General features: G+C 32.4%; 53 protein-coding genes and 4 tRNA genes (1 of these 57 running past the window's edge). 22 read left to right on the top strand and 35 right to left on the bottom strand.

What is annotated here, in order from left to right; all coding sequences use genetic code 11:
• From B4E59_RS00925 to B4E59_RS00895, 7 genes are all read right to left on the bottom strand, one after another.
• Nucleotides 1-213, bottom strand: the 5' end (the start) of a protein-coding gene (locus B4E59_RS00925; protein WP_291050754.1) for an alpha-amylase family glycosyl hydrolase. 1,443 nt of this gene lie to the left of the window's left edge; only the first 213 of its 1,656 coding nucleotides appear in the window; it begins with the start codon at nt 211-213; the stop codon falls past the left edge of the window.
• Nucleotides 214-282: 69 nt separating this feature from the next.
• Nucleotides 283-2,460 (bottom strand): glycoside hydrolase family 97 protein, encoded by a 2,178-nt coding sequence (locus tag B4E59_RS00920; RefSeq protein WP_291050752.1) that lies wholly within the window; start codon nt 2,458-2,460, stop codon nt 283-285.
• A gap of 364 nt (nt 2,461-2,824) precedes the next feature.
• Nucleotides 2,825-4,678 (bottom strand): glycoside hydrolase family 13 protein, encoded by a 1,854-nt coding sequence (locus tag B4E59_RS00915; protein WP_291050749.1) that lies wholly within the window; start codon nt 4,676-4,678, stop codon nt 2,825-2,827.
• 277 nt (nt 4,679-4,955) lie between these two features.
• Nucleotides 4,956-7,253 (bottom strand): maltose phosphorylase MdxK, encoded by a 2,298-nt coding sequence (mdxK, locus tag B4E59_RS00910; RefSeq protein ID WP_291050746.1) that lies wholly within the window; start codon nt 7,251-7,253, stop codon nt 4,956-4,958.
• Nucleotides 7,254-7,280: 27 nt separating this feature from the next.
• Entirely contained in the window at nt 7,281-7,937 is a 657-nt protein-coding gene (gene pgmB, locus B4E59_RS00905; RefSeq protein ID WP_221853995.1) for a beta-phosphoglucomutase, read from the bottom strand.
• Nucleotides 7,938-7,942: 5 nt separating this feature from the next.
• Nucleotides 7,943-9,289 (bottom strand): MFS transporter, encoded by a 1,347-nt coding sequence (locus B4E59_RS00900; protein ID WP_038331042.1) that lies wholly within the window; start codon nt 9,287-9,289, stop codon nt 7,943-7,945.
• 162 nt (nt 9,290-9,451) lie between these two features.
• Nucleotides 9,452-10,471, bottom strand: coding sequence for a LacI family DNA-binding transcriptional regulator (locus tag B4E59_RS00895; protein ID WP_038331040.1), 1,020 nt, complete (start codon nt 10,469-10,471; stop codon nt 9,452-9,454).
• A gap of 224 nt (nt 10,472-10,695) precedes the next feature.
• On the opposite strand from B4E59_RS00895, the gene B4E59_RS00890 reads away from it, so the two are divergent.
• From B4E59_RS00890 to B4E59_RS00865, 6 genes are all read left to right on the top strand, one after another.
• Nucleotides 10,696-13,614: a SusC/RagA family TonB-linked outer membrane protein gene (locus B4E59_RS00890; protein ID WP_125349452.1), complete on the top strand. Its 2,919-nt coding sequence runs from the start codon at nt 10,696-10,698 to the stop codon at nt 13,612-13,614.
• 10 nt (nt 13,615-13,624) lie between these two features.
• Nucleotides 13,625-15,250 carry a RagB/SusD family nutrient uptake outer membrane protein gene (locus tag B4E59_RS00885; RefSeq protein ID WP_038331160.1) on the top strand — a complete coding sequence of 542 codons (1,626 nt, stop codon included), beginning with the start codon at nt 13,625-13,627 and terminating at the stop codon, nt 15,248-15,250.
• A gap of 1 nt (nt 15,251) precedes the next feature.
• Nucleotides 15,252-16,277 carry a SusE domain-containing protein gene (locus tag B4E59_RS00880; RefSeq protein ID WP_125349454.1) on the top strand — a complete coding sequence of 342 codons (1,026 nt, stop codon included), beginning with the start codon at nt 15,252-15,254 and terminating at the stop codon, nt 16,275-16,277.
• 88 nt (nt 16,278-16,365) lie between these two features.
• Nucleotides 16,366-19,170: an alpha-amylase family glycosyl hydrolase gene (locus B4E59_RS00875; RefSeq protein ID WP_188319574.1), complete on the top strand. Its 2,805-nt coding sequence runs from the start codon at nt 16,366-16,368 to the stop codon at nt 19,168-19,170.
• A gap of 89 nt (nt 19,171-19,259) precedes the next feature.
• On the top strand, nt 19,260-19,649 hold the full coding sequence (locus B4E59_RS00870; RefSeq protein WP_291050739.1) for a sialidase family protein: 390 nt from the start codon (nt 19,260-19,262) through the stop codon (nt 19,647-19,649).
• Nucleotides 19,627-20,295, top strand: a complete 669-nt coding sequence (locus B4E59_RS00865; RefSeq protein ID WP_349676114.1) for a sialidase family protein — start codon at nt 19,627-19,629, stop codon at nt 20,293-20,295. Before B4E59_RS00870 ends, B4E59_RS00865 begins: the two co-directional genes overlap by 23 nt.
• A 54-nt stretch (nt 20,296-20,349) precedes the next feature.
• Here B4E59_RS00865 and B4E59_RS00860 read toward each other — a convergent pair whose 3' ends face one another.
• From B4E59_RS00860 to B4E59_RS00845, 4 genes are all read right to left on the bottom strand, one after another.
• Nucleotides 20,350-21,066, bottom strand: a complete 717-nt coding sequence (locus tag B4E59_RS00860; protein WP_038331032.1) for an LOG family protein — start codon at nt 21,064-21,066, stop codon at nt 20,350-20,352.
• Nucleotides 21,067-21,136: 70 nt separating this feature from the next.
• Nucleotides 21,137-21,841, bottom strand: a complete 705-nt coding sequence (locus B4E59_RS00855) for a Bax inhibitor-1/YccA family protein (protein ID WP_052217477.1) — start codon at nt 21,839-21,841, stop codon at nt 21,137-21,139.
• 67 nt (nt 21,842-21,908) lie between these two features.
• Nucleotides 21,909-22,592, bottom strand: a complete 684-nt coding sequence (gene pnuC / locus B4E59_RS00850; protein WP_291050732.1) for a nicotinamide riboside transporter PnuC — start codon at nt 22,590-22,592, stop codon at nt 21,909-21,911.
• 96 nt (nt 22,593-22,688) lie between these two features.
• Nucleotides 22,689-23,318, bottom strand: a complete 630-nt coding sequence (locus B4E59_RS00845; protein ID WP_291050729.1) for a 4'-phosphopantetheinyl transferase family protein — start codon at nt 23,316-23,318, stop codon at nt 22,689-22,691.
• A 74-nt stretch (nt 23,319-23,392) separates the two neighbouring features.
• Here B4E59_RS00845 and ahcY point away from each other — a divergent pair, with 74 nt between their 5' ends.
• Nucleotides 23,393-24,706 carry an adenosylhomocysteinase gene (ahcY, locus tag B4E59_RS00840; protein ID WP_038331025.1) on the top strand — a complete coding sequence of 438 codons (1,314 nt, stop codon included), beginning with the start codon at nt 23,393-23,395 and terminating at the stop codon, nt 24,704-24,706.
• 176 nt (nt 24,707-24,882) lie between these two features.
• Complete coding sequence (locus tag B4E59_RS00835; protein ID WP_038331022.1) at nt 24,883-25,458, top strand: hypothetical protein; 576 nt, start codon at nt 24,883-24,885, stop codon at nt 25,456-25,458.
• Between the two features lie 20 nt (nt 25,459-25,478).
• On the opposite strand, the gene B4E59_RS00830 is transcribed toward B4E59_RS00835, so the two are convergent.
• Entirely contained in the window at nt 25,479-26,105 is a 627-nt protein-coding gene (locus B4E59_RS00830; protein WP_291050724.1) for a hypothetical protein, read from the bottom strand.
• 160 nt (nt 26,106-26,265) lie between these two features.
• Between B4E59_RS00830 and B4E59_RS00825 the strand changes: the two genes are divergently transcribed.
• A complete protein-coding gene (locus tag B4E59_RS00825; RefSeq protein ID WP_291050721.1) occupies nt 26,266-27,591 on the top strand; it encodes an aspartyl protease family protein in 1,326 nt (441 codons plus the stop codon).
• An 18-nt stretch (nt 27,592-27,609) separates the two neighbouring features.
• Here the strand turns inward: B4E59_RS00825 and B4E59_RS00820 are convergent, their stop codons facing one another.
• The 11 genes from B4E59_RS00820 to dnaE all read right to left on the bottom strand — a co-directional run bounded on the left by B4E59_RS00820 (nt 27,610) and on the right by dnaE (nt 35,484).
• Nucleotides 27,610-28,200 carry a hypothetical protein gene (locus B4E59_RS00820; protein ID WP_291050718.1) on the bottom strand — a complete coding sequence of 197 codons (591 nt, stop codon included), beginning with the start codon at nt 28,198-28,200 and terminating at the stop codon, nt 27,610-27,612.
• Nucleotides 28,190-28,621: an RNA polymerase sigma factor gene (locus tag B4E59_RS00815; protein ID WP_407932336.1), complete on the bottom strand. Its 432-nt coding sequence runs from the start codon at nt 28,619-28,621 to the stop codon at nt 28,190-28,192. Before B4E59_RS00815 ends, B4E59_RS00820 begins: the two co-directional genes overlap by 11 nt.
• 77 nt (nt 28,622-28,698) lie before the next feature.
• A complete protein-coding gene (locus B4E59_RS00810) occupies nt 28,699-28,962 on the bottom strand; it encodes a hypothetical protein (protein ID WP_280061778.1) in 264 nt (87 codons plus the stop codon).
• A gap of 72 nt (nt 28,963-29,034) precedes the next feature.
• Nucleotides 29,035-29,514 carry a DUF2938 domain-containing protein gene (locus B4E59_RS00805; RefSeq protein WP_291050711.1) on the bottom strand — a complete coding sequence of 160 codons (480 nt, stop codon included), beginning with the start codon at nt 29,512-29,514 and terminating at the stop codon, nt 29,035-29,037.
• A 79-nt stretch (nt 29,515-29,593) separates the two neighbouring features.
• The gene (locus tag B4E59_RS00800; protein ID WP_291050708.1) at nt 29,594-30,001 is read right to left on the bottom strand and encodes an NUDIX hydrolase; all 408 of its coding nucleotides are present in this window, start codon (nt 29,999-30,001) and stop codon (nt 29,594-29,596) included.
• 79 nt (nt 30,002-30,080) lie between these two features.
• A tRNA-Asp gene (locus tag B4E59_RS00795) sits at nt 30,081-30,157 on the bottom strand.
• A gap of 58 nt (nt 30,158-30,215) precedes the next feature.
• A tRNA-Asp gene (locus B4E59_RS00790) sits at nt 30,216-30,289 on the bottom strand.
• A 48-nt stretch (nt 30,290-30,337) separates the two neighbouring features.
• Nucleotides 30,338-30,411: transfer RNA gene (locus tag B4E59_RS00785), tRNA-Asp, on the bottom strand.
• Between the two features lie 43 nt (nt 30,412-30,454).
• A tRNA-Asp gene (locus B4E59_RS00780) sits at nt 30,455-30,528 on the bottom strand.
• A gap of 127 nt (nt 30,529-30,655) precedes the next feature.
• On the bottom strand, nt 30,656-30,973 hold the full coding sequence (gene trxA / locus B4E59_RS00775) for a thioredoxin (protein ID WP_038331009.1): 318 nt from the start codon (nt 30,971-30,973) through the stop codon (nt 30,656-30,658).
• A gap of 110 nt (nt 30,974-31,083) precedes the next feature.
• Nucleotides 31,084-35,484: a DNA polymerase III subunit alpha gene (dnaE, locus tag B4E59_RS00770; RefSeq protein ID WP_291050705.1), complete on the bottom strand. Its 4,401-nt coding sequence runs from the start codon at nt 35,482-35,484 to the stop codon at nt 31,084-31,086.
• 102 nt (nt 35,485-35,586) lie between these two features.
• Here dnaE and B4E59_RS00765 point away from each other — a divergent pair, with 102 nt between their 5' ends.
• On the top strand, nt 35,587-36,111 hold the full coding sequence (locus B4E59_RS00765; protein ID WP_115001941.1) for an NADPH-dependent FMN reductase: 525 nt from the start codon (nt 35,587-35,589) through the stop codon (nt 36,109-36,111).
• A 270-nt stretch (nt 36,112-36,381) separates the two neighbouring features.
• Nucleotides 36,382-36,885, top strand: coding sequence for a hypothetical protein (locus B4E59_RS00760; protein ID WP_038331001.1), 504 nt, complete (start codon nt 36,382-36,384; stop codon nt 36,883-36,885).
• Between the two features lie 15 nt (nt 36,886-36,900).
• Here B4E59_RS00760 and B4E59_RS00755 read toward each other — a convergent pair whose 3' ends face one another.
• Together B4E59_RS00755 and B4E59_RS00750 are read right to left on the bottom strand one after the other, a co-directional pair.
• The gene (locus B4E59_RS00755; RefSeq protein ID WP_038331000.1) at nt 36,901-37,269 is read right to left on the bottom strand and encodes a MerR family transcriptional regulator; all 369 of its coding nucleotides are present in this window, start codon (nt 37,267-37,269) and stop codon (nt 36,901-36,903) included.
• A gap of 9 nt (nt 37,270-37,278) precedes the next feature.
• Entirely contained in the window at nt 37,279-38,229 is a 951-nt protein-coding gene (locus B4E59_RS00750) for a M23 family metallopeptidase (RefSeq protein WP_038330999.1), read from the bottom strand.
• Between the two features lie 99 nt (nt 38,230-38,328).
• Between B4E59_RS00750 and alaS the strand changes: the two genes are divergently transcribed.
• From alaS to B4E59_RS00735, 3 genes are all read left to right on the top strand, one after another.
• The gene (gene alaS, locus B4E59_RS00745) at nt 38,329-40,938 is read left to right on the top strand and encodes an alanine--tRNA ligase (protein ID WP_291050702.1); all 2,610 of its coding nucleotides are present in this window, start codon (nt 38,329-38,331) and stop codon (nt 40,936-40,938) included.
• A 101-nt stretch (nt 40,939-41,039) separates the two neighbouring features.
• Nucleotides 41,040-41,951 carry a DMT family transporter gene (locus B4E59_RS00740; protein ID WP_291050699.1) on the top strand — a complete coding sequence of 304 codons (912 nt, stop codon included), beginning with the start codon at nt 41,040-41,042 and terminating at the stop codon, nt 41,949-41,951.
• A gap of 55 nt (nt 41,952-42,006) precedes the next feature.
• On the top strand, nt 42,007-42,447 hold the full coding sequence (locus B4E59_RS00735; RefSeq protein ID WP_114998800.1) for a DUF805 domain-containing protein: 441 nt from the start codon (nt 42,007-42,009) through the stop codon (nt 42,445-42,447).
• Nucleotides 42,448-42,462: 15 nt separating this feature from the next.
• On the opposite strand, the gene B4E59_RS00730 is transcribed toward B4E59_RS00735, so the two are convergent.
• Entirely contained in the window at nt 42,463-42,819 is a 357-nt protein-coding gene (locus B4E59_RS00730) for a hypothetical protein (RefSeq protein ID WP_291050695.1), read from the bottom strand.
• Nucleotides 42,820-42,990, bottom strand: coding sequence for a hypothetical protein (locus B4E59_RS00725; protein ID WP_291050693.1), 171 nt, complete (start codon nt 42,988-42,990; stop codon nt 42,820-42,822). It lies immediately after the preceding gene.
• Between the two features lie 173 nt (nt 42,991-43,163).
• Between B4E59_RS00725 and B4E59_RS00720 the strand changes: the two genes are divergently transcribed.
• On the top strand, nt 43,164-43,580 hold the full coding sequence (locus B4E59_RS00720) for a nucleoside-diphosphate kinase (RefSeq protein ID WP_038330990.1): 417 nt from the start codon (nt 43,164-43,166) through the stop codon (nt 43,578-43,580).
• Nucleotides 43,581-43,680: 100 nt separating this feature from the next.
• Nucleotides 43,681-44,145 carry a copper resistance protein NlpE N-terminal domain-containing protein gene (locus B4E59_RS00715; RefSeq protein ID WP_125349545.1) on the top strand — a complete coding sequence of 155 codons (465 nt, stop codon included), beginning with the start codon at nt 43,681-43,683 and terminating at the stop codon, nt 44,143-44,145.
• 93 nt (nt 44,146-44,238) lie between these two features.
• Here B4E59_RS00715 and B4E59_RS00710 read toward each other — a convergent pair whose 3' ends face one another.
• The 6 genes from B4E59_RS00710 to B4E59_RS00685 form a co-directional block, all read right to left on the bottom strand.
• Nucleotides 44,239-44,979: an acyl-[acyl-carrier-protein] thioesterase gene (locus tag B4E59_RS00710; protein WP_291050687.1), complete on the bottom strand. Its 741-nt coding sequence runs from the start codon at nt 44,977-44,979 to the stop codon at nt 44,239-44,241.
• Nucleotides 44,980-45,009: 30 nt separating this feature from the next.
• Nucleotides 45,010-45,507 (bottom strand): 6,7-dimethyl-8-ribityllumazine synthase, encoded by a 498-nt coding sequence (ribH, locus tag B4E59_RS00705; protein WP_125349547.1) that lies wholly within the window; start codon nt 45,505-45,507, stop codon nt 45,010-45,012.
• A 114-nt stretch (nt 45,508-45,621) separates the two neighbouring features.
• On the bottom strand, nt 45,622-46,329 hold the full coding sequence (locus B4E59_RS00700; protein ID WP_280045471.1) for a tetratricopeptide repeat protein: 708 nt from the start codon (nt 46,327-46,329) through the stop codon (nt 45,622-45,624).
• Nucleotides 46,330-46,403: 74 nt separating this feature from the next.
• On the bottom strand, nt 46,404-47,003 hold the full coding sequence (locus B4E59_RS00695; RefSeq protein ID WP_291050680.1) for a porin family protein: 600 nt from the start codon (nt 47,001-47,003) through the stop codon (nt 46,404-46,406).
• A 21-nt stretch (nt 47,004-47,024) separates the two neighbouring features.
• Nucleotides 47,025-47,795, bottom strand: coding sequence for an ABC transporter ATP-binding protein (locus B4E59_RS00690; protein WP_038330977.1), 771 nt, complete (start codon nt 47,793-47,795; stop codon nt 47,025-47,027).
• Nucleotides 47,795-48,541 carry an MlaE family ABC transporter permease gene (locus B4E59_RS00685; RefSeq protein ID WP_171622564.1) on the bottom strand — a complete coding sequence of 249 codons (747 nt, stop codon included), beginning with the start codon at nt 48,539-48,541 and terminating at the stop codon, nt 47,795-47,797. The genes B4E59_RS00690 and B4E59_RS00685 overlap by 1 nt, the downstream gene beginning before the upstream one ends.
• A 53-nt stretch (nt 48,542-48,594) precedes the next feature.
• Between B4E59_RS00685 and B4E59_RS00680 the strand changes: the two genes are divergently transcribed.
• Both B4E59_RS00680 and B4E59_RS00675 read left to right on the top strand, forming a co-directional pair.
• The gene (locus B4E59_RS00680; RefSeq protein WP_180905771.1) at nt 48,595-49,185 is read left to right on the top strand and encodes a SprT-like domain-containing protein; all 591 of its coding nucleotides are present in this window, start codon (nt 48,595-48,597) and stop codon (nt 49,183-49,185) included.
• Nucleotides 49,186-49,194: 9 nt separating this feature from the next.
• Nucleotides 49,195-50,289, top strand: coding sequence for a mannose-1-phosphate guanylyltransferase (locus tag B4E59_RS00675; RefSeq protein WP_286495130.1), 1,095 nt, complete (start codon nt 49,195-49,197; stop codon nt 50,287-50,289).
• A gap of 59 nt (nt 50,290-50,348) precedes the next feature.
• Here the strand turns inward: B4E59_RS00675 and B4E59_RS00670 are convergent, their stop codons facing one another.
• Complete coding sequence (locus B4E59_RS00670) at nt 50,349-51,323, bottom strand: DUF8428 domain-containing protein (RefSeq protein ID WP_280061742.1); 975 nt, start codon at nt 51,321-51,323, stop codon at nt 50,349-50,351.
• 121 nt (nt 51,324-51,444) lie between these two features.
• Complete coding sequence (locus B4E59_RS00665) at nt 51,445-51,879, bottom strand: hypothetical protein (protein WP_291050669.1); 435 nt, start codon at nt 51,877-51,879, stop codon at nt 51,445-51,447.
• Nucleotides 51,880-52,011: 132 nt separating this feature from the next.
• Here B4E59_RS00665 and B4E59_RS00660 point away from each other — a divergent pair, with 132 nt between their 5' ends.
• From B4E59_RS00660 to B4E59_RS00645, 4 genes are all read left to right on the top strand, one after another.
• On the top strand, nt 52,012-52,866 hold the full coding sequence (locus B4E59_RS00660; RefSeq protein ID WP_260509597.1) for a glycerophosphodiester phosphodiesterase family protein: 855 nt from the start codon (nt 52,012-52,014) through the stop codon (nt 52,864-52,866).
• Entirely contained in the window at nt 52,867-54,465 is a 1,599-nt protein-coding gene (bshC, locus tag B4E59_RS00655; protein WP_114998742.1) for a bacillithiol biosynthesis cysteine-adding enzyme BshC, read from the top strand.
• A 42-nt stretch (nt 54,466-54,507) separates the two neighbouring features.
• Nucleotides 54,508-56,355 (top strand): LysM peptidoglycan-binding domain-containing protein, encoded by a 1,848-nt coding sequence (locus tag B4E59_RS00650; RefSeq protein ID WP_114998740.1) that lies wholly within the window; start codon nt 54,508-54,510, stop codon nt 56,353-56,355.
• 115 nt (nt 56,356-56,470) lie between these two features.
• Nucleotides 56,471-57,640: a dicarboxylate/amino acid:cation symporter gene (locus B4E59_RS00645; protein WP_291047785.1), complete on the top strand. Its 1,170-nt coding sequence runs from the start codon at nt 56,471-56,473 to the stop codon at nt 57,638-57,640.
• Nucleotides 57,641-57,671 lie beyond the last annotated feature (31 nt).

Raw genomic sequence — 57,671 nt, 5'->3', positions numbered from 1 at the left:
TAATTTAGATGTTTTAGCAGTTCTCCCGTAATTAACATCATTCTTTTTATCTCCATTCTCGAAACGATCAGTCAATAAAAAATAAATATTTGCACCATTCCAAACAAATGGTTGTTTTTCTGAATGATTTGTCTGCGTAGCTTGTGTTGTTGTTTTTGAGCAAGAACTTAAAAACAATGAAGCTATTCCTAATGTGAAAAGTATTTTTTTCATACTAAAAAGTTTTGAGTAGTAAGTTTTGAGTATTGAGTAACAAGTTTCTCAATACTCATCACTCATTACTTATTTAATTTCTTTGATACTAATTGCAAAACCTCCACCAGCTTGAGATGTTAAATCTAAAACAGATTTTGAATCAACCTTTTTTGTTTCGATTTTATAGGCTTGTGGATTTGTTTTGTAATGCGCATCTTTTGCATCTGCATAGATTTTCGCTTCGTATTTTTTTCCTTTAGCTAAGAAATCTAATTTAATTTTCGTTGAACGAGGCGTTTCACCATTTACATTTCCAACAAACCAATTGTTCGAATTTTTATCTTTACGCGCAATTGTTAAATATCTTCCTGGTTCAGCTTCCAAATAATTAGAATCTTGCCAATCTACTGGTACATCTTTGATAAATTGAAATGCATCATAAAATTGTTTGTAATGCTCAATAATATCAGCAGCCATTTGTAAAGGAGAATACATTGTCACGTATAAAGCCAACTGATTTGCAATCGTAGAATTAACGTGTGAATGATTGTTTGGATTTAATTTTTTCACATCCATTTCGAAAATACCAGGCGTGTAATCCATTGGTCCACCTAAAAGACGCGTGAAAGGTAAAACCGTTACGTGATTTGGTTTAGAACCACCGAAAGCTTGGTATTCTGTTCCACGTGCAGATTCGTTTCCAATTAAATTTGGCCATGTACGCGCAACTCCTGTAGGACGAACCGCTTCGTGTGCATTAACCATTATTTTATAATCAGCCGCTTTTTCGATTGCATATTGATAATGATTAATTGTATTTTGGCTGTAATGATAATCTCCACGAGGAACAATATCACCAACATATCCACTTTTTACTGATGTATAACCATTATCGTTCATGAATTTATATGCTTTATCCAAATGTCTTTCGTAATTACGAATTGATCCCGAAGTTTCGTGATGCATCATAATTTTTACACCTTTTGATTTTGCGTAAGCATTTAACATTTTCACATCAAAATCTGGATAAGGCGTTACAAAATCGAACACGTAATCTTTATGATTACCAAACCAATCTTCCCAACCTTCGTTCCATCCTTCTACTAAAACAGCATCAAATCCATTTTCTGCAGCAAAATCAATGTATTCTTTTACACGCTCGTTATTTGCACCATGTTTTCCGTTTGGTTTCGCATTTTTATAATCGGTTATACCTAATTGTACTGTGGGGAAATCGTCTGTATAAGCCCAAGAGCTTTTTCCTGTAATCATTTCCCACCAAACTCCAACGTACTTTACAGGTTTGATCCAAGAAGTATCTTTAATTTTTGAAGGTTCATTTAAATTATAAATTATTTGCGGCCCTTTAAATGCAACTTCTCTTGCATCATCGCTCGCAATAATTGTACGCCAAGGCGTATTAAAAGGTGCTTGTAGATATCCTTTATCGCCCAAAGCATCAGGAGTCAACCACGATTCGAATGTTAATGTTTTATCATCTAAATTCAAACTCATTGCAGGATAGTTAATCAACGCAGCTTCATGTAAATTGATGTAAAGTCCGTTTGTTGCTTTCATCATCAAAGCTGTTTGTACACCTGTTTTTGAGAAAGATTGTTGAGATGCATTTCCAATATAGGCTTTATCAAATAATCCCCTAATTTCTGATAATTTAGATTCCGTGTAATCGTATTCTTGCGTATCGTAATCGCCAGGAATCCAAAAAGCTGTGTGATCTCCCGCCATTGCGAATTGCGAATGCTCTTCTTTGATGACAAAATATTTTAAGTTCTTTTGTTCTGGAAACTCGTAACGGAAACCTAATCCTTCATTAAACAAACGAAAACGAATAATCATTTGTCGATCTGTATTTGGTTGAGAAACCGTCACCGCTAATTCGTTAAAATTATTTCTAATCTTGTCTACTTCTCCCCAAACTGGTTTCCAAGTTTCGTCGAATGTTGACGTTTTAGTATCAATAATTTTGAAACCTGAAAAAAAGTTTGCGATGTCTTTTGCGCGTTCATCTTCTACACGATCTTGAACGGCAAAATCCATTTCTTTATGTTTCGTTTTAAACTCAAATCCTAAATGACTTGGTTTTACAACATCTTTTCCTTTGTACTTTAACTGATAGGTAGGTTTTCCATCTTTAGATAAAGAGAAATCCATCACAAAATTTCCATTTGGAGATTTCAACTCTTGTCCATAAACCATATTCATCATCGCGATTCCTAACCCTAGTATAAACTTAAAGTTTTTCATATTTCTTGTTTTTGTTTTATTGTCTGTTTTATGCTTTACGCCTAATGCTTAAAGCAATAAATTTCTTGTCAAGCTGAACTTGTTTCAGCTTATCATCCTCTACTTTATGTGATCCTGATATGAATTCAGGATGACTTTTATATTTCATTCATTTTTGTCTTGACACAAAAACGAATCAAAAAAGTCAAGGCCGTAAATCTATTTGACTAAAAATTTAAACCGTTTCGAGAATGATTTAAAAATTTGCTATCGCTCATTAAATCATTTTTACTCTTCACTTATTAAATTTTATTAACATCATAGATTTAATGCCATTTTTAAATACATTTTCAGAATAAACTTAGAACGTAGAACTTAAAACCTACTACTTTTTAAGTTCAATAATCATCGAAGATTTACCATCAATTGTGATTTCTCCGTTTATATTGATTGGTAAAACTTTGTCTGAAATAATATCTTTTCCAGAAGTAAATCCGTTTAATGATTCTGCAAAACGATCTAATTTGAACGTCTGTTTTTCTGGATTTGCATTCAAAATAACCATTACAGATTCGGTATCATTGTATCTAAAATAAACGTAAACATTACTCTGTGGCATATAATGCTTCGTTTTTCCTGAATGAATAACTTCTTTATTTTTTCGCCAATTGAAAAGTTTTGCTGTAAAATCATGAAACGTTTTTTGCTCCGCAGTTCTTCCTTCATTTATAAAAGCCGATTGCTTATCTGACTTCCAACCACCAGGAAAATCTTGTCGAATTGCTGCATCACCTTTACTTTTATCTCCTCGCATCCCGATTTCAGAACCGTAATATACTTGAGGAATTCCACGAACAGTCGAAATTAAGGACAAACCAAGTTTGTAATCATTCACATCTCCATTCATCACTTCATTCCAACGCTCTGTATCGTGATTTTCCATAAATACAAACATATTATTGACATTTGGATACAAGAAATCATTGGTAAATGAATTATATAATTTGATCATTCCTTTGTCCCACGATTCCTCTTCCTTGATTGCTTTTGGCAATTCTGAGAACAATGGAAAATCCATTACCGAAGGTAAATACGAATTATAATTATCGATTTCAGCAATTTTAGAATCTTTTTGCCAATACGAAATATGCGCAGGTGAATACATCCAAGCTTCTCCAACTACATTGAAATTTGGATATTCTGTCGTAATTGCTTTTACCCATTTTGCCATTCCTTCTTTATCATTATATGGATATGTATCGACACGCATTCCACCTAATTCTGCATATTCTATCCACCAAATTGCATTTTGCGTCAGATAATTTAGCACCAACGGATTTGATTGATTCATATCTGGCATTGTATAATCAAACCAACCATTCAAAGCTTCTTTTTTGTCTAATTCTGCCGCGTTTTTATCAAATTGGGTTGTTGTACGATAATTGGAACGACGAAAACCATCTTTTCCTCCAGGAAATTTGTGAATCCAATCTTGCGAAGGCAAATCCTGAATCATCCAATGCGAAATTCCCCAATGATTTGTCACATAATCTTGAATCAACATCATTCCTCGTTGATTTAATTTTTGTGATAATTCGCGATAATCTTCATTGCTTCCGTAACGTCCATCAATCTTATAAAAATCAGTTTGTGCATAGCCGTGATACGAATGTTGTTTTTCGTTATCTTCATTAACAGGCGTTAACCAAACCGCTGTTGCACCAAGATTTTGTAAATAATCTAAATTGTTGATGATTCCTCGCAAATCCCCACCATGACGACCATCTGGAATAGAACGATTGGCTTTATCTGTTAATTCTTTCTTCGAATCGTTGCTTTCATCACCATTTGCGAAACGATCTGGCATAATCAAATACACCATATCTTTTGATGTAAAAGATGCTCGATTTGCAGAATTTGGCTGACGATTTTTTAACTCGTATGTATACGAATCAACGATTTTGTTTTTGTTTTTGATGTTAATTTTGAATGATGATTTGTTTACTTCATTCGTATTAATCGTTACAAAAACATAATTCGGATTTTCAGTTTTCTGTAAATTTTGAATTTTTACATTATCCGATAATTCAATATTGTATTTACTAATATCTTTTCCATAAACCAGAATTTGAACTTCTGGATTTTTCATTCCTTTCCACCAAAACATTGGCTCCACTTTTTGAATTTGTGCAAAAGCAAATGTTGATAGGAAAGATGATAATAATAGTATTTTTTTCATGTTTTTTGTTTTTTTGATACCTCGACAAGCTCTGTATGAAATTTACTTTACTACATTAATGAAATTGTCATTCAGAGTTTATCAAAGAATCTTTTTTAAATTCTCTGTCCAGCTGAACTTGTTTCAGCTTCTCATTCTCTGCTTCATTTGATCCTGAAATGAGTTCAAGATGACTTTTTTAAAATAGGTTTTCAGAATAAACTTAGAACTTAAAACGTACTACTCTAAATAAAAATACCCTGAAAACCGAAGCCTTCAAGGTATTAGATTCCCTTTATTAAATCGAAGGCTGAACAACTACTTTCTGGTCGAAAACATAAACCTCTAACGGTTCTGTTCCTTCCAATTCAAATGTTGTTTCTCCTTTATTTACAATAACTTTTAGGATTTGATGACGGAAATTTACTTTAAATGTAAAACCTTCCCATTGTTCTGGTAAACGCGGCTCAAAATACAATTGATCGTTTTTCACACGCATTCCACCAAATCCTTCTACAATCGACATCCAAGTTCCTGCCATAGATGTGATGTGTAATCCTTCGTGAACTTCTTTGTTATAATCATCTAAATCTAAACGAGAAGTTCTCAAATAAAATGTATACGCTTGCTCCATTCTCCCCAACGTTGCCGCTTGGATAGAGTGAACACAAGGTGATAATGATGATTCGTGAACTGTTAATGGTTCGTAAAAATCAAAATGTTTTTCTAATTGATCTCTTGAGAATTGATCTTCAAAATAATAGAACGATTGTAAAACGTCAGCTTGTTTGATGTAAGCCGAACGTAAAATTCTGTCCCAAGACCATTTTTGATTAATTGGACGTTCTTCTTTTGGTAATTCAGAAACAGGTGTTAAATCTTTATCCAAGAAACCATCTTGCTGTAAATAAATTCCTAATTCTTCGCTAAAAGGAAAATAAATATTCGATGCAACTTCTTTCATCTCTGCTAATTCAGCATCAGTAATATTTCTCTTTGCAGCGATACGAGCAAAATCTTCTGGATAATTTGTTTTGACATTTTCAACTTGTTCCAACAAATAATTCATACACCATTGTGCACAATAATTAGAATGGAAATTGTTGTTAACGTTATTTTCGTATTCGTTAGGTCCCGTAACACCTAACATCACATATTGTTTTTTCTCGTTTGACCAATTCACACGCTGTTTCCAAAAACGTGCAATTCCTAATAAAACTTCTAAACCAGCTTCAGGAATGTAGGTTTGATCTCCCGTAAAACGAACATAATTGTAAATCGCAAATGCAATCGCTCCGTTTCGGTGAATTTCCTCGAATGTAATTTCCCATTCGTTGTGGCATTCTTCACCATTCATCGTAACCATCGGATACAAAGCTGCTCCTTTGTTGAAACCTAATTTCTCTCCATTTTCAATCGCTTTATCCAATTGGTTAAAACGGTACATTAATAAGTTTCGCGCAACTTCTTGATTTTTTGTCACCATATAAAATGGCAAACAATATGCTTCTGTATCCCAATAGGTAGAACCGCCGTATTTCTCTCCTGTAAAGCCTTTTGGACCGATATTCAAACGCTCATCTTTTCCAGAATACGTTTGATTTAATTGAAAAATATTAAAACGAATACCTTGTTGCGCTTTTGTATCACCTTCTATAGTGATATCAGCCATTTCCCAAATCTTTGCCCAAGCTTCTTTTTGGTTTATTAACAATTGTTCATAACCTTGTTCATTTGCTTGAGATAATACATTTTCGGCAGCGTTAATTAATTCATTTTTAGGATGATTTGTCGAAACTACATAACCTCCAAATTTCTCAATTGTCGCGGTATCATTCGCTTTTACCTCAACTTCATATGTAAATTCTACTTTTGTTTCAGTTTTAACATCACTTGTTGGTGTATTTTGTTGATAACTTCCATTTACCAAGATTTTATTCTGCATAAATGTTACGACTTCAAAATGAGTTTTGAACGTACGCGCTTGTACAAAACCTTGTTCACCTTTAATTTCAGAAAAAATTGGTTCCCAAAAAATCTCTTCCCAGTTCGCATCTTCGTTCTTTACAGCTGCATCAACATAAGGTTTGAAGACAATTTTCGCATCATCATTGATTGGTTTGATGTCATATTTAATTGCTCCTAATTCATCTAAATCAGCAGAAAGAAAACGTCGAACAAAAACCTCAATTTCTAATCCTGAAGGTAAAATCGCAATAAATGAACGATCCAATAAACCTTCTTTCATATTCAATTCGCGACGGAAATTTTTAACTTCTTTACAAGTGTTTAAATCAAATTTTTCACCGTTAATTTCGATGTCAATTCCAATCCAAACTGGCGCATTTAATACTTTTGCAAAATATTCTGGATAACCGTTTTTCCACCATCCCACTTTTGTCTTGTCAGGATAATAAACGCCGGCAATATAGCTTCCTTGAAATGTATCACCTGAATAAAATTCTTCGAAATTGGCACGTTGTCCCATTGCTCCATTTCCGATAGAAAATAAACTTTCAGACGATTTTACACGATCTTTTTCAAACCCTTCTTCGATAATTGACCACGCATTCGGGATGATATAATCTTGATTCATTTTGTTTGTTGTATGTAGTTTGTATAATTATTGATTGATTAATTCGACCAAGAAATCCTCTGAGATTTCAGTAAAATTTTTAAAGTTGTATTTCGCTTCATTCAAAACCGAAGCTTCTCCAATTCCGATGCTTGTCATTCCTGCTACATTTGCTGCTTCAATTCCTGCAACAGAATCTTCAAATACAATTGAATTTTCGTTTGTTTGATTCGCTTTTTTCGCTCCAACGATAAAAACTTCTGGATCTGGTTTTGCGTTAGAAACATCGTTTCCATCTACGATATCATCGAAATAATTTAGAATATTAACTTTCTCTAAAATTGGACGTGCATTTTTAGAAGCTGATCCCAAAATAATTGGTTGATTGTTTTCTTTTAGAAAGTTTAAAACGTCCATAACGCCTGGTAAAATTTCAGAATCGTCCATCTTATCAATGTATTCTAAATATTCTTTGTTCTTCTGAATTAACCATTCGTTTTTCTGCTCATCAGAAGCTTCAACATTTCCCAATCCAAGAATAATTTCTAATGATCGCACACGAGAAACACCTTTCAATAATTCGTTATGTTCGTGCGTAAAATCGATGTTTAGATTATTCGCTAATTTTTTCCATGCTAAATAATGGTACTTTGCAGTGTCGACGATGACACCATCTAAATCAAAAATAAATGCTTTAGTTTTCAAAATGATTATGCTTTGATTGGTTCATCCACATCTTTTACGCGCGTTACAAAAAGTGCTGCAATAATTAGCGCAACACCGCTGGTAACAATGGCGAAAATTGGATTATCGTGATATAAATATTTTACAATTGGACCGCCTAACAATGCGTTGACGATTTGAGGCATACAAATGAAGAAATTGAAAATTCCCATGTAAACACCCATTTTTTTCGCTGGAATTGCTCCCGCTAAAATTGCATAAGGCATCGATAAGATACTTGCCCAAGCGATTCCTACTCCGATCATGGAAAGGATTAGTAATTTTGGATCGTGAATAAAATAGATTGAAATTAATCCTAATCCTCCACAAATTAATGAAATAGCATGTGTTGTTTTTCGACCAAATTTTAAGGCTATTGCTGGTAAAAAGAAGGCGAATATTGCAGAAATTCCGTTGTAAACTCCGAAGATAATTCCAACCCAATCCCCTGCTTTTTGGTACGTTTCTGAATGTGTATCACTCAAAGACAAACCGTACACATGATGAGCGATTGCAGGCGTAGCAAATACCCACATACCGAATAATGCAAACCACGTAAAGAACTGTACCAAACCTAATTGTTTCATCGTTTTTGGCATATTCCCAAAATCGGTAAAAATCTGTGTTAAGCTTGCTTTTTCTTCAACAATTGGTTCTCTACCTTCTGCTTTTTCGAAAGCGTCTAATTCTTCTGGCGAATATTCTTTTGTTGTAAAAATGGTAATTAAAACGGTTACAATAATTGCAATTGCTCCAATAATGAATGATAAAATTAAGTGAAACGGAACTTCTCCTTCCGCTGCAATACTTGAAACACCAAACCAGTTGCTCAAAATATAAGGCAACCACGAACCGACAACAGCTCCTAAACCAATAATTACAGTTTGAATTGAATATCCTAATGTACGTTGATCCGAAGGCAACATATCTGCTACAAATGCACGCATCGGTTCCATCGCGATATTGAATGAAGCATCCATTATCATCAAGAATCCAGCACCCATCCATAATGCAGGCATCAATGCCGTAAATGCACCTGCTTGTGGCATTAAGATTAATCCGAAAGAAGCCAATAAAGCTCCTACTAAAAAGTATGGTTTTCTTCGTCCAAATTTAGACCAAGTATTATCTGAATAATGACCAATAATAGGTTGAACAATCAATCCCATTAGCGGTGCAACAATCCAAAACCAAGACAATTCGTGCACATCGGCACCAAATGAACTTAGAATACGGCTCGCATTTGCGTTTTGCAAGGCGAAACCCATTTGAACTCCTAGATATCCGAAACTTAAATTCCAGATTTCAAGAAATCCTAATCTACGCTTTCTCATTATCGTAATTTTTTTATGTATTTTACGATAAGCGTTTTATGCTTATCAAAACTATATTTTTGTAATTTGAGAAGTAAAAATATGTTTTGATTTGTTTACAATGTTAAAACTTTTTTTTGGGATTATTGCAACTGTAACAATTATTTAACCAAAAAAAACTTACTAAATCGTTGTAGTTTCTCTGTGTAATAATTCTGTTCCGACAACTTCGGTAATGTAATGCTCATGCTCGTTTTCTGACTCTAATTTTTGAATCAATAAACGCGCTGCAATCTCACCCATTTTGAATGCATTTTGTTTGACTGTAGAAATGCTTGGAATTGAGTTCTTGGAAATTACACCATCTGTAAAAGCTATTAAATGTAATTCTTCTGGCACTTTGATTCCTTTTTTCAGTGCTGCTCTCAACACTTTTACGGCATATAATTCATTTACTGCCATTACTGCGTCAAATTTATTTTTTTCGAAAAACTCATCAATCATAGTGTCCAACTGACTCTCGTCTTCTACACGCAAAATCAAGTTTTCGTCAACTGCAATTCCATTCGCTTCTAATGTTCTTTTATATCCTTCGGTTCTTAAGCGTCCAACACTTATATAATCTGGCGTTGTGATAAAACCGATTTTCTTGCGTTCTTTACTTATAAAATACTGAATTGCTTCTTGTGTCGCAAGTACATCATCAATAATCACTTTATCAGTATAAACCTCACGCGTTACACGGTCGAACATCACAACTGGCATTCCTTGGTTGATGATTTCTTTGATATGATGATAATCTTTTTTGGCTTGAGTTTCTTTCGAAAGAGAAATCACAAATCCGTCTATACTACCCGCTGCAAGCATCTCCATATTAATCACTTCACGTTCGTACGATTCATTTGACAAACATATTAAGACATTATAACCATATTGATTGGCTAAATTTTCGATTCCACTAATTACCATCGCAAAAAAATCGTGAACGATTTCGGGAATAATCACGGCAATGGTTTTCGTTTTACGATTCTTTAGACTTAATGCTATATTATTCGGTTTGTAGTTGTATAATTTTGCAAATGCCTGAATCTTTTGTTTCGTTACAGCACTAATCTCTTCGCTATTTTTCAACGCCTTAGAAACCGTTGATATCGAAACATCTAACTCTTTTGCAATCTGTTTTAATGTCAAATTCTTTTTCATAATCTTCTTTCTACCTTAACCATCAATCTTATTCTACTAATTTCCGTCTTTTTTATTAAAAATTAACATGCTATAACAATTAATTTAATTATTTATTAACACGAAAACGTTTTCGTTTAACTAGTTAGTGTATTACATACACAATCAATCAATTAAACAACTTATATTTGGTAATGAGAAGTAAAAATATAAATTAATAATTAACGAAACAAAACAAAAAATATATGAGGATTTTAAAACAATCTCTTCTAGCATTAGTTTTATCAAGCCCTGCTATTTTATCTGCACAAACTGCGATAAAAGGAACAGTACAAGATAGCGCTAATAACACGGTTTTAGCTGGTGCAGATGTTTCGAACATTACAACAGGAGAATCGACAGTTTCTGATGAAAAAGGAAATTTTACATTAGAAGCGAACGATGGTGATATAATTGTTATCAGTTTTTTTGGTTATGACGATCAAGAAATAACTTTTGCGGGACAAACGCAATTACAACTTCGTATGTCTAAAACGACAGAAAACTTGAAAGAAGTAGTTGTAATTGGATATGGTACAGCTAAAAAAGAAGATGTCACAGGTTCTGTAAATCAATTAAATTCAGAAGATTTCAACAAAGGATCAATCACTTCTGCGCAAGAATTAATGACAGGGAAAATCGCTGGTGTTGTGGTAACATCTGCTGGTGGAGCTCCTGGTGACGGTCAAAACATTATCATTCGTGGTAATAGTTCGTTATCATTAAACTCTCAACCATTATATGTAGTTGATGGTGTTCCTTTATCTGAAGTAAATATTGGAGGTTCTCGAAATCCTTTGGATTTCTTAAATCCTAACGACATCGAAACGATGACTATTTTGAAAGATGCTTCTGCAACTGCCATTTATGGTTCTCGTGCTGCGAATGGGGTTGTAATGGTTACAACTAAAAAAGGAAAAGGAAAAAAATTCCGTTTTAATTATAATTCAATTACATCAATTTATCAACCAGAAGGTTATATTGATGTAATGAATGCAGATCAATTCCGTGAATTGGTAAAATCTGTAGGAACAGCTGACGAAATTTCTCGTTTAGGTAACGCAAATACAGATTGGCAAAAAGAAATTTATAGAACAGCTGTAGGTTTTGATCACAACTTTAGTGCAACAGGAAATATTGGAGGTAAAATGCCGTCTCGTTTTTCTATTTCTAACACAGATCAAGATGGTATTTTGAAAGGAGATAACATCAATCGTACAACAGCTTCTATGAACTTAAGTCCATCTTTCTTAGATGATCACTTAAAATTTGAATTGAATGCTCGAGGTTCTTATATCGAAAATCAATTTGCAAACAGAGGTGCAATTGGAGCTGCTTTAGAGTATGATCCAACTCAACCAGTTTATTCTGGAGCAAATATATTTGGAGGTTACCACACTTGGATGGACGGATCTGTTAAACACAATTTAGCGCCAACTAACCCAGTTGCATTAATCAACGAAAACAGAGATACATCAGAAGTTCGTCGTTTTGTAGGAAATGCAAAAATGGATTATAAATTACATTTCTTACCATCTGTTACTGCAACAGTTAATGTAGGTTATGATATTTCTAATGCGAATGGACGTAATGTAACAACTGCAAATATGCCAAACTCTTCTTTGACATGGGATGGTTCTAAAACAACATTTAGCGCACAATTCTACAACAAATTATTTGATGCATATTTAACATTCAACAAAGATTTTGGACAACACGGATTAACTGTTGTTGGAGGTTACAGTTATCAATACTTTAATACATACAACACCAATTACGATAGTGAATTAGAACAACAAGGTTCTGATCAATTTACATTCGTAGACCGTGATCACTATTCTTTACTATCATACTTCGGACGTTTAAACTATAATTTTGATAATCGTTACATCTTAACAGCTACTATGCGTGCAGATGCTTCATCAAAATTAAGCCATGACAACCAATGGGGTTATTTCCCTTCTGCAGCTATTGCATGGAATATCTCTAAAGAAGAATTCTTGAAAGGAAGTTCTGTTGTAAATGATTTGAAATTACGTGTTGGATATGGTAAAGTTGGTAATGTGAACGGATTAGGAAACTTCCAATTCTTAACGCGTTATCAAGGATCAGAATCAACTGCTTATTATCAATTTGGTTCAACATTCTATCAAACTTATCGTCCTCAACCATTTAATGGTGATTTAAAATGGGAAATTTCTAGTACATTAAATGCTGGTATTGATTACTCTTTATTCAAAAATAGAATCTATGGTACATTAGACGTTTACAAGAAAAAAACAAGTGATTTAATTGCGAGTGTTTATGTAGATCCATTTACAAACTTTGGAAATATGATCGATAAAAATATCGGTGATATGGAAAATAAAGGAATCGAATTTAGCATCAATGCTGATATCGTAAAAACAAAAGATTTTGATTGGTCTTTTGGATACAACATCGCTTTTAATGATAATAAAATTGTCAACTTACCTACTGATAATTTAACAGGTGGTATCGATGGAGGAACTGGTAACAATATTCAAATTCAACGTGAAGGAGAAGAACCATTTAGTTTCTACGTATACAAACAAATTTATGATGCAAACGGAAAGCCTATCGAAGGAGCTTACGAAGATTTGAACAACGACGGAATCATCAACGAAAAAGACCGTTATATTCACAAAAGTCCTTTCGCAAAAGTAACAATGGGATTCAATACATTCTTCCGTTACAAAAATTGGGATTTAAGTGCAACTGCTCGTGCTAATATCGGAAACTATGCTTACAATAACATGGCTTCGTCTAAAGGTTACAGCAAAAAAGCGACAGGAAATGGTCAAAACTATTTATCTAATGTGCTTTCAAGCTACTACAACACAGGTTTCACAAGTATCACAGAAACTAATTTGTTAAGTGACCACTTTATAGAAGATGCATCTTTCTTCCGTATTGATAACATTACATTAGGTTACAACCTAAAACAAGCAATCAAAGGATTAGATATTCGTCTTTATGGAGCGGTTCAAAACGTAGCTGTATTCACAAATTACAGTGGTTTAGATCCTGAAATTTACCGCGGAATTGATAATAGTTTTTATCCAAGACCGAGAACGTATGTATTTGGTTTAAATGTTAATTTCTAAGAAAACTACAATGAAAAAGATTAAAATATCAACATATATTTTAGCTGCGGCATTGGCTTTCTCTGTTTCTTCATGTCATGATGATTTAGATTTAATGCCAAATGATCCAGATACTTATACACAATTTGATGTATTCAAAGATGTTGCTACTGCAAAATCTGCTTTAGCAAAAGTATATTCTTCTTTAGCACTTACTGGACAAAAAGGTCCAGCGGGAAGTGGAGATATTCAAGGTATTGACGAAGGTGCTTCTCAATATACTCGTTTAATGTTCAACTTAAATGTATTAACAACAGACGAATCTATTGTTGGCTGGGGAGATCCAGGTTTACCAAACTTGCATGAGATTTCTTGGGGAGCAAGTAACAGTTTTGTTGAAGCGATGTATTATCGTTTAGCACAAACCGTTTCTTTCTCTAATTCATTTATTGCAAACGCTGAAGCTTTATCAAGCACAACTCCAGAAGTGAAAGAATATGTAGCTGAAGCGCGTTTCATTAGAGCATATGCTTATTATAGCTTAATGGATTTATATGCGAATGTTCCGTTAGTAACAGAAGTTTCTTCTGAATTACCGAAACAAAGCAATCGTAAAGAGATTTTCACTTTCGTTGAAAGCGAACTAAAAGCTATCGAAGCTGAATTAAAAGCTGGTCGTACAAACGAATACGGACGTGTAGACAAAGCAGCTGCCGAAGCATTATTATCTCGTTTATATCTAAATGCAGAAACTTGGATTGGTGAAGCAAAATATACAGAAGCCATCACTTATTCTAAATTGGCTATGCAAGCTGGATATACGCTTAACATAACTGATGGAAATAAAAATGGTTCTGCTTATGACGAATTATTTTTAGCTGATAACAATACGAATGGCGCGCAGAACGAAGCTATTTTCGTTTTAAATTTTGACGGAAATAATTCTCGTACATATGGAGGTTCTACTTTCTTAGTAAAAGCTGCAATTGGTGGAAAAATGACAGCTGCTGATTATGGTGTAAATGGTGGATGGGGAGGTCCTCGTTCTACAAAAGCATTGGTGAATCAATTTACAGATGCTGTAACAACGAAAGACAGTAACGGAAATCCAACTGCATGGAAAGATAAACGTGCGATGTTCTTTACAGATGGACAAACATTTGAAATTAACAACATAGGTACATTTGGAGAAGGTTATGCTGTTTACAAATGGTCAAATAAACGTTCAGACGGAAAAAGTGCAAACGACGCAACAGGAGAATATGTTGACACAGATGTTCCTATAATTCGTTTAGCAGAAGTTTATTTAAACTATGCCGAAGCTGTTTTACGTGGAGGAACTGGTGGTGATCGTGCAACTGCATTGAGCTTAATCAACGAATTAAGAACTCGTGCATACGGAAATACATCAGGTAATATTACTGACGGACAATTAAACTTAGATTTCATTTTAGCAGAAAGATCAAGAGAGTTGTACTGGGAAGGAACGCGTAGAACGGATTTAATTCGTTTCAGTAGATATACAAATAATTACAATTGGCCTTGGAAAGGAGGCGTTCAAAACGGAACTTCTGTAGATGCTACAAAAGCTATCTTCCCAATTCCAAACAATATTATTGTCATTAATCCAAACTTAACTCAAAACCCAGGTTATTAAGATGAAAAATTTTATAAAATATATTTCGTTAGCTTGTGCGAGTATTTTTGCCTTAAGCGCATGTAACGATGATGAAGATATCATCAAATTAGATCCCTCAAATTTTGTTGCACCGAAAGTAGAAACACCTGCTTCATCAACAATTGAATTATTAGAAGAAAATGCTGCAAATACAGCAATGACATTTAATTGGAGTGCCGCAAATTATGGAACAAATACTCCTCCTAAATATGAATTACAAATTGATGTAAAAGGAGATAATTTTGAAAATCATCAAGTTCTTACTTCAACTTCAACATTAACAGCTGATGTTACCGTAAAAGAATTGAATTTAGCAGTTATTGCTTTAGGATTAGAACCTTTTAAAGAAGGAGAAATAGAATATCGTATTGTCTCTACAGTTGGTACTCCTGGTTCTCAACAGTTAATTTCTAATGTCAATATATTAAAAATAACGCCATATCCAACAGATTTATCTACAAATTGGGGTGTTGTTGGTTCTGCTACTCCTAACGGTTGGGACGGGCCAGATGTTCAATTTTGGAAAACTGATGTTACAAATGTATTTGTAGCGTATACAGATTTAAAAGCTGGTGAAATCAAATTCCGTCAAGACAACAAATGGGAGTTAGATTATGGTGGATCTAATGGAAAACTTGAAAAAGGAGGTAAAAACATCGCAGTAGATGCCGGTACTTACAAGATAACTATGGACTTAACAAATCTAACTTATAAATTAGATAATTATTCTTGGGGATTAGTAGGTGACGCTACAGCAAACGGATGGGATGGTCCAGACCAAAAATTGTCTTATGATGGTACTTTAGATGCTTGGACTATTACTACAACATTAAAAGATGGAGAATTTAAATTCCGTTTAAATAATGATTGGGGAACAAATTTTGGTGGTACAAGTAATGCAGGAGAATTAACAGACAAAGACGGTACTAACATCAAAATAAAAGCTGGGAAATATAAAATCACAGCTAATTTCAACAAGAAAACTTATACAGTAGAAGCTCAATAAAATTTTTTCTCATCAACAAATAATTTTTTAAAAGCCATTAAAATTCAATTACGTTTTTTAATGGCTTTTTTCTAAAACTACACAAAACATGAAAAACATTCTATCTATTTTAATGCTTTTAATGGTAATATCTTTTACCAAAGCACAAATTACAACAACTCCTTCACCACCCGAAGCAAACCAAGCAGTTGTAATAAACTTCGATAAAACAGGAACAGGTCTTGCCAATTATTCAGGAGATATTTATGCGCATACAGGCGTAACTATTGATGGAAAACAATGGGAAAATATAATTGAAAGTTGGGGAAATAATACCACTCAACCCAAATTAACTTTCGTTTCTGGATCAACCTACAAATTAGAAATCCCTACATCTATTTATCAATTCTATGGAGTTGATACTTCTAAAAATATTACAGCAATAGATGTTGTTTTTAGAAGTGCAGATGGAAAACAACAAACTACGGATCTTTCTATTTCGGTAGGTTCTTTCAAAGTTACTTTAACTAATCCGCTCGAAAATTCAATTACAAATGTTTCTTCAGGATCAAGTTTTAACATCAAAGCGATAGCTACAAAATCTGCTAATTGGACATTATCTGCTAACGGAACTCAAATTGATGCATTAAATAATTCAACTTCTTTTGATAAAAATTATACCATTTTACAAAATCAGAATTATACATTAAATGCAACTTTTAATGGTCAAACAATAAGCAAATCTTTTACAATTAATATCAAACCAACGGTTAAAGATGTAGCCATTCCATCTAATTTACATGAAGGAATTAATTATTTGAATAATGATTTTACAAAAGCATATTTGGTTTTATACGCTCCACAAAAAGAGTTCATTCATGTAATCGGAAGTTTCAATAATTGGCAACTTTCTGATCAATATGTGATGAATCGAGATACAACTAACAAGGATTTATATTGGATTGAATTATCTAATCTTAAAGCAAGTGAAATCTATACGTTTCAATATCGAACAAGTGATGGAATCAAAACTGCAGATCCTTATTCGACTTTAGTTTTATCGCCTTATGATGATCCGTATATTACCGCAGCAACTTACCCAAATATGCCTGTATATCCTACTGGACAACAATTTGAAGTTTCGGTTTTACAAACAAATCAAGCAAAATACAATTGGAAAGTTTCAAATTTCAATCGCCCAAATAAAGAGAATTTGATGATTTACGAATTATTAATTCGTGATTTCAATTCGACAAAAACATGGCAATCTTTAATTGATGATTTTGATTATTTCAAAAAATTAAACATCAACGCAATCGAAGTTATGCCCGTAATGGAGTTTGAAGGAAATATTTCTTGGGGTTATAATACAGCTTATCATCTTGCTTTGGATAAAGCTTATGGACCAGCAGATAAAATGAAAGAGTTCATCGATTTGTGTCATCAAAATGGAATTTCAATCATTTTAGATGTTGCTTTAAATCATGTTTATGGTCGATCTCCGTTGGTTAGAATGTGGATGAATGATCCCGACAATGATGGTTTTGGAGAACCAACTACTACAAATCCTTATGTTAATCAAACCTCAAAACATAGTTACAATGTTGGATACGATTTAAATCATCAATTAACACCAACTCAAAATTATGTACAACGTACATTAAAACATTGGATTGAAGAGTTCAAAATTGATGGATTTAGATGGGATTTAACAAAAGGATTTACACAAAATTGTACACCTTCTGATGAAACTTGTACAAACGGATATCAGGCTGATCGTGTAGCAATTTTAAAAAAATATGCAGATATGCAATGGACAATTGATCCGAATTCCTACATCATTTTTGAACATTTAGGAAATAATGGTTCAGCACAAGAGGAAACAGAATGGGCGAATTATCGCATTAACGAAGGTAAAGGAATTATGCTTTGGGGTAAAGCGACTAATAATTTTAATCAAAATACAATGGGATATGCTTCGGATAGTAACTTTGATTGGTTGAAGCATACTGTAAAAGGTTTTACGAAAAAACATTTGGTTGCCTACGCAGAAAGTCATGATGAAGAAAGAATGATGTACAAGAATTTACAATATGGTGCATCATCAGGAACTTATAATGTAAAAGATTTAAAAACTTCTTTAGAAAGACAAAAAGCTTTAGGTGCCGTTCTATTTACGATTCCTGGTCCTAAAATGTTGTGGCAATTTGGAGAATTAGGATATGATTATTCGATCAATCATTGCGAAGATGGAACAAATAATGACGGATGTCGCACCAATCCAAAACCTATTCCAAGCGAAATTGGTTACTTAACAAATGCCGATAGAAAATCTGTTTATGAAGTTTGGTCAAAAATTATTGGTCTTAAATTAAACAACAAAGTTTTCGAAACTGATAATTATACAATTACATCTGGAGATTTAAAACCGCGTATTCAGATTACAAATAATTTATTATCGTCGTCTGATTTATATGAGGTAATTGTTATTGCAAACTTCACAACAAGCACTCAAGCAATTGCGCCACTTTTTCCATTTACAGGAAATTGGTACAATTTGATGGACGAAACAACGCTGAATGTCACCAATACAAATTCATCATTTACAGTTAATCTAAATCCAGGTGAATTTAGAATTTTCGGGAATGCAAAAGCAAATTTATCAACAGATAATATTGAGGTTAATTCAGAAAAAATCTCTGTAACTCCAAATCCAGTTTCTTCCTCTTTTTCATTAAATATTAATTCAGAAAAAGTAAAAATTTATGATTTATCAGGAAAGTTGGTCAAAGAATTTTCAGGAAAATTTTCAGCAATACATCAATTTAACATCAAAGAATTACCAAAAGGTATTTACATTCTTGACATTGAAGCTAAAAATCGAAAATCGTCGGCGAAACTGATTAAAAATTAATTTTAAAAAAAGCCATTAAAATTCGTTTTGATGGCTTTTCATTTTCACAAATCGTTGAAAAATCAATAACTTGTCGGTTAATTTACACCATGACAAAAAGAAAAATTCTACTTGCCATTTTTTCCTTCGCTTATACGCTGGGATTTGCCCAAACCAACAAACAAGTTTTATTTACAATCAAAAATCAATCGGATGTCAAATGTTATCGCATTCAGAGTATCATTACATCAGCAAAAGGAATATTGATTGCGGCAATCGACGAGCGTGTTCCAAATTGTGGCGATTTACTTTACAATCCTAATATCAATATTGTGATTAGGAAAAGTGATGACAAGGGAAAAACATGGTCAGCAATCAAGCGAGTTATCGATTTTCCAGATCAAGAATTTGCTTCTGATGTATCGATGGTTTTGAATGAAAAGACAAAAGAAATTTATCTTTTTTACAATTACATGAATCAAAAAAATTGCGAAAAATGAATTTCGATTACATTTTGTAAAAAGTGCTGACAATGGAGAAACGTGGTCAAAACCTGTTGATATTACAGACCAAATTACGCCAACGGAATGGAAAAAAGATTTTAAATTCATTACTTCTGGTCGTGGCGCATACACAAAAGAAGGTTGGATTTTGAATACATTGGTTCGATTGAAAGACGGTGTTTACGTATTCGGAAGTAAAGATCATGGAAAAACGTGGGAACGAATTTCGAGTGTTGCAGATAAAGCAGACGAAACAAATATTGTACAACTTCCGAACAAAGATTGGATGTTAAATGCGCGCGTTCAAAATGCTGGTTTCCGTAAAATATTTATCTCAAAAGATCAAGGAAAAACGTGGGTTTCTAAAATGGAAGAACAATTAATTGATCCAACTTGTAATGCTTCGACATTGGTTTTAGGAAAAGATATTGTGTTTAGTAATTTGCATGATCCGAAAGATCGTCAAAACTTGGGATTGAAAGTGAGTAAAGATCAAGCAAAGACATGGAATTTTATCAAAACTATTGAACGAAATTCTTCGGCTTATTCCGTTTTAACAAATATCTCAAAAAATAAAGTCGGAATTTTTTATGAAGCTGATGATTATCAAGATATGGTTTTTGAAGTAGTTGATTTAAAATAAATTCAATCATAAAAATAGAAAAAAACCTCATCAATTGATGAGGTTTTTTGTTGCTTAAAAATTAAGCTTAATATTATATTTTTCGTAGAAATTTTTGATATGAGCAACGGCTTCTTCCGCTGTATCAACCAAACGGAAAAGATCCAAATCTTTCTCAGAAATATAACCTTCTCTCAAAACTGTTTCTTTGATCCAATCAATCAAACCTGACCAATATTCAGTTCCGACTAACACAATTGGAAAACGTCCTGTTTTCTTCGTTTGTACCAATGTCATCGACTCAAATAATTCGTCTAACGTCCCAAAACCTCCTGGCATTCCGATAAATCCTTGTGAATATTTCACAAACATTACTTTACGTGCAAAGAAATAATCGAAATTAATTTCATATTCACGATCAATATATTTGTTCAATTCTGTTTCGAAAGGCAATGTAATTCCCAATCCAACAGAAGTTCCTCCACCCTTTTGCGCTCCTTTATTAGCCGCCTCCATAATTGCAGGACCTCCACCAGTAATTACACCAAAACCAATCTGCGTTAATCGGTATGCAATATCTTCTGCTAAAGCATAATATGGATGATCTGACGAAGTACGTGCCGAACCAAAAATAGACACACAAGGTCCTATTTTAGACATTACTTCGTAACCATTTACAAACTCTGCCATAATCTTGAACAACGCCCAAGAATCATTTATTCTAATCTCGTTCCAATCTTTTGGTCGAAACGGAGACTGTATTCTATCGTCTTCCTTTTCTTTATCTGTCATAGTATTTTAAATAAAAAAACCGCAACAAAAATGCTACGGTTCAATATACAAATTTATTGTTTCTTAATGATTAATCTCTACTCATAAAAATTCTCAAAATATACCAGAACAATAACATTAATGAAGCAAATAACGACAATGCCGCTGCAACATATTGTTGTGTTCCGAACTCATATTTTAATTGGTGAGTGTTGTACAAAATTGCTCCACCAGCTAAGGCACACATTCCAACTGAGAACCATAATCCTAAATCGAACCCGAATAACATTCCTGCAATAATCAATCCAATTGCTAAGAAAAATCCTATAGTTAATGCTCCTCGTAAAATAGAGAAATCTGCTTTTGTTAAAAATACAATAGCTGATAATCCTACAAATAATCCGCCTGTTACAACGGCTGCTTGTTTTATCACATAAGTTCCGCCATAATATAAGGCGATGTAAAGCATTGGAACAAAGATTAAAGCTTCTGCAACTATGTATAAAAAGTAGCCTAAATATTGTTTAGATTTAGAAATCGATCCATACGCCATTTTTTGTGCAACCCATGTAATTCCCATGAAACCTGCTAATAAAATAAGCCACAGATATCCAGAAGTTAAACTTAACATAAAGCTGACTAATGCTTCTGATTTTAACATCAAAGATTCGATTAAAACAAATACCAAAACTCCTCCAGCAACGTGTCCGTAAGTATGTTTATAGAAATTTGCCCTTTCTACGCTTGTTGCCTCTGCAACCAATTGGTTTTGTTGATATACGTGTTGATTTTCCATATTCGTAATTTTTATAGGTTTTTCAAATTCAATTTATAAGGCTAAAATACTAATTTTAAATTATTTCTTAGCTGACTATTTTCTGTGAATTTTTGACTGATTTTATCCAATCGATTAATCCGATAAATGATAAAATCAACAAGACAATATATTGCACTGAAGTGATGACTGCTCCTTTATAAATCATTAATGGAATCATGATTAAATCGCCGATAATCCAGAAATACCAGTTATCAATTTTTCGTCTCGCCATCATCCACATTCCAATCAAAAAGATAGCTGTTGTCGAAGCGTCTACAAAATCAATTTTGGTATAATGTAATTTACATTGATTGATAAAATTAACATCAAACCCGTTTTGAATGACTGGACGGAAATAATAAATCGTCAAAATAAAGAGAAAACTCAACGCGAAAAGTAATGTTGCGTACAAATATTCTTTCTTCGTTGCCCATGATACGTCAACATGTTTATGATCGGCTTCGAGATTTTTTTGCCACAAAATCCAACCATAAATCGCCATTGAAGTATAGTAAACATTAATAATCGTTTCACCATATAATCCCCAATTAAAAAATAAATAAATGAAAATAAACGTCGAAATAATCGTGGTTGGATAAACCCAAATATTACGTTTATAGGTATAATAAACCGAAATAATTCCGAACAAAGTTGCTATCGTTTCTAGCAAGATATTCAGCGTAGAATAGGTTTTGTAAGGCGCAAGGATGTAATCAATAAAATCGTTCATTCTTAAGTTGTGAGTTGTGAGTTGTGAGTTAAAAATAATTCATTCTAAATCGTAAATCAAAAATCTAAATTCGTAATTCTAATTTCTAACTTCTACTTATTCATAATCCAACACCCAAACCAAATAATATTCACCAATCATTTTATAGAATGCATGATATTTTCGAGATTTTACATCATCCGAAATCCAACAAATAAATTGTTTATTTTCTACTAATTCAAATTCTTCTGCACGATAATGATTCAGAAAATTCCAAAGATTTCCACCATTCAACTTGTACAAACCTTCTTTCATTCCCCAAATGATATGTAAATACTCAATTTCATGTTCTTGAGGAATCCAAGCTATTTCATCTGGACGGGCAAATTTGTGTTTGATATTGAGGATTTTTCTTGGTCGAGCCAATTCAATATCAATCCCAATATTATATTCGCTCACGCCAACAGAAACCAATCCATAAGAATGTGTGATAGAAATTTCTTTATTTGTAGGTAAAAAAGGTTTTCCTCTTTCGTCATAATTTACATCATAATCCAAGTCCAATTTCTTTAGACAAGCGCGCAAACCAAGATATTCTCTGGCCTGTTTAGGTCGAAGATTATTATATTTTTCTATTCTATAATCCTCTAAATGAAGATATTCTAATAATTCTTCATTCGATTCTGTTACATTCCACGTAATAATGCGGGTATGTTTAAAATCGTTAATATAATCGATAACGGGCATTTTATTAATCGAAATTTGTTTGTAAATTTGTTCCTTATAAACTTTAAAAAAAAGTTAGTTAAATATATCAATTGATGGATACAAAAACGCAATACATTCCATACAAAGTTAAAGATATTTCTTTAGCTGAGTGGGGAAGAAAGGAAATTACGTTGGCTGAGGCAGAAATGCCTGGGTTGATGGCTATCCGTGAAGAGTATAAAGCTGCTCAACCTTTGAAAGGTGCTCGCATTGCGGGTTGTCTACACATGACAATCCAAACTGCAGTATTAATCGAAACGTTGGTTGCTTTAGGAGCTGATGTTACATGGTCGTCATGTAATATTTTCTCTACACAAGATCACGCTGCTGCTGCAATTGCTGCTGCTGGGATTCCTGTGTATGCTTGGAAAGGGATGAACGAAGAGGAATTCGATTGGTGTATCGAGCAAACATTATTCTTCGGAGAAGATCGTAAACCATTAAACATGATTTTGGATGATGGTGGAGACTTAACGAATATGGTGATTGATCGTTACCCAGAATTGGTTGCTGAGATCAAAGGATTATCAGAAGAAACAACTACGGGTGTACACCGTCTTTACGAAAGAATGGAGAAAGGTACATTGCCTATGCCTGCAATTAACGTAAATGATTCTGTAACAAAATCTAAATTCGACAACAAATACGGATGTCGCGAATCTGCAGTAGATGCTATCAAACGTGCTACTGACTTGATGATCGCTGGTAAACGTGTTGTAGTTTGTGGATTTGGTGATGTTGGTAAAGGTACAGCGGCTTCTTTCCGTGGTGCTGGAGCAATTGTTACAGTAACAGAAATCGACCCTATTTGTGCTTTACAAGCATCTATGGAAGGTTACGAAGTAAAAAAATTAGATACAGTGGTTGCAAACGCTGATATCGTAATTACAACTACTGGTAACTTTGGAATTGTACGTGCAGAGCATTTCGAGAAAATGAAAGACAAAGTAGTTGTGTGTAACATTGGTCACTTCGATAACGAAATCGATATGGCTTGGTTAAACGGAAACTACGGAAACACGAAAGAAGAAATTAAACCACAAGTTGACAAATACAACATCAACGGAAATGACATCATCATTTTGGCTGAAGGACGTTTAGTAAACTTAGGTTGTGCAACAGGACACCCTTCTTTTGTGATGTCAAACTCTTTCTCTAACCAAACTTTAGCTCAAATCGAATTGTGGACAAATTCATCAGCTTACAAAAATGAAGTATATACTTTACCTAAGCATTTAGATGAAAAAGTTGCAGAATTGCATTTAGCTAAATTAGGAGTAGAATTAGAAGTTTTATCTCAAGAACAAGCAGAATACATTGGTGTAACGGTTGAAGGACCATTTAAACCAGAATATTATAGATATTAATTAATTTTAATTCAAAATTTTTATTTGAAAAAAGAAAAAAGCACTTAACTATATGCCCTCGCCCTGAACAAGCGAGGGCTTTTTTGTTAGTCTTTATTTCCAAATAGACAAACAACGCTTAATCATTTTTAAAATATTATCTTTAAATCATTATTGAATAATTTTTATTACTGATTATGATTAAAAAATGTTTACAACTTGGATTCGTTTTAATTGGTTGTTCTTCACTTTTTGCACAAACCGAAAAACCTTCAGAAATATTCTGGAAAAATCTCGAAAAACATTGCGGTAAAGCTTACGAAGGCAAATTGCCTGAACATATTACGCGCGATGATTTTGCAGGTAAAAAATTAACCATGCATGTAAAAAGTTGTTCTACAAACGAAATTAAAATTCCGTTCAATGTTGGTGATAATTATTCGAGAACGTGGATTTTGACTAAAAAAGATGGAATCATCACGCTAAAACACGATCATCGTCACGAAAATGGAACTTCGGAAACAATTACATTTTATGGAGGAACAAATACAAATTATGGTTTCAAAGATTTCCAGATGTTTCCTGCCGATCAAGAGACTGCAACCTTAATAGATTATGCTTCTACAAATATTTGGTGGATTACCTTGGATGATAAAACGTTTAGTTACAATTTGCAAAAAGCAGGTTCTAAAACACCTTTCAACGTCTATTTTGACTTGACAAAAGAAATTGAAACTCCGCCAGCACCTTGGGGTTGGGGAACACCTCGATAATAAAGAGCTGAAAAGCTCTTTTATCTTTTTATCAATAAATCAGCGTTTACAGATGGTTTTGCTCCCAAAGGATTTTTCTCAAAACCTCCATTTGTCGTTAAGTTTCTTGTAAATCCATTCGACAAAATAACACCACTTAAACAAACAAAATCATCAACCAATCTTTTTGTCATCAAAACACTTATATAAAATTCGTCATTATAACTAATATTATCATAGGTTAAATCAAGTTTGTACGATTGATTTACAATATCACTTGGAGAAATCTCAATATTATTCTTTTCAAAAAATACAATATCAACTGGAGTATTTTTAGACGATTTATATAGTTTTAAATTAAATTTTAAACTTTCTTCTTTTGGAGGATATGAAAAATTAAAATTAATCGCTTTTACAATAAAATCTTTCTTAGGAGCATTCACCTGAATAAAACTTTCTATGATCGGTTTATTCCATTTTACACTATCTTTTATTGTAGAAAATTGAAGACAAATACTTTTAGATTTTGTTTCTGGACCAACACGTTTCAACCGAAATTTGCTTTTATCATACAAAATCGTTTCATGCAATTCTATCGTATCTTTTTTATAATCTTGCGCATTTGCAAACGTTATAAAACATAAAAAAAGGAAGTAAATTTTTGTCATCTATTTGGTTTTTAAATCATTTATCAATTTTATAAAATATAGATGTTCAAAATTCACAAAGGTTACACAATAACATATTAAAGTTTTAATTCTAACATTAAGAATAATCTTATTATCACATCATTTTTTTTGCATAATTTTAATAAAAACTGAAATTTGAATGAAAATTAGATTATTACTTTCAATAATTTTTGTGTTTACTTTTTTACTAACTCATGCACAAAAAAAAGAACTTTCTTTGGCCGAAAATGTAAATAAAGAGACAATTTCATTTCAATTTATCAAGAATTTAGTTATTGTTCCAATTACATTCAATGGTCATCAAATGAATTTCATTGTAGATTCTGGTCTTAAAGAAACTATTTTATTTAGCCAATACGACGAAACAATTAATAAAAATAATCTCCGTCAAGTAAACTTAAAAGGTTTAGGAAAAGACAACATCGATACCAAAGGATTTTTTTCATCAAATAATCAAATCGAGATTGGTAAAAATTATTCATCAAACAATATGGATATTATCGTGATACAAGACGAGAATTTTAATCTTTTTTCTCGCTTAGGACTTGATGTTCACGGTATAATTGGTGCAGACTTTTTCAAAAATCATCCAATTCAAATAGATTACGCAAAAAGAAAAATTACCATTTATAAATCTATTCTTGAAGTTAAAAATTTAAAAAAATTTCAATCAAATCCATTAGAAATAAGTCCAGAAATAAAACCTTTTACAACTGTTGATTTTACGCATCAAACAACTTACACGAATCAAAAAATGTTGATAGATATCGGAAATAGTGATGGTTTGTGGCTTTTCGAGAATCAAATTGAGAATTTAGCACCTTTACAATATGTATTTTCGGATGAATTGGGCAAAGGTTTCAATGGTTCGATCAATGGAAAGCGTGGAGTTATTTCATCTACTAACCTTGGAAAATATAAACTAGAATTTCCTTTAATTGCCATTCCAGATATCGAATCAATCCAATATCTTAACTTTAAAAATAATCGAAAAGGCTCTCTTGGAAATGAAATTTTGAGAAGATTTACAATTATTTTAGATTATAAAAATCAGTTGTTTTATTATAAACCCAATCGAAATTTCAAAGATGCTTTCCACTACAACAGAAGTGGATTAACGATAATTCACGATCAATTTGAATGGAAAAATGAAAAAATAAATATTGTATCACAAAATACATCTATATCTGAATATAATTCTATCACGACAAACAAAGTTAACTATCAATATGTGATGAAACCTGTTTATAAAATAGAAGCAGTTCGTAAAAAATCGAATGCAGATTTAGTGGGTTTGAAAGCAAATGATATACTTACAAAATTGGATGGAAAACAAGTGAATAAAATGAGTTTAGATGATATCGAAAAATTTATGATTAAAAATGAATTTCAGCAAATTTCTGTAGAAATCCTCCGAAATAATGTTCCAATGAAATTTAAGTTTATCCTCGATATTCCATATTAAAAAAAGAGTAACTTTTGGTTACTCTTCTAATTGATGCAATATATTTTCTAATTCTACCAGATTCTTTTTATAATAAGTAGAAATCCACCATTTTAATAATAAAACGCAAATTAAAACATAGAAAAATAGTGTAAGAAAAATATAAATATAAAACTGAAATTTGTATTCAAATTGCAACGAGTTAGGATGCTGGATATACGAAACACCAATAATCATCAACATTAAAATACAGATCATGTACGAGTAAATACTGTAAATATCAATCGCAGATTTATAATTGAAATAAAACCAATTGATATTCTTTAACGAATTATATTCCAGATGATATGATCGTTTATAAAACTTGAAAACATAAATAAACGGCACCAAAAAAGTCAACGAAACACACAACAATGTCCACCAAATTGTTGGCGTATTTGCATCAAATAAGAAAGGAAAAGTATATAAAAACAATAATCCTAATAATTGAAAATAAAACTCTTGTTTCAATGTTTTTCTTACTTTATCAATAATGGTATTTGCTTCTTGATTAAGCTCAAGATTTGGATCAATTTTCACTTCATCTGAAGATTGATTGTCCCATTGTTTTTGTAATTCATCAAAATTCATAACCGTATTTTTTTATGATGATTTGTATTTTTTCTTTCGTTCTGTTCAATTTCACACGTGCATTTACTTCCGAAATTCCCAAGTTCATACTAATTTCCTTGTGATTTTGTCCTTCCAAAAACAGAAAAATCAATGCTTTTTCTACTTTATTTAATTCATGAACTGCTTTATAAAACAATTCGAGTTGTGTTTCTTTTTCACCAGAATCCATCTCATCTACTTGATCAATATTTTCTAAAAAAGTATGACGATCTGCTTTTTTCTTTTCTTTTCTAAAATAAGTTAACGCCGTGTTCAACGAAACGCGATACATCCAAGTTGAAAATTGAGATTTACCTTCAAAACGATCAAAAGATTTCCATAGTTGCAAAACAATCTCTTGTATCAAATCATTTTGATCTTCAGAATTATCCATATACATCTTAGCGATTTTGTGTAAAATCCCTTTGTGTTGATCGATTAATTCTAAAAAAAGAGTTTGTTTAGCTTCCAAAATCGTTACTTTATTTTTTTCAACGCAACTTGTTCATCGTCGATAAATAAAATACAATTGACTCCGAAAAATTCTTGCAAAATATTTACTTTGATATTTAACTTTTCATCTTTAGAATTTTTTAAATGTCCCGTTAAAATTGGTGCAGAAAAATAGTTAATTTGATAATCTTGTAATTTATCATTTACAAAAAGTTTTTCGCCAGAAAACCAATTATTCTCGATTCTGATAACATTATTTTCAACTGTTGTTTCCCAAATAGATTTCATCGTTTAATTATTTTAGTGTTTACTAGTAAGTAGCAAAAAAGTAAAAACGTTACAAACTTTTTTGAAAAATATTTAGAATAGAGAAAGAGTTAATGCAGAAATATATAAACCAAAACCAAAAATAAGATGTGTAAGCAAACTGCGAAAACGCATTACATTTGGCGACGCAAGTTTTGAAGATGCAATTCCAAGCCCAAATGCTGGTTGCATAATAAAAAAAGGTGCTACAATTGTAAAAAACCCTACAAATAAAGCAGGAAAAATTGTAGGATGATTTAACCATTCTACCCTAAAAATCACGACTAATAAAATAGAAAATGTAATTCCGATTAAGTAATGCGCCAACCAACCGATAAAAACTTCATTTTGAATTGGTTTTGAATCAAATATTTTATCATGCGTAAACTTTCCATTTGCAAAATGTCCAATCCAACGGCCTACAAATCTATAATCCAAAGATTTAATATCGAATAATTTCAAAATAAAAGCCCAAATATCCATCACAATTGTTGCTCCAACGCCAACCAATATTGTTTTTATAATTATCTCCATCATTTATTTTTTTAAATAAAGATAGATGATTTTTAATTAATGCAATACAATCGCATTAGCGTGTTTCAAAAATATTTGCTTAAAATTCCATTTCTAACCAAATCGGTAAACTGAATTCTTCTAATAAATGAGCCAATTGAAATTCTTTGTAGTTTTCTTTCGTTATCCACGCCATTTCTTCTATCTCAGAAGCGATTTTAAGCGTTTCTAATGATTTTAATTTAACATGAAACACATTTGCATGAACTTCAGTATTCGCTTCGTTAACGGCAATAGAAGTGTGTTGCCCTAAAAATGAAACATCATGTTGTAGAATATCAACATTAATCTCTTCTAAAAATTCGCGTCGAAGTGTGGTTAATAATTCTTCATCTTGTTCTCGTTTTCCTCCAACCATCTGAAAAAATTTCGATTTCTTTTTTCGGACAGCTAACATCCTACCCGTTTCATCTGTAACCAAGGCGTTCACCAAATAAATATGATTCATTGTTATGCGTTATGCGTTATGCAAAAATAAAAAGTTTGGAGCAAAAAAAAGCTTCACAATAAGTGAAGCTTATAAAAGTTGGCGATCCGGACGGGACTCGAACCCGCGACCACTTGCGTGACAGGCAAGTATTCTAACCAACTGAACTACCGGATCAGTCTGTTTTTTTTATTTATAATTTTCGATCGATCTAAAATAGAAAAAGAAATAGATGCGATCCGGACGGGACTCGAACCCGCGACCACTTGCGTGACAGGCAAGTATTCTAACCAACTGAACTACCGGATCAGAAAATTATAAATTGATATATTTTTTATGAATTTTTATAAAAAATTGCGATCCGGACGGGACTCGAACCCGCGACCACTTGCGTGACAGGCAAGTATTCTAACCAACTGAACTACCGGATCAGAAATTATAAAAAATATATTGTGTAAAAGAACGAACTTTTTGCGATCCGGACGGGACTCGAACCCGCGACCACTTGCGTGACAGGCAAGTATTCTAACCAACTGAACTACCGGATCAAAATCTGTATCGATTTCGGATTGCAAATATAGGCGGTTTTCTGATAAAACCTAAACTTTTTTCAAAAAAAATCTCGGAAATTTTGCATCCGAGATTCTTTTATTTCAAAATCAGCGATTTAATTTATTATAAAATCGCGTTTAATTTTTCTACTAATTGCTCTTTTGGAACAACTCCAACAACTTTATCTACTACTTCTCCGTCTTTGAAGAATAAAATTGTAGGAATGTTACGGATTCCATATTTCGCAGCAACTTCTTGGTTTGTGTCTACATCAACTTTACCAATAACTGCTTTTCCTTGATATTCTGTAGCAAGCTCTTCCACAACTGGACCAACCATTCTACAAGGACCACACCAAACAGCCCAAAAATCAACCATTGCTGGTTTTCCTGACTCTATAATATCTGATGCAAATGATGCGTCTGTTACTTCTAATGCCATAATCTTATATTTTTTTATCTAATCTTAAGTTTACAAATCTACATAAAATTTTATTCTTGAAAAATTTCGTTCATATTATCTATCAATTATTCAATAGATGAAACGAATAATTAATTCAGTTTGAATGTAATTTCCTGCAATTCATCTAATTCTTTCAACAAATCTCGACAAATGTTAATTTTGATTTTACTTGCTGGTAAATCTAAATTATTCAAATAATCTTTTGGATCAATTAATTGAATTTTTAATAATTTATCTCCTTGATATTTGAACATAATATCTGATAATTTGCTAAATGTTTCTTCCGAAAATTCTGGAACTTCAATCTTCACCGTCATTTTTTCGGCTTGTTTTTCCACAATTTCATTCAACAACAAAATATTTGTGATGTTTTTATACACACGTCCTTGCGTTACATTTCCTTCTTTGTCTTTGAATTCTTTTTTCGAGATATTCAATTTCAAATTCAAGAACATATTTTCCTGCATAAAGTGTCTATACTTCATATAATCGCTCCCAAAAACCATGATATCCATCGAATCGGTGTAATCGCTAAACGTAAAAATACCAAATTCGTTTCCATTTTTGGCAATTCTATGTTGAATATTTGACATCATTCCACAAATCGAAACTTCTTTGTTAACAAAGTTATCTTCATTCGCATTGATATCAGAAATACTACAATTTGAAGCCATTTTCAACTCATGTTTAAAATCATCTAACGGATGCGAAGAAATATAAATTCCGACAACTTCTTTCTCTTTCGACAAACGTTGTAACATATTCCATTTCTCACAATCTGGCAACATCGGAACCACATCTTCTACAACAGAATCTCCTCCAAAATCACCAAATAAAGAAGTTTGAGAAGAGTTTTTTTGCTCCTGATAATTTCCTCCATATTTTATTAATTTCTCCAAATTCGTCGTTGTATTATCGATAAAGAAATAACGTCCACGATGAAATTCGAACGAATCAAAACCTCCAGCCAAAACTAAATTTTCGATTGTTTTTTTGTTGACTGTTCTTAATTCCACACGTTTCACAAAATCGTAAATATCTTTGAATGGACCATTTTCTTCACGTTCTGATATAATTGAATTTACCGCAGCATGTCCAACTCCTTTTACAGCGCCCATTCCGAAACGAATTTCATAATTTTCGTTTACGTTAAACTTTGTAATCGACTCGTTGATATCTGGACCAAGAACCGCCAATCCCATGCGTTTACACTCTTCCATAAAGAAGGTAACTTGCTTGATATCATTCATATTATTTGAAAGAACAGCCGCCATATATTCAGCAGGATAATGCGCTTTTAGGTAAGCTGTTTGGTACGCAACCCACGCATAACATGTCGAGTGCGATTTATTGAAGGCGTAGGATGCAAAGGCTTCCCAGTCTGTCCAAACTTTTTCTAAAATCTTAGGATCATGCCCTTTTTCTGAAGCTTGCGCAACAAATTTTGGTTTCATTTTATCCAAGACAGCTTTTTGCTTTTTCCCCATTGCTTTACGCAAAACATCGGCATCACCTTTCGAGAAACCTGCTAATTTTTGCGAAAGCAACATTACTTGCTCCTGATAAACCGTAATTCCGTAAGTTTCTGATAAATATTCTTCCATCGCATCCAAATCGTACTGAATCGGTTCTTCCCCATTTTTACGACGAACGAACGACGGAATATATTCGATAGGACCCGGACGATAAAGGGCATTCATGGCAATTAAATCGGCAAAAACTGTTGGACGCAAATCCTTCATGTATTTTTGCATTCCGGGAGACTCGTATTGGAAAACTCCAACCGTTTCTCCGCGCTGGAAAAGCTCATATGTTTTTTCGTCATCAATCGGAATTTCATCTGGATTAATTTCGATTCCTGTTCTCGCTTTTACTAATTTGATGGTATCTTTAATCAAGGTTAAGGTTTTCAACCCCAAAAAGTCCATCTTCAATAATCCGGCACTTTCTGCAACCGAGTTATCAAATTGTGTCACATATAAATCTGAATCTTTCGCCGTTGTTACAGGTACGAAATTCGTGATATCATCTGGCGTAATAATTACCCCACACGCGTGAATTCCCGTGTTACGAACAGAACCTTCTAAGATTTTTGCTTGCTGAATAGTTTCCGCAGCTAAATCATCTCCATTCGATAAACGTTTTAATTCGCTTACAGCATCAAACTCTTCTGGTTTTAAGGCTCCTTTTAATGCAGCTTCATCTAAATTGAAGATTTTAGATAACTTCATATTCGGAATCAAACCTGCAACACGGTTCGCATCAAACAATGGTAAATCCAATACACGCGCCGTATCTTTAATCGAAGATTTCGCCGCCATTGTACCATAAGTGATGATTTGCGCTACTTGATTTGCTCCATATTTATCAATCACATAATCCATTACCAACGATCGACCTTCGTCATCAAAGTCGATATCGATATCGGGCATAGATACACGATCAGGATTTAGGAATCGCTCAAAAAGTAAATCGTACTGAATTGGATCTAAATTGGTAATCCATAAACAATAAGCAACTGCTGATCCTGCCGCCGAACCACGACCTGGACCAACCGATACGCCCATTTTACGCGCCGCAGCAATAAAATCTTGTACAATCAAGAAATAACCAGGATAACCTGTTTTTTCAATTGTGGCTAATTCGAAATCCAAACGTTCTTTAATTTCGTCTGTCAATTCTGGATAACGAATTTTTGCACCTTCGTAGGTTAAATGTTTTAAATAAGCATTCTCACCTCTTTTCCCTCCATCTTCATCATCTTCTGCGTGATGAAATTCTTCGGGAATATCAAATTTTGGAAGTAATACATCTCGATAAAGCGTGTATTCTTCTATTTTATCAACAATTTCTTGAATATTAATAATTGCTTCGGGAATGTCTTGAAACAATTGTTTCATTTCTGCTTCCGACTTAAAATAATATTCTTGATTTGGCAAACCAAAACGGAATCCACGACCACGACCAATTGGCGTTGATTGTTTTTCTGCATCGCGCACACACAACAAAATATCGTGTGCATTCGAATCGTCTTGATTGATATAATACGTATTATTTGTCGCAACAACTTTTACATTGTGTTTACGCGCAAACGCAAGCAAAGTCTGATTAACACGATCTTCATCTTCTTGTCCGTGGCGCATCAATTCGATGTAAAAATCATCACCAAACTGCTCTTTCCACCAAAGTAAAGCTTCTTCGGCTTGCTTTTCACCAAGATTCAAAATTTTGTTTGGAACTTCACCTTGTAAGTTTCCAGACAAAACAATTAAATCTTCTTTATATTCTTCAATAATCGCTTTATCAATTCGAGGCACGTAGTAAAACCCATCAGTATAAGCCTTCGATGCCATTTTTGCTAAATGATGATAACCATTTTTGTTCTTTGCAAAAATTACAATTTGATAGCCATTATCCTTTTTTGTTTTGTCTAAATGATTTTCACAAACAAAGAATTCGGAACCAATAATAGGTTTTAAGATAACTTCCGTTGGTTCTGCTCCGTCAGCAATTAACTCTTCATTCTTTACTTTTGCAGCTTTATTATGATTTTGTACTTCTGCATTAAAATGAAAAGCTCCCATCATATTTCCATGATCGGTAATTGCAACTGCAGTCATTTTATTTTTTGCCGCAGCACTCACCAAATCGTTTACAGAAATAGTCGATTGAAGAATTGAAAATTGTGTGTGATTATGTAAATGTGCAAATTTTGCTTTCTCGAATTGTGCTAAAACTTCTTCCGAAATATCAATAACCTCATCTCCTCCATCTTCTTTGGCTTTAATTTTCGCAATTTCTTGTGAAGCTTTTTTAAGATTTACGTGATTTAGTCCAACTGGCTGAATATTTGTTTCATTAATTGCATTAAATCGAACAAAATATTCATCTTCAACTTCTAACTCGTTTTTTGTAAAAATACCTTTACGAATCAACTCGAAAAAACAACGCGTAGTTGCCTCCACATCGGCAGTTGCGTTATGCGCTTCGCCAAACGGAACACCAAAAAGATATTGATGCAATTCCGTTAACGTTGGTAATTTGTAACGACCTCCACGACCTCCAGGAAGTTTCAATAACTCAGCAGTCACCTCGGTACAGGTATCCAAAACAGGTTTTTCGGCTAAATTATTTTCATAATTCAGACGATAAAATTCGGCTCCCATAATGTTAATATCGAAACCTAAATTTTGTCCAACAATAAATTTAGCTTTACCTAAAGCTTCGTTGAATTTATCTAAAACTTCTTTTAATGGAACACCTTTTTCGGTTGCTAAATCAGTTGAAATTCCGTGAATACGTTCAGAATCATACGGAATATCAAAACCATCTGGACGCACCAAATAATCTTGATGTTCAATAATTTGCCCCATTTCATCGTGCAATTGCCAAGCGATTTGTATACAACGCGGCCAGTTGTCGGAGTCAGAAATCGGCGCATTCCAATCTTTCGGAAGACCAGTTGTCTCTGTATCGTATATTAAGTACATTGAGTTTTCGTTTGAATCTGTAAATTTACGAAATCTTAGCAGAAGATTTTCTTAAGATAAGTTAAGAATAATTATCTATTTTAGATGTTCAAATCAACGAAAATGAAAAATATTTTCATCATTAATGGAAGCACAAGCGAAAATTCATCTAATCAAAAAATCATAGAAAATTTTATTTCTTCTACATCTCAATATTTCAAATGTACTGTTTTTGATGAATTAAAAACTCTTCCTCATTTTGATCCAGAACGTTCTATCGAAAATACGCCGCAAGAAATACTTGGTTTTAGAACTGAAATAGAAAAAGCTGATGGAATAATTATTTGTACGCCCGAATATATTTTTAGTATTCCGAGTGGATTAAAAAATGTATTAGAATGGTGCGTTTCTACAACTATTTTTGATGGAAAACCTTTAGGAATTATCACTGCGTCTGCAAATGGAGAAAAAGGACATGAAGAATTGCAATTGATAATGAAAACGTTGATGACAAACTTCAATAATGAAACAACTTTACTCATTCAAGGTGTTAAAGGAAAAGTAAATTCGGAAGGAAAAATTATTGATAAAGTAACTTTACAACAATTGGAAGAGTTCATCGTAGCTTATAACCAACTATTAACCTAAAATATGTTTTACGTTTATACTATTGCAATACCACTTTTGATTATTTTGACTTTTTATTTCGTTGAACGAAAAATATTCAAAATAAATAACCTTCTCATTTTAGTTTTTTTATTCTGGCTTTACTTGATTAGCTTATTTTTTTTACAATATTTTAAAATTTTAAATGATTTTTGGAGTTTATACTCCATTTTACTCTTCTTACTTCCAATCACTATTATTGTATTAATTATAAAAATTGTAATGATTATTCTAAATAATTTTAAAAAATAAATGAAACAAAAACTAATCTATATACTTTATTGGTCAGCAATATTTACGGTTTCAATATCAATGTTTGTGTATGGAATTGTAAAACCTACTCAATTCACAAATATGGATAACAGCATTAATAATCATCTTTCTGAAGGTCATCGATTGATGTGGAATTTTTATAGTTTTACCAAAGGGTATCCAATAATCATCGGAATTTTTGAAGTGATTGGTGCAATCACATTACTTTTTAGAAGGACAAGAATTTTTGCATGCTTGTTATTAACTACAATTTTAATCAATATTATTCTACAAGATTATTTCTATGAAATTGTTGCGCTAAATTCTTCTATTTTTTATCAAGTTTTAGTCTTTGTTATCTTAATTATTGACAAAGAAAGAGTGATTGAAATTTTTTCGAAACTATTTGAATTAAAAACTAAACTAAAACCAAACTGGATTCTAATCATTATAAGTTTTATACTTGCAATTGGCTTTAAATTTATTGAAACAAAAGTTTTATAACCAAAAAAGATGAACTTAATTCAGTTCATCTTTTTCTAAAATTTCTTCCGACTCAAAACTCATTTTAAGTTTGATGAGTTCATCTTTTATATTTTCTAATCGCTTCACAACATCTATTTCATCTGTTGTTGTCGCAATTCCTTTTTTACCAATCGCTTGTTTTGCACCTTCTAACGTATAGCCTTTTATTTTTACCAAATAATAGATATTCTTGAAACAATCAATATCATTTTTGGTAAATAATCGATTTCCTTTTTTGTTCTTTTTGGGTTGAATAATTTCAAATTCTTTCTCCCAAAATCGAATCAACGATGCATTTACATCAAAGGCTTTGGCGACTTCGCCAATCGAGTAATATAGTTTATCAGGCAGGTCTACGTTCATTATCAGCGTTTAATCCAAAGATAATGACAATTTTTTAGAGTTTTGATAAATTTTAATGAAATCGTCTGGATCTACATCATTGTAGAAATACATAATTGGATCTACAGGTTCTCCATTCTTGTGAATTTCGTAATGCAAATGCGCTCCTGTCGACAATCCAGTCGTCCCAACATAACCAATTACATCGCCTCTTTTCACTTTTTGTCCACTACGAACTTTCGCACGAGACATGTGAGCATACAAACTTTCGTAACCATTTCCGTGTTTCAAGACCACCATATTTCCGTAACCCGAATTAAATTCAGAAACTTTTACAGAACCATCTCCAGTTGCATAAATTGGTGTTCCTGTAGAAGCTGCAAAATCTAAACCTTTGTGCATTTTATTCACTTTCAAAATTGGGTGAAAACGAGATCCATAACCAGAAGCTAATCTACTTACATATTTATCTGCAACAGGTTTTAGAACTGGCATTGATGATAAATTGGCATCTTTTACACCAGCAGAACGAAATACTTCGTCCAACGATTTTGATTCAATTTCGATTTTATCAATCAATTTTTCGATATCTTCTGCTGTATAATTATCAATTTCTTTGTTTACAGAATCGATATTTTCATTGACACGCATATCATAAATTGTACGATAAATATTGCGATCTTTTTCTTCGATTTCTGTCAAAGCTTCTTCTACTTCTTTGAATTTTTTATGTAATTGCTGATTTTCATTTTCCATTCTTTCCAACTCAGCCAATAATTTGCTTTTGTCGTCTTTGAATTTTCCTGCTCTTGATGCGTATTCAGAATCATTAAAATGATATCCAATCATTCCAGCAGATATTGTCGATAGACATAAAAATAGTAATACGTATAACGCTGTTTTAGGAGTTTTTTGGACTCTTTTCTTCGCCCAACTCATCAAAAATTTCACAGAATTATACTTATAGTTTTTATTTTCCATTACTTAACCAACCTTTTATTATCTTTGTAAAACGTTTGCAAAGTAACGAATATTGTACGAGTAAACTTGTTAATCAAATGATAAAAATAATTTAATTAAATGAAATCCAAAGATATAAGAAAAGAATTTCTGCATTTTTTTGAGACAAAAGGCCACTTAATAGTAGACTCAGCGCCGATTGTTTTGAAAGACGATCCGACATTAATGTTCAATAATTCGGGGATGGCACAATTCAAAGAATATTTTTTAGGAAACGGAACTCCAAAAAGTAATCGTATCGCGGATACACAAAAATGTCTTCGTGTTTCTGGTAAACATAATGATTTGGATGATGTAGGAAAAGATACTTACCACCACACGATGTTCGAAATGTTAGGAAACTGGTCTTTTGGTGATTATTTCAAAAAAGAAGCAATCGCTTGGGCGTGGGAATTACTAACAGAAAAATACGGAATCTCTAAAGATCAAATTTATGTAACCGTTTTTGAAGGTGATAAAGGTGACGGAACATCATTAGATGAAGAAGCATTAGAACTTTGGAAACAACATATTGCTGAAGACAGAATTCTTTACGGAAATAAAAAAGATAATTTCTGGGAAATGGGTGATATTGGACCATGTGGACCATGTTCTGAAATTCACGTAGATATTCGTCCAGAAGCTGATCGTTTAGCTGTTGATGGTAAAACATTAGTTAATATGGATCATCCACAAGTTATCGAAATTTGGAACTTGGTATTTATGCAATATCAACGTAAAGCGGATGGTTCTTTAGAATCTTTACCAGCGCGCCACATCGATACAGGTATGGGATTTGAGCGTTTAGCAATGGTTTTACAAGGAAAATCATCTAACTATGATACAGATGTTTTTCAACCAACAATCAATAAATTAGAAGAAATTTCTGGTGTAAAATATGGCACAGCAGAAAAAACAGATATCGCGATTCGTGTTGTAGTTGACCATTTACGTGCAGTTTCTTTTGCTATTGCAGACGGACAATTACCATCAAACACAGGAGCAGGATATGTAATTCGCCGTATTTTACGTCGTGCAATTTCTTACGGATATCGTTTCTTAGGTCTTAAAGAGCCTTTTATCTATAAATTATATCCAATCTTGAAAGCTGAAATGGGGGATTTCTTCCCAGAATTAGTGAAACAAGAAACAATTGTAACTGGCGTTATTCGCGAAGAAGAAGCATCTTTCTTACGTACAATTGAACAAGGATTAAACCGATTAAATCAAATCATCGAGCAATTAGGAGATTCTAAAGTTGTTCCTGGTGATGTGATTTTCGAATTATATGATACATTCGGTTTCCCTGCAGATTTATCTCGTATTGTAGCAGAAGATCACGGTTTCACAATTGACGAAGCTGGTTTTGAAGCTGAAATGGCGAAACAAAAAGAACGTTCGAAAAAAGCAACTGCTTTGGTAACGGATGACTGGGTTATTTTAGATGACAAAGGAAACGAAACTTCTATCGCTTATGATAACACAGAAGCTGAAGTAAAAATTACACGTTACAGAAAAGTAAAAAATAAAAAAGGAGAATTTTTCCAATTAGTATTCAACCAAACGCCATTCTATGCAGAATCTGGAGGACAAATTGGTGATACAGGATCTATTTCTACTTTAAATGAAACAATTGAAGTTGTTGACACGAAAAAAGAAAACAACTTAGTAATTCATTTTGTTGAAACTTTACCAGAAAATGTAAACGCTACATTTAATGCAAAAGTTGACACAGAAAAACGTAACGAGACAACGAAAAATCACTCTGCAACACACTTAATGCACGAAGCATTACGCGAAGTTTTAGGAACTCATGTAGAACAAAAAGGTTCTTATGTTGGAGATGATTATTTACGTTTTGACTTTTCTCATTTCTCTAAAATGACAGATGAAGAATTGACAATTGTTGAGCAAAAAGTAAACGATAAAATTGCAGAAGCTTTACCATTAATCGAAAAAAGAGATTGTGATATCAACGAAGCTATCGCTGAAGGTGCAATGGCTTTATTCGGTGAAAAATATGGTGATAAAGTTCGTGTAATTCGTTTCGGATCTTCAATCGAATTATGTGGTGGTACGCACGTAAAAAACACAGCGGATATTCGTTTGTTCAGAATTTTATCTGAATCTTCGACTGCTGCTGGTATTCGTCGTATCGAGGCAATTACATCAAACAAAGCGATCGAAGCGTACAAAGATGCTGAGAAAAACTACAATGATGTTTTGGCTGCACTTAAAACGAAAAATGATGCGGTAAAAGCTGTTCAACATTTATTAGATGAAAATGCTGAATTGAAAAAGCAATTAGAATCTTTTGTTGCACAACAAGCTGCTGCTGAAAAAGCAACTTGGAAAGCTGCTGTTAAAGAGATTAACGGTGTTAATTTCTTAGCGGTTAAAACGAATTTAGATACAAATGCAGCGAAACAAAATGCAATTGATTTAACAAAAGAAATCGAAAATGCATTTATCGTTGTTGGTACGAATGATGCGGTAAAACCATCGATTACAATTTCTATCGCTAAAAACCTTGTAGATGAAAAAGGTTATAACGCAGGACAAATTGTAAAAGAAATCGCAAAGCACATCAACGGTGGCGGAGGTGGACAAGCTTTCTTAGCTACTGCAGGTGGTAAAGAGGTTTCTGGTTTAGATGCTGCACTAAAACAAGCAGAAGATTTTGTTAAATAACAAATCTCGATCATAATACTTCAAAAGCGACTTGTTTTATCAAGTCGCTTTTTTTATTTTTATAATTCTATTTAGAATTAACACTTTTAACTTTTTTAATCTTGAAAGACATCAAATTATTGATCGCCGTAAGTATAGTTGCAATTGTTTGGGGAACAACTTTTCTCGGAATTCGTGTAGCTGTAGAAACTATTCCAGGTTGGTTTGTAGCAGGAATTCGTCAATTTTTGGCAGGGATAATTATGCTAATTATTTTACTTTCGAAAAAAGAATTAAAATGGATTGGCTGGAAAAGTTTATCTTATCAACTTATATTTTCGAGTTTGATGTTAATCGCTGCAAATGGTTTAACTACTGTTGCAGAAGAAAACTTATCGAGTAGTTTAGCTGCATTAATTAGTGCAACCTCACCTATTCTCGTTTTTTTAGGAAGTATTTTTATTGGCTTACAAAAATTCAGTTACCGCGGATTATTAGGCGTTTTACTTTGTTTTGGAGGCGTCATTTTTATATTTTGGGATGGAATTCAAGAATTAGCAAATCCAGCATATAGAACTGGAATTATTTTACTTTTTTGTGCTATTACAGGTTGGGCAACAGGAACTATTTTCACAAAAAAAATGAATATTCAATCCAAAAATATTTCTCTCAATCTTTTTTACCAATTTATATTTGCTGGAATTGTTCAAATTATATTTGCTTTCGCTTTTACAGAAAATTATAATTTCGAAAATTGGAGTACAAAAAGTATTTCTGCCATGCTTTATTTAGCTGTTTTTGGTTCTGTGATTACGTTTTTTTCATTTCATTATGCATTGACCAAAATTTCTCCTATACAAGTTTCTATTCTTTCTTATTTCAATACGATTATTGCAATTATTTTGGGTTGGTTAGTTCTTGACGAGCAGATTTCATCAAAGTTTATTGTCGCTACCATTCTAATTATTCTTGGTGTTTTTATTATTAATTACAAGCCAGAAATGTTCAAAACTAAACGTTTAAAAGCAGATTAAGAGTTGCGTAGTAAAATTTTTCTTAATATTTTTAACAAAACTAAACTACCTCATTATGATCGACTGGTACAAAAAAGTAGTTTTCGAAAACTACGCTAACTTCTCGGGAAGAGCCCGCAGAAGCGAATATTGGTATTATACATTATGTAATGTTATCATTTCATTTGTAATGTATATTCTAGTTATTATCTCTGTAGCTATTGGAAGCGACGGAGAAAGTCCTGGAATTTTATTTTACTTAATTTATGGAATTTTAATGTTGTATGCATTAGCAACTTTTATCCCTTCTTTAGCAGTTGTTGTAAGACGATTACACGACACAGGAAAAAGTGGTTGGTATTATTTAATTGGTTTAATTCCTCTTGTGGGAGCTATTTTATTAATAATAGCATTAGTTACAGATAGCCAACCAGGTTCTAATCAATGGGGACCAAACCCAAAAGAAACTGATGATTCTATCAACGAAATAGGAAACGATTTAATCGAAAGATATTAAAATTAAAAAGCGAGATTAATTCTCGCTTTTTAATTGGATTAATTTTATCCATTGTTTTAGATTATATCGTCTAAAAATTCCTAAATAACGTTGATTAAAAGAGTTCACCCAAATCGAATTGTCTTCACAATAAATCACAACTGTTTCGATATAATCTCTTCTTCGGTAATTGTATTTACAAAAAATATTTCGTTCTGAATATTCAAAAAGAAACAAACCTTGTTCATCCAACGATTGCGTAAAATTATGTTGACGCTGCGCTAATTCTTTGATTAAATTAATATTCTCACTCAACGATTTTGATGTTTTAATTTCTACAAAAAATCTATCATTAATTGTCGTTATTATTCGGATTCCAAAAATTACAATCATTCAAATAAAAATAATATTGATTTCACTTGATGCATAAGCAAAAAACGAAACAAGTAAAAGCATCCAACCTAAATCTAAATAATTCCAAATTTCGAAAGGCAGAAAATATTTATCACCAACCTTTTTGAGCTTCTTTTTATGATGAAATGTGGAAAGATTATTTGTATTCATAACTTTAGATTTAATTTAAAAATAAGAAATATTATCGAATTGAAATAATCGTAAATGAATAATAATTAATGTATTTTATTAAAACAAGAAATTTTAATGATAAAACATAAACATTCGAATCATTTTTGTAATTTTGCACCTCAAAAATTAAGTAATAAATACAATTCAATAAAATGGCAAACATTACATTCACAATGATTAAGCCTGATGCAGTTGCAAAAGGACACATCGGAGATATTTTAAAAGACATTACTGACGCTGGTTTCAAAATCAAAGCGGCTAAAATGACTCAATTAGCAAAACAAGATGCTGAAGCATTTTACGCTATCCACGCAGAGCGTCCTTTCTTCAAGGATTTAGTAGAATTCATGACTTCTGGACCAATCGTTGCTGCAGTTTTAGAAAAAGACAACGCAGTTGCTGATTTCCGTACTTTAATCGGTGCTACTAACCCAGCTGAGGCTGCAGAAGGTACAATCCGTGCTAAATATGCTGAATCTATCGATGCTAACGCTGTTCACGGTTCTGATTCTGACGAAAATGCTGCTATTGAAGCTGCTTTCCACTTTGCTGCGAAAGAAATTTTCTAATCGAATAAGATTACAAAACATTATACAAATCCTTCTGAAAATATTCGGAAGGATTTTTTTTGGCTCAAAATTTACTTACCTTTAAATCAAATTCTAAAATATGAAAAAAATAATTTTAGCCACATTTACAATCGCAGCTTTCGTTGTGTCAAGTTGTAAAACTGAAGTAGAAAAAGTAAAAGACGAAGAAAATTCTAAAGAGTATAAAGTTGGAATTGAAATCGGGCATGTTTCTGCAGAAAAGTCTATTCAATACGAAGGAACTTACAAAGGAATTTTGCCTTGTTACGAGAAAGATTGCAAAGAAGTTGAAATGGAAATAAAATTATTGCCAAACAAAGGATATGTCTATTCTACAAAACGTTTGGGGTTAGATAAAATGGCTATTATGACAACTGGAACTTTTCAGTTTAAAGAAGATGGAAATACAATTGTTTTTCCTGAAATTGCCAATGTTCCGAATGCTTTTTTAGTTGAAGAAGGAAAAATTATTCAGTTAGATAAAAATCAAAAGAAAATAGAATCGGCTGATTCTGCTAAATTTGTTTTGACAAAAGAAAAATAGATAAAAAGGTTTCGTAATGAAACCTTTTTTTATTGTAATAAAGATTTTTTGATAAGCTGAAATAAATTCAGTTTGATATCTCTTAAAATAACCTTACCTCAACTCCAATCTACAAACAAAGTTTACTTTTTCTTGATTAACAATCTTAAACTGAATTAAATGCTCCGTTTCTAATTTCTGGATTTCTACTTCGTCGTGTAAACTTAATTCTTTCAAGAAATTCATATCAATTGCTTTGATACGATGTTTCAATATAATTTCAGGATCAATAGTATTCAAGCACCAATCCAAATATTTGGTGTTATTGGCGTGTTTTACGATGTCCAAATCAGAAAACTGAACTTTGTATTGAATAACTTCTGTTGGTTCAAAATCGATGTTTAAAATCGAATTTTCGATTTCAGTTGGTTTCAGATCAGGAAAACGTTCAATGTGAGATGAATCAAGTTGAAGAATATCCGAACGACGTTTTTCTGTATTGAAAACCGCCCACAAACTTGAAGCTCCAATTAATTTTTTTCCATTTTTCTCGATTGTAAAATCACGAATAGATTTAGCTCCTTTCAGTACCTCAATCCACGTTTTTACATCAACAAAATCTGTCCAAGAAGGTAATTCATCAATTTCTATTCGAAGTCGATTCATTACCCAAGATTGATTAAATTCTTGTAAATCAAAGAAACCTAAACCTCCTTTTATCGCGTGTTCCGAAGCTGTTAATTGAAAAAGATTTGCCATTTCAGACAATTTCATTTTACCAGTCGGATCACATTGAGAAAAATAAATTTCCCAATTTTTGGTGTAAATTGATTTAAAATCTTCTGCTATTGGCATCGATAAAGTCTTGAATCTTTTATAGTGAAATTATTTTCCTAATTTCTTTTTCATATCCGCCATCATAACCGCAGCTACACCAGCTTCAACTCCTTTGTTTCCATGTTTTCCGCCAGAACGATCAATTGATTGCTGTTCATTTTCGTCCGTTAAAACACAAAAAATAATTGGCATATTGTGTTTGATATTCAAATCTTTTACACCTTGTGTCACACCTTGACAAACATAATCAAAATGCGCTGTAGCACCACGAATCACACATCCAACAACGATAATTCCGTCCAAATCTGGATGAGTTTGCGCTACTTTATCAGCTCCATAAATCAACTCAAAACTACCCGGAACTTCATATAAAGTAACATCGTCAGGATTTGCACCCAAATCAATCAATGTGTCTTTTGCTCCATCGCGCAAATTAAATGTGATATGATTATTCCATTCAGATGTAATGATTGCAAACTTAGAGCCCGCTACATTTGGTAATTCTGCTTTATTATATTGAGATAAATTTTTATTTTCTGTTGCCATTTTGTTTAAAATTTGAATGGTAAAATTACAAAAATGATTTAGGATAAACTTTGATTTGAATCAATAAAAAAAGCCGAACAACTTGTTCGGCTTGTAATTATCTTTTGAAGTGAATTATTTCGCAGTTTCAGAAGCGTATTTTAAACGCTCAATAAACTTCGCAGTTTCACCATTATTCGCATTTGGATATTTATCCTCTAAAGCTTGAAAATATTTTAAAGCATCAGCATCTTTACCTAATTCCATTGCAATTTCACCTGCCTTTGTGTAGTAAGTTGATTGTAAAGTTTCAACTTCTGTCGCTTCAGCAGCTTTTACATAGTAAGGTAAACCTTCTTCTAATTTGTTAGAAGCAACTAATGCATTTCCTAACATACCATATTTTTGCGCTAACATTACATTGTCATCAGTGTCAAAATCTTCTAATAATTTTACAGCAGATGCGTAATCTCCTAATTTATAATAAGAACTTGCCGCTTTGAAACGTGCTAAATTACCCGCATCAGTATTTCCATATTCATCAACAATTTGTTGTAAACCTTGAAAGCTTCCTGCGCTACCATTAAGAGCGACGTTAATAGAATCTTGATCGAAAAGACGTTCTGCTTGAACCATTTCTTTGAAAGCGTCATCCGATTTAGGTTCTACGACTAATTTTAAGTAAGCAAAATAACCTAAAACAGCTACAATAATTACTCCTAAACCAATACCAATTGCTTTAGCATATTTTTCAACAAAGAACTCTACGTTGAAAGCTGTTCTATCTAATTTTTCTACGAATTGCTCTGTTGCGAATTCTTCTTTTTTATTATTTTTTGCCATTTTAATAATTTACGAGGTTGCAAAAATACAATTTGGAACAAATATATCCAATAAATTTATTTACAAACAACCTTTTAGAATAAATATGCTACTGATAAGTTCAACATTTGTGGACGATTTTCTGTTCTATATTGTCCTTTTGATCCATTCAAAATGTCAGATCCAACTTTTCCTAAACCGAATTCATAACGTAAATCGAATAATAATTTAGAAACTTCCACACCTGCACCAATTTGCATTCCGACATTAAATTCGTCTTGTTTTGCAGTTGTAAAGTCTTTAACAGAAAGTTTATCATCAAAATAGTAAGAGAAAACTGGTCCTGCTTGAACGTGTCCGATTCCTAAAAATCTTTTTCCAACATTTACAGGAATATCTAAACGTTTTTTAGTTACATCAAGATTTTGTCCATCAACATCATATTCATTTTTGAATTGCGTATACAATAACTCTGGCTGAATGTAAATTCCTGCTAAAGAAACGCGCGCTAAAGCACCCGCTTGAAATCCAGCAGAAGCTTTTCCATCTTTCTTGAAAATATTTCCAGCATCTTGCCAAACTTTTCCTTTATCTGTATTGAAAACAGCTCCACCTTTGATACCAAAATCGATATTTTGTGCTGTAGCAAAATTTGAAGCTAAACCTACAATTGCAGTTAAAATTAATTTTTTCATAGAATTTTTATTTTTATTGATTTATTGTTTTTCTTTTAATAAAGCTTCTCTCAATTTCTTGAAAAGATTCGACGAATATACAAAATCAATTACATTTGGATTATCAGCCACCAAAATCTCCTCTTTTGTCCCTTCCCATTCCAAGAAACCATTTTTTAAGAAAACAATATGATCTCCAATTTCCATCACCGAGTTCATATCGTGAGTATTTACAACGGTTGTTGTGTTATATTCTTTTGTGATATCATAAATTAATTGGTCGATAACTAACGCCGTTTTTGGGTCAAGACCAGAGTTTGGTTCATCAGCAAATAAATATTTTGGATTATTTACAATCGCACGCGCAATTGCCACACGTTTTTGCATTCCTCCAGATATTTCTGACGGATATTTTTTAAGTGCTGTACGAGCTATTTCTACACGATCTAATACTTCACGCGCACGTTTTTCGGCATCAGCATTTGACATATCCGAAAACATTTGCAATGGAAATTTTACATTTTCTACAATATTCATCGTATCATACAAAGCCGAACCTTGGAAAACTACTCCAATTTCTGAACGTAAACGTTGTTTTTCTTTGTAATCAAACTCGATCATATTATCTCCTTCGTACAAAATTTGACCTGAAGTTGGTGTTAATAATCCAATCAAATTTTTCAAGAAAACTGTTTTTCCAGAACCACTTTGACCAATAATTAAACTAACTTTTCCTTTCTCGAAAGTGACAGAAAAACCTTTCAGTACTTCTACTGCATCAAATGATTTTCTGATATCTTTTACTTCAATCATTAGCTCAAAATTGTTTGTGTTAATATTAAATTGATCACAATAATTGCTACTGATGTCCATACAACAGCTGTTGTTGCAGAACGACCAACTTCTAACGAACCTCCTTTTACTTTATAACCATAATATGCCGGAATTGTTGCGATAACAAACGCGAATACCATTGTTTTAAGGAATGTATAGACAAACAATTTTGTTGCCATATTCATTTGTAAACCTGTAATAAAATCGGCCGCTGACCATAGTTTTGTAAAAACACCAATGTAGTAACCTCCTAATAATCCAAATCCAATAGAAATCATAACCAATAAAGGATTGAAAAATACACAGGCGATAATTTTTGGTAAAATCAAGAAGTTTGCAGAATTGATTCCCATAACATCTAACGCATCAATTTGTTCGGTAACACGCATGGTTCCAATACTCGAAGCGATGTACGAACCTACTTTACCAACTAAAATTAGCGACATAATGGTTGGAGCAAACTCTAATACCAAAACCACTTTGGTTGCATAACCAATGTAGGCATCTGGAACAGGAATAGAAGCTCCTTGAAAGTTTTGTGCCATTTGTATTGCTACAACTGCACCCATAAATGTTGAGATAAAGGTTACAATCCCTAAAGAGTTGACACCTAAATCATATATTTCTCTAACGGTCAATTTCCAGAAAACGCTCAATTTTTGAGGTTTGCTAAATACTTTACCCATAAGCATAAAGTATGACCCTAAATTTTCGATTAGTTTCATTACGACAAAATTAATATTTTTATTGGAAAGGCTTTTTATTTATCTTGCACAATGTGAATTTAGAACATTTAACTTCTTATCTCCCTCATAATGCAGACTTGTATGTAAAAAAGTGGTTAGAAAATCATTTTATAACGTTAAAAATTACAAGAAGACGTGAAACTAAATTGGGAGATTATCGCAAATTAGTCGAAAATAATCGTCATCAAATTACAGTGAATGGCGACTTAAATCAGTATGCTTTCTTTTTTGTTTTTACACATGAAGTGGCGCATCTCAAAACTTTTGTTCAGTTTGATTCTCGTAAAATAAATCCGCATGGAAAAGAATGGAAAACCATTTTTGGGCATTTATTATTAGAATCTCTTCACATTTATCCCGAAGAATTGCAACCGTATATTCTTCATCATGCCAAACATCCAAAGGCAAGTTTAGGAGCGGATATTAATATCTCAAAATATATTATAGATGATAAAAATCCTGCTCAAATTTATCTTGAAGATTTGGAGGATGGCACAATATTTTCGATTGGAAAAAGAATCTTTAAAAAAGAATCTAAACGAAAATTAAGGTATCTTTGTTTAGAGTTGAAAACCAAGAAAAAATATTTGATAAACGCAACTGCAACTGTAAATAAACTTTAAAAGACAATCATGAATAATAAAGATAACTACGCTGTTATCCTTGCCAGTGGTACAGGAGTGAGATTATGGCCTTTGAGTACAATTAAGAAACCAAAACAATTTCATGATTTATTAGGAATAGGAAAAACTTTTATTCAATTAACGTATAATCGCCTTAAAAAAATCGTTCCGCAAGAAAATATTTTCATTGTAACTATTCAAGATTATAAAGAGATTGTAAAAGAACAATTACCAGATTTTGAGGATAAAAATTTTATCATCGAACCAAGAGTCATGAATACCGCAGCTTGTAATTTATTGGCCGCAATGACAATCCAACAAGTTAATCCAAATGCAAAATTGATTATTTCTCCTTCAGATCATTTTATTTTTGATGAAGATGAATTTGTAGAAAAAGTAAATCTTGCTTTCGAGGATGCTGACAACGATCGATTGATTACTTTGGGAGTAGCTCCAACGCGTCCAGATGTTAATTACAGTTATATTCAGTTCATCGAAAATACAACACCTATAAAAAAAGTAAAATCTTATATCGATAAACCTGATTTAGAATTTGCTGAATCTTTTATAACGAGTGGTGAATTTATTTGGAATACAGGAATCCTTGTTTGGTCTGTAGATAGTATTGTAAAAGCTTTTCAACAACATTTACCTTCGATGAAAGAAACTTTAAAAAAATATTTTGATCTTGATCGTTCTTTACAAAATACAGAAACTTTAAAACCTATTTACACAACGTTAGACGTAACTTCTATCAACAAAGGAATTTTAGAACAAGCGGATAATGTTTATGTCATTCCAACAACTTTTGGCTGGAGTGATATTGGAACTTGGTCTGCAATCAACGAAAAGTATAAATATACAGGTGAAGATCAGGACGAAAATCACAATACATTATTATGTAAACATTTTTCTGGTTACAACGCCAAAAATAATTTTATTTATTCTACGCAAGATAAAGCTATTATTATTGATGGATTAGACAGTTATGTGGTTATTAATTCGGAGAAAGGATTACTCATTTGTCCTCGAAGCAATGTACAGTTTATAAAAACTTATGTGAGCGATTTAAAATTACAGAAAAACGGAGAAAAATATTGTTAATAAAAAAAACTCTTCAAGAATCTTGAAGAGTTTTTTTTATGTATTTATAATTTTAATCTTTATCGAAGTGTAATCACATTTTGACCAACTTTGTATCCATTTTGGTAAATATCGATTTTATATTCACCTTTTGGAAAGTCATAATCAACCCAGTCAAAATTAACTCTTGAACCAGACATATTATTGTAATTAACTTTTACACGATCAGAATATTCTACAGAAGATCCAGAACGTAAAGTTGTTTCACCAGCATCAGCACCTTTAAATTTTCCTATCTCGCCGTTTGGTTTATAAATAGATACATACAATTCTTTGGTTTCTGAAGTCGCATTCAAGTTTTTATCCAAATCGAAAGATACTCTAACCTTATCAATTCTTCTTGCTCGCGTTGTTTCCACTTCTTTTCCGCTTGATTTTACTCGCAAACCTTTAATCGTATAATTTGAAATCGATAAAGTGGAATTCGTTTCTTTGATTAAATTCTGATGATTTTCTTTTTCAGTACTCAAATTTGATTCAACAGTTTTTTTCTGCTCATTCAAATGAGAATTTTCCGAAGTTAACTCTGTATTCTTGTTTGTCAGCTTTTTATTTTCGTCTTTCAAGCGAACAATTTCTTCTTTATAAACCTTAATATCTGCTTGCAAAGAAGTAATCAAACGTTTAGCACGCTGCAATTCTCCACTTGTAATTCCTTCTTTATTTAAGATTGATTGAATCTCTTTTTGTTTCTCCAAAATCAATCGATCTTGATAACTTAAAGAAGAATCTTTTTTTACAACACGAGTTTTAGCATCGTCAAAATCAGATCTAATAATACGTAATTCTTGTTTCAGAATTTCTCTAGATCGTTCCAAATCATTGATATCACTTTGCATTTCTATCGAAGATTTTGCATTTGCTTCTTTAGAATATACAATATACCCAATAGCCAATAACAAGGCTACAGCTAAAACAGCTATAATAATGTTTTTTACGAACTCTTTTTTATGTTTAGGATTTGTAGAGGGCTCGAGATCTTTATATTCTGTCATTTTAATTATTTCGAAGAATAAACTTCGACACAAAAATTAAACCATTTTTGTAAATGTCTATAACTAATGAAAAATTTAACATTTAAGAATTGTAGCAAAATTCTACAAATTGATCAAAATCTTAGTCGTTTGTCTCTTTTTTAATGTTTTCAGAAACTTCATCCAATTTATTTTCGGCTTCCGTTTTCAATTCATCTGCTTTTTCTTCCAAATCTGTTTTTTCTTCTTTAAAAGTCTCTTTCAAATCTGAAACTTTCTCTTTCACAAAAGCACTTGTTTCTTTCATTTGCTTTTCCGCAATATCTTTTACTTCGTTATAATCTTGCTTCGATCTTTCTTTAAAATCTTTTGCAGCTTCTTTCGATTGCGCTTTCAAATCTCCCGAAGCATCTTTTATATTATTGATTGTTTTACGCGCAAAATCCGATGCATCATCTGCAATCAATGTTCCTGCTTTTTTCACAGTTGCCGAAACATCGTCAAATTTATCTCCCGCAACATCAATCGCGGTTTCCGTTTTTCCTAAAATTCTTTTCAAAAAAGTTCTAAGTCCCATAATAATTTATTTTGTTGATTATTTTCAGTTTAAATTTACAGCTTCATTCGTAATTTTAGAATGAATTAATTTAATTTTTTATTTAAAAATATGAATTTCAGCTATTTTAAACGATATTATTTCAGAATTTTAATGTTCAGTTTACTGACTATTTTTAGTTGTAATCCGAAGAAAAATCAATCCAAAACACATCAAAATACTTCATCCGAAGAAATATCCTTCAAATATTCGACCAAAAACAAAAATTTTGTCAGCGCGCATCGTGGAGGAAGTGGAATACATGGTTTTCCCGAAAATTGTGTCGAAACTTTTGAACATCTTTATCAAAAAGGAATACAAATTTTTGAGATTGATGTTGCCGAAACAAAGGATAATCAACTTATTTTAATGCACGATAATTCGTTGCAACGAACAAGCACAGGGCGACAAGATGTCAATCAAGTTGACTTAAAAACCATTAAGGAATACTTTTTGGTAGATGATTTTGGACAACAAACGTCATACAAAATTCCGACTTTTGCAGAAGCGCTAAATTGGGGGAAAAGTAAACCGATTTATTTTATGGTTGACATCAAAAAAGGTGTTGATTATCGTGATATTGTGAAGACAATAGAACATGTAAACATGCAAAAACAGGTTGTTTTGGTGACGTATACAGTTGGTCAAGCGAAAAAGTTGCATCAACTTGCGCCAGATATGCTATTGTCTGTTTCGATGCGAAACGAACGCGAATTTAATGAAATGATGAACAGCGGAATTCCGACTGACAAAATGGTTGCCTTTACAGGAACTCGACGCAATGACAAATCATTTTTAAACAAAATTCATGACAAGGATATTTTGGTCATTTTTGGGACGTTAGGAAACTTAGACAAAAGTGTTTCGGCGAGAAATGGACAACTTTACCGCGATTTAGAAAAAGATGGTGTCGACATTTTTGCAACAGACAGAGCAATGGATGTACATCAAACGATTAATAAAAATTAAATGGAAACAATATCACTTAAGGATTCAAATTATTTTTCAAAATTGATGCTAAATTATATCAATCAAGACGAGGATTTGAAAAACTTCTACAACCTATTTCCAACCAAAGAAAACTATATAAAACAAGCGAAAAATAAGCTTGGACATTATAAAAATAGAGCAATTCTTGTTGAACAAATTTCGAAACAATTAGGTCATTTAGATTTATCGGAAAAGCAACAAAATAATCTACAAAAATTAAGAGAAAAGAATACAGTAACAATTACGACTGGACATCAATTAAATTTATTTACAGGTCCAATTTTCTTTTTTTATAAAATTTTGCAAGTTATCAAAGCATGCGAAGAATTGAATAATGAACAAAGTGAAATCAATTTTGTTCCGATGTTTTGGATGGCGACAGAAGATCACGATTTCGAAGAAATTAATCATTTCAAATTTGGAGATCGAATTATTCATTGGGAAAAAGAATTTGGTGGACCAGTTGGTCGTTTATCAACAAACGGTTTACAAAAAGTTTTTGATTCATTTTTGTCATTAATTCCAAATGGAAAAAAGAAAACTGAATTGCAAAATTTGATTGAAGCATCTTATTTATCGAATGATAATTTGACAGACGCAACACGAAAATTGGTTCATTTATTATTCAAAGATCTTGGATTGTTGATGATTGATGGAGATGATAAAGAATTGAAAAAATTGATGATTCCAACTTTTGAAGAAGAATTAATTCAGTCAATATCGTTCAAAAAAGTAATACCTCAAAATGAGAAATTAGAACAATTGGGGTATTCTATTCAAGTGAATCCTCGTGAGATAAATTTGTTTTATATCAATCAAAATAATTCGCGCGAACGTATTGTTGAACAAAATGGAACGTATTTTGTCAATAACACTTCAATCAAATTTTCGAAAGAAGAAATTATTGCCGATTTACATCAAAATCCAGATAAATTTAGCCCAAATGTGATTTTGAGACCATTGTACCAAGAAACAATTTTACCAAATGTTGCCTATGTTGGCGGCGGTGGCGAAATGGCTTATTGGTTACAACTGAAAGAAATGTTCAATCAATTTGAAGTTGATTTTCCACTTTTAGTTTTGAGAAATTCATTGTTAATCCGAACTGAAAAACAATACGAAAAACAACAAAAATTAGATCTATCAAACGAAGATTTATTTTCGAATAGTTTAGCAATCACAAAAAAACGTTCGATAAATTCATCAGAAATTGCTCCAAAACTTCCTGAATTGGAAGAAGAATTAAAAAGCATTTTTGAACGTTTGGAACATTTGAGTTCGTTAACAGAATCTTCTTTTGCCGATATGATACAAGCGCAGCGTACAAAACAATTGAAAGGTTTTGAGAAAATAAAACAACGTTTGGTGCATGCAGAAGTGAAAAAAAATGAAGATTTATTGAAGAGAATCGAGCAATTATTAAATGATCTTTCTCAACAAAATGGTTTGCAAGAACGTGTGAAAAATTTTGCTGATTTTGATTACATTAATATTCAGTATTTCATTGATTTTATTGAAGATAGTCTTCGACCTTTTGAATTTGAGTTCATCATAAATACATTGAAAGAGGAACTCTAAACAAAACATAATTTGTATATTTGACCACGAAAATTCATCTAAATGAAAAAAATATTAGCTTTATTGTTATTTGTTGGTGCATCAGCACTTTATGCTCAACAAAAAACGCATACAGTTCAAGCAAAAGAAACCGTTTACGGAATTTCGAAGCAATATGGTGTTTCGCAAGAAGAATTGTATAAAGCCAATCCTAAAATTGAAAAAAATGGGATTCATCCAGGTGATTTGATTGTGATTCCAGGTAAAGGAACTACGACAACCAAACCAACTGAAACCAATACACAAACGACTACGTCAAACGTAAAAATTTCGGACGATAATTATCAATATATTACAATTGAGCCGAAAGAAACGGTTTACAATTTGACAAAAAAATATAAAATTTCGGAAGAAACATTGAACTCATTAAACCCTCAAATCAAAGAAAGAGGTTTAGAAATTGGTGACGTAATCAAGCTTCCAAAAGATGTGACAAATAAAGTTTTTTCTGTTCCAAAAGGAACGCATTTAATCAAAAAAGGAGAAACTTTATACACTTTAGCAAAACAGTATAATGTAAGTGTTGACGATTTATATGCAGAAAATCCAGCTTTACAAACAGGTGTAAAAGAAGGAATGGTGATAACGATTCCTAAAAAATCTGGTTCTGTTGTAATCGAAGAAAACACGATCAACTATGTTGTTCAGAATGGAGATTCGGCTTACGGAATTTTAGAAAAATACAACACGAATTTAGATGAGTTATTGCGTTTAAATCCTGATTTAATCAATGGTTTAAAAGCTGGAATGACACTTAAAATTCCATTGCAAAAAAATGCTAAAATCATCAAATACGGAACTGCAGGAAAGTTGAAACGTGCTAATGACAATGAAATTAATGTTGCTATTATGCTACCTTTTGATGTTGCAAATAATCCGCAATTAAAAAATTCGCAAGCAATGCAATTTTTTACTGGAGCTAAATTAGCGTTGACTCATTTGGCGAAAAAAGGTAAAAATGTAAATGTGAAAGTGATCGATACGAAAAACGGAAACTTGCAAGATATTTTATCAACAACAGATTTTAGTAAAACGGATGCTGTTATCGGCCCGTTGAACACGTCTGATATTACAGAAGTTGCCAACTTCTTCAGTAATTCTGGTATCGCTGTGATTTCGCCTTATGCAAATGACGATTCGTTAAATTCTTTCAATGATTTATTGATTTCTAATCCAAAAGATGAAGTAATTGCAGATCAAATCATCGAAGAAATTGGGAAAAACTTTGCTGGAGAACAAGTTTATTTATTAACAAATCGTGACGATCAAGAGTTAGCAAGTTATACGAAAAAACAATTAGAAAAACAGTTGAAAGCAAATGTTGTCATTGTAGATAGTGTTGCAAAAATTGTTCAACCACACGATAAAGTTAACGGTGAAGATTATTATACGCCAATTATTACGGTTTTAGTTGGTGATGATGATAATTTGGGAAAACAATATTTAGAAAAATTAAAAACATTTAACAAAGACAATATCAAAGCTTACGGAATAAAATCGGTTTCGGTTTATGATGTTTATAACGCAGATAATGCAAAAAATATCGATGCATTCCGCGAATTTGGTTTTGTGTTTAGTACTGCGCGTTTAATCAATACAAGAGATACGGAAGTGCAAAGTGTGATCAAAGATTTCAAAGAAGTTTATTGTGAATTTCCGACGCGTTACGAGCAATTAGGTTACGATGTAACGTATGATATTGTGGACAGAATGAATAATAAAGGTGATGTTACCAACAATATTACGACAGAAAACACACGTTTGGCGTCAAAATTTGCTTACAAAAAAATAAGCGGAAGTAAAGCTTATACGAACGATGCGAGCCGAATTGTACGTTTACCTAAAAAATAATTTTATCAAAAATTATATACCAAAAAGCGATGCTAAATTTTAGTATCGCTTTTTTCTTTTTATCAACATTTAGAATTAAAACCTTGAATTGAACGGATTTTTTCTAAATTTGACTATGCACAAACTTAAAGACAATTTACTCGTAAAAGTTATTCTAGCCATTGTACTCGGAATTGTACTCGGTGGAATTATCCCAGAAGCTGTTGGTCGTATTTTTATGACTTTCAATGATTTTTTTAGCGAATTACTTAACTTTTTAATCCCATTAATCATTGTTGGATTAATCGTTCCATCAATTGGAAGATTAGGACAAACAGCCGGAAAATTATTATTAGCAACCGTTTTAATTGCTTACGGATCAACCATTTTTTCAGGATTACTAGGCTACTCAGCGAGTATGTCTATTTTTCCACAATTATTAGAACATCAAACTGGGCAAATTAATTTAGCAGAAAAAGCCAAAGAATTTACACCATACTTTTCGATAGAGTTTCCTCCGTTATTTGATGTAATGCCAGCTTTGGTATTTTCATTTCTTTTCGGAATTGGATTATCACGATTAAAAGATTCGACTTTTGGAAAATTTGCAGATGATTTCGAAGAAATTATTACGTATTTAATTCAAAATTTAATCATTCCATTATTACCAATTTTCATTTTCGGAATCTTCTTGAACATGTCATATTCAGGACAAGTTGTAACAATTATGAACGTATTCCTTAAAATAATTGGTGTAATTTTCGTGCTTCATGTTTTCTTATTAGTGCTTCAATTTACAATTGCTGGAATTATTACAAAAAAAAATCCATTTACCATGATGAAATTGATGTTACCAGCTTATTTCACAGCATTAGGAACACAATCTTCTGCTGCAACAATACCTATAACAATTGCGCAAGTAAAGAAAATTGGTGTTCGTGACGAAATTGCTAATTTCGCTGTGCCGTTGTGTGCGACAATTCATTTATCTGGTTCGATGTTAAAAATCGTTTGTTGTTGTTTAGCATTGATGTTAATCCAAGGAATGGAAATTGATTTTGTTCAATTTTTAGGATTTATCATGATGCTTGGAATTGCAATGGTTGCAGCTCCTGGAATTCCTGGTGGAGCGATTATGGCAGCAATTGGTATTATTGCTTCTATGTTAGGATTTAATGCAGAAAATCAAGCTTTGATGATTGCACTTTATATCGCAATGGATAGTTTTGGAACAGCAGGAAATGTAACTGGAGACGGTGCAATTGCTGTAACGTTGAATAAATTATTCAAGAAAGAAGTTCAATAAAAAATAAAATATTTGTAACGTCCTGAAAAAA

Source organism: Empedobacter sp. UBA2044 (genome assembly GCF_002333005.1).
Taxonomy (GTDB): domain Bacteria; phylum Bacteroidota; class Bacteroidia; order Flavobacteriales; family Weeksellaceae; genus Empedobacter; species Empedobacter falsenii_B.
The sequence above is the reverse complement of the archived record's forward strand: the minus strand, read 5'-3'. Positions and strand labels throughout refer to the sequence as shown.

Coding starts and splice junctions, on each gene's coding strand:
- alaS (WP_291050702.1), top strand. CDS start 38,329: ATGAAATCCAAAGATATAAGAAAAGAATTTCTGCATTTTTTTGAGACA.
- mdxK (WP_291050746.1), bottom strand. CDS start 7,253: ATGAATCAAGATTATATCATCCCGAATGCGTGGTCAATTATCGAAGAA.
- dnaE (WP_291050705.1), bottom strand. CDS start 35,484: ATGTACTTAATATACGATACAGAGACAACTGGTCTTCCGAAAGATTGG.
- B4E59_RS00765 (WP_115001941.1), top strand. CDS start 35,587: ATGAAAAATATTTTCATCATTAATGGAAGCACAAGCGAAAATTCATCT.
- B4E59_RS00855 (WP_052217477.1), bottom strand. CDS start 21,841: ATGGAAAATCAACACGTATATCAACAAAACCAATTGGTTGCAGAGGCA.
- B4E59_RS00700 (WP_280045471.1), bottom strand. CDS start 46,329: ATGGCAAAAAATAATAAAAAAGAAGAATTCGCAACAGAGCAATTCGTA.
- B4E59_RS00920 (WP_291050752.1), bottom strand. CDS start 2,460: ATGAAAAACTTTAAGTTTATACTAGGGTTAGGAATCGCGATGATGAAT.
- B4E59_RS00815 (WP_407932336.1), bottom strand. CDS start 28,621: ATGTATATGGATAATTCTGAAGATCAAAATGATTTGATACAAGAGATT.
- B4E59_RS00660 (WP_260509597.1), top strand. CDS start 52,012: ATGTTCAGTTTACTGACTATTTTTAGTTGTAATCCGAAGAAAAATCAA.
- B4E59_RS00915 (WP_291050749.1), bottom strand. CDS start 4,678: ATGAAAAAAATACTATTATTATCATCTTTCCTATCAACATTTGCTTTT.
- B4E59_RS00715 (WP_125349545.1), top strand. CDS start 43,681: ATGAAAAAAATAATTTTAGCCACATTTACAATCGCAGCTTTCGTTGTG.
- B4E59_RS00810 (WP_280061778.1), bottom strand. CDS start 28,962: ATGAAATCTATTTGGGAAACAACAGTTGAAAATAATGTTATCAGAATC.
- bshC (WP_114998742.1), top strand. CDS start 52,867: ATGGAAACAATATCACTTAAGGATTCAAATTATTTTTCAAAATTGATG.
- B4E59_RS00825 (WP_291050721.1), top strand. CDS start 26,266: ATGAAAATTAGATTATTACTTTCAATAATTTTTGTGTTTACTTTTTTA.
- B4E59_RS00860 (WP_038331032.1), bottom strand. CDS start 21,066: ATGACAGATAAAGAAAAGGAAGACGATAGAATACAGTCTCCGTTTCGA.
- B4E59_RS00835 (WP_038331022.1), top strand. CDS start 24,883: ATGATTAAAAAATGTTTACAACTTGGATTCGTTTTAATTGGTTGTTCT.
- B4E59_RS00830 (WP_291050724.1), bottom strand. CDS start 26,105: ATGACAAAAATTTACTTCCTTTTTTTATGTTTTATAACGTTTGCAAAT.
- B4E59_RS00650 (WP_114998740.1), top strand. CDS start 54,508: ATGAAAAAAATATTAGCTTTATTGTTATTTGTTGGTGCATCAGCACTT.
- B4E59_RS00725 (WP_291050693.1), bottom strand. CDS start 42,990: ATGAATACAAATAATCTTTCCACATTTCATCATAAAAAGAAGCTCAAA.
- B4E59_RS00645 (WP_291047785.1), top strand. CDS start 56,471: ATGCACAAACTTAAAGACAATTTACTCGTAAAAGTTATTCTAGCCATT.
- B4E59_RS00755 (WP_038331000.1), bottom strand. CDS start 37,269: ATGAACGTAGACCTGCCTGATAAACTATATTACTCGATTGGCGAAGTC.
- B4E59_RS00690 (WP_038330977.1), bottom strand. CDS start 47,795: ATGATTGAAGTAAAAGATATCAGAAAATCATTTGATGCAGTAGAAGTA.
- B4E59_RS00820 (WP_291050718.1), bottom strand. CDS start 28,200: ATGAATTTTGATGAATTACAAAAACAATGGGACAATCAATCTTCAGAT.
- B4E59_RS00695 (WP_291050680.1), bottom strand. CDS start 47,003: ATGAAAAAATTAATTTTAACTGCAATTGTAGGTTTAGCTTCAAATTTT.
- B4E59_RS00805 (WP_291050711.1), bottom strand. CDS start 29,514: ATGGAGATAATTATAAAAACAATATTGGTTGGCGTTGGAGCAACAATT.
- B4E59_RS00760 (WP_038331001.1), top strand. CDS start 36,382: ATGAAACAAAAACTAATCTATATACTTTATTGGTCAGCAATATTTACG.
- B4E59_RS00845 (WP_291050729.1), bottom strand. CDS start 23,318: ATGCCCGTTATCGATTATATTAACGATTTTAAACATACCCGCATTATT.
- B4E59_RS00735 (WP_114998800.1), top strand. CDS start 42,007: ATGATCGACTGGTACAAAAAAGTAGTTTTCGAAAACTACGCTAACTTC.
- B4E59_RS00875 (WP_188319574.1), top strand. CDS start 16,366: ATGAAAAACATTCTATCTATTTTAATGCTTTTAATGGTAATATCTTTT.
- B4E59_RS00675 (WP_286495130.1), top strand. CDS start 49,195: ATGAATAATAAAGATAACTACGCTGTTATCCTTGCCAGTGGTACAGGA.
- B4E59_RS00730 (WP_291050695.1), bottom strand. CDS start 42,819: ATGATTGTAATTTTTGGAATCCGAATAATAACGACAATTAATGATAGA.
- B4E59_RS00670 (WP_280061742.1), bottom strand. CDS start 51,323: ATGACAGAATATAAAGATCTCGAGCCCTCTACAAATCCTAAACATAAA.
- B4E59_RS00880 (WP_125349454.1), top strand. CDS start 15,252: ATGAAAAATTTTATAAAATATATTTCGTTAGCTTGTGCGAGTATTTTT.
- B4E59_RS00720 (WP_038330990.1), top strand. CDS start 43,164: ATGGCAAACATTACATTCACAATGATTAAGCCTGATGCAGTTGCAAAA.
- B4E59_RS00750 (WP_038330999.1), bottom strand. CDS start 38,229: ATGGAAAATAAAAACTATAAGTATAATTCTGTGAAATTTTTGATGAGT.
- B4E59_RS00870 (WP_291050739.1), top strand. CDS start 19,260: ATGACAAAAAGAAAAATTCTACTTGCCATTTTTTCCTTCGCTTATACG.
- B4E59_RS00710 (WP_291050687.1), bottom strand. CDS start 44,979: ATGCCAATAGCAGAAGATTTTAAATCAATTTACACCAAAAATTGGGAA.
- ribH (WP_125349547.1), bottom strand. CDS start 45,507: ATGGCAACAGAAAATAAAAATTTATCTCAATATAATAAAGCAGAATTA.
- B4E59_RS00685 (WP_171622564.1), bottom strand. CDS start 48,541: ATGAAACTAATCGAAAATTTAGGGTCATACTTTATGCTTATGGGTAAA.
- B4E59_RS00890 (WP_125349452.1), top strand. CDS start 10,696: ATGAGGATTTTAAAACAATCTCTTCTAGCATTAGTTTTATCAAGCCCT.
- B4E59_RS00665 (WP_291050669.1), bottom strand. CDS start 51,879: ATGGGACTTAGAACTTTTTTGAAAAGAATTTTAGGAAAAACGGAAACC.
- B4E59_RS00900 (WP_038331042.1), bottom strand. CDS start 9,289: ATGAGAAAGCGTAGATTAGGATTTCTTGAAATCTGGAATTTAAGTTTC.
- B4E59_RS00885 (WP_038331160.1), top strand. CDS start 13,625: ATGAAAAAGATTAAAATATCAACATATATTTTAGCTGCGGCATTGGCT.
- trxA (WP_038331009.1), bottom strand. CDS start 30,973: ATGGCATTAGAAGTAACAGACGCATCATTTGCATCAGATATTATAGAG.
- pnuC (WP_291050732.1), bottom strand. CDS start 22,592: ATGAACGATTTTATTGATTACATCCTTGCGCCTTACAAAACCTATTCT.
- ahcY (WP_038331025.1), top strand. CDS start 23,393: ATGGATACAAAAACGCAATACATTCCATACAAAGTTAAAGATATTTCT.
- B4E59_RS00800 (WP_291050708.1), bottom strand. CDS start 30,001: ATGAATCATATTTATTTGGTGAACGCCTTGGTTACAGATGAAACGGGT.
- B4E59_RS00895 (WP_038331040.1), bottom strand. CDS start 10,471: ATGAAAAAGAATTTGACATTAAAACAGATTGCAAAAGAGTTAGATGTT.